Genomic DNA, 54,659 nt, shown 5'->3' with positions numbered 1-54,659 from the left:
CGCCCCCGGGGACGGGGAACACGTCGTAGAAGTCGCCCCCGATGCGCAGCCGGTCGCCGGCCGCCCGGTAACCGCCGGCGAGGGCGGCGCCCGGTACGACCGGCAGGTCGGGCGGGAGCAGGCTGTGCTGGAGCACCCGGGCCAGGTGGACCTGCTCGCCGTAGAGGTCCGCGGCGCCGAGGGCCGTGCCCGCGCGGGTGGCGAACTGCCGGGCCAGCTCGACGTCGCGGCCGTCGAAGCCGGCACGCCCGGCGCGGCGGACCAGCACCAGGGCGCCGATGGTGCGCCCGGCGCCCCGCATCGGGCTGACCAGCACGGTGCCGGGGCGGCCGAAGTCGGCCGGCAGCACGGTGGCCGGGTCGGCCGCCTCCGCGTCCGGCCAGGGGGCCGGGCCCACCGCGTGGCCGGCCAGCGCCTCGGCCAGACCGGGCAGCGAGCCGGTCAACGACCACGTCGCCAGGCCTGTCGCCGGGGCGGCTTCGGTCCCGTCGTACCGGATCCAGTGCGGCTGATCCGCCGCCGGCGGGGGCGGCAGGTGCACCACCAGAGCCAGGTCGGCGAGGTAGGGCACGGGCAGGGTCGTGGCGGTGCGCAGCGTCTGCTCGCGTTGGAGGGAGAGCCCGAGCCGGTTGCCGGCCTGGGCGAGGAACACCGTGCGGGACCGCTCGACGTGCAGCGCCTCGGTGCGCGCGTGTTCCTCGGTGACGTCCCGCACGTACCAGGCGTGCCGCCCGTCGGCCAGGTCGCGCCGTACGCCACGCAGGCGGCGACCGCCGTGCTCGGTGTCGAAACCGTCCGCCCCGGCGCTGACCGCCCGCGCCACGGCCGGCACCGGGCAGGCGCGCAGGTCCGTGCCGGGCGTGAGCTCGGGGAGCAGTGCGGTGGCCGTCGCGTTGACCAGCGTCACCAGCCCCGCCCGGTCGACCGTCACGACCGCCTCGGTGAGCCCGTCGAGCACCTCGCGGGTGAGCCGGGGATCGGCCGGCGGCGCGGTGCCGGGGGAGCGGCCGGGGTGGGGGTGGGCGGGTCGCCCGCCGTCGGCCGGGCCCGTGACACCGCCTCGGGAAGCGGTGGTCACCGCCGCTCGCCGGGCACCCCGGTCTGTCGACCTGTGCGCATGCTGGTCGTGCACTCCTCGGATGTGGTTCGTTGCCTCGGGGCAAGCGTACCGAGGCGAAGCCGCGCCGCCATCGGAGGAACGGGACTCAGGTCGGGCGGGCCAGCCAGCCGGCCGGTCGGGCCAGGATCCGGCGGACCACCGAACCGGCCCCGCCGACGGCCGCGGCGGCGGCGCCGAGGGCCGCCGGGCGGACGGTGACGGGGGACCAGGCCGCGGTGAGCACCCGCCGGGAGATCTCGGCGAGCACCGGCGGGCGCAGCCACGGCGCCAGCGGGGCGTATCCGCCGCCGAGCACCACGGTGTCCAGGTCCAGCAGGTTCACCACGCCGGCGACGGCGACGCCCAGGGCGGTCCCGGCCCCGGCCAGGGCCCGCAGCGCCGCGGGGTCGCCGGCCCCGGCCAGCTCGGCCAGCCGGGTCGTCGCGGTGTCCGCCGGCAGGTCCGCGCCGGCGAGGCCGGCCGCCGCGAGGATGGCCTCCTGACCGGTGTACGTCTCCAGGCAGCCCCGGCTGCCGCACCGGCAGGGCGGGCCGTCGGGCCGGATCGGGAGGTGACCGATCTCGCCGCTCCAGCCGCGCGCACCCCGGTAGAGGGCACCGTCGAGCACGATCCCGGCGCCGATGCCGACCTCGCCGGAGACGTGCAGGAAGCTGGGCCGGCCGGCCGGACCGGCGTGCAGTTCACCCAGCGCGGCGAGGTTGGCCTCGTTGTCGACCACCAGCGGCGGCACGCCGTCGACGTGCGCGGTCAGCGGCGGCCCCTTCCCGAGCAGTGCCGGTACGGGCACGTCGCGCCAGCCGAGGTTCGGCGCGAGGCGGACCAGGCCGGCGTCGTCGACCAGGCCCGGCACCGCGAGGGCCGCGCCGGCCAGGGTCAGCCCCTCGCGGGTGGCGTCGGCGCGGGCGTGCGCGGCCAGGTCCGTGAGCCGGGCGAGCGCGTCGGCGGGGGAGAGGGGCCGCAGGTCGGCGCGGCGCACGGTGTGGTGGCGGACCCGGCCGGCGAGGTCCACCACGCAGGCGGCCAGGTAGTCGACGTTGATCTCCAGGCCGAGCCCGGCCGGCCCGTCGGTGGCGAGCACCAGGCCCCTCGACGGCCGGCCCGCGCCGGTGCGCGGTGTCGGCTCCGCCTCGGCGACCAGCCGGCCGGCGAGCAGGTCCTCCACGACGGCCGAGACCGTGGCCCGGGTGAGGCCGGTGCCGGCGGCCAGCTCGGCCCGGGAGGGCGGGCGGTCGGCGGCGGCGATCCGGCCGAGCACCACGGCGAGGTTCCACTCGCGCAGGCTGCCCTGGCGTACGGGCCCGGGCGGGGCGTCGGGTCGGGTCACCCCTTGACACTGCCACAGGCCGGCCAAATAATTCAACCACTGAACAAATAGCGGACGACACCCCGGAGGTCTGCCATGGCACCCCGTCCCACTCCCGCCGACAAGTTCTCCTTCGGCCTCTGGACGGTGGGCTGGCAGGGCCGCGACCCGTTCGGCGACGCCAGCCGGCCCGAGCTGGACGCGGTCGAGGCGGTGCACCGGCTCGCCGAGCTGGGCGCGTACGGGATCACGCTCCACGACGACGACCTGATCCCCTTCGGCGCGGACGCCGCCACCCGCGACCAGCACGTGGCCCGCTTCCGCAAGGCGCTCGACGAGACCGGCCTGGTGGTCCCGATGGTGACCACCAACCTCTTCACCCACCCCGTCTTCAAGGACGGCGGCTTCACCAGCAACGACCGCGACGTGCGGCGCTACGCGCTGCGCAAGGTGCTGCGCAACGTCGACCTCGCCGCGGAGCTGGGCGCCCGCACCTTCGTGATGTGGGGCGGCCGGGAGGGCGCCGAGTACGACCTCGCCAAGGACGTGCGCGCCGCCCTGGACCGCTACCGCGAGGCCGTCGACGTGCTCTGCCAGTACGTCGTCGACTCCGGCTACGACCTGCGCTTCGCCCTCGAACCCAAGCCCAACGAGCCGCGCGGCGACATCCTCCTGCCCACCGTCGGGCACGCCCTGGCCTTCATCTCCACCCTGGCCCGCCCCGAGCTGGTCGGGCTCAACCCGGAGGTGGGGCACGAGCAGATGGCCGGCCTGAACTTCGCCCACGGCATCGCCCAGGCGCTCTGGCAGGGCAAGCTGTTCCACATCGACCTCAACGGCCAGCGCGGCGTCAAGTACGACCAGGACCTCGTCTTCGGCCACGGCGACCTGCTGAACGCGTTCGCCCTCGTCGACCTGCTGGAGCACGGCGGCCCCGGCGGCGGGCCCGCGTACGACGGTCCCCGGCACTTCGACTACAAGCCCTCGCGCACCGAGGACCTGACCGGCGTCTGGGCGTCGGCGGAGGCGAACATGCGCACCTACCTGCTGCTCAAGGAGCGGGCGGCGGCGTTCCGGGCCGACCCGGAGGTCGCCGAGGCGCTGGCCGCCAGCCGGGTCGCCGACCTGGGCACGCCGACGCTGGCGCCGGGGGAGGGCTACGCCGACCTGCTCGCCGACCGGTCCGCGTTCGAGGAGTTCGACGTCGACGCGGCCGCCGCGAAGGGCTTCGGCTTCGTCCGGCTCAACCAGCTCGCCGTCGAGCACCTGCTCGGCGCCCGCTGAGGGCCGCCGGCGATGCCGATCGTCGCGGGGGTCGACTCCTCGACCCAGTCCTGCAAGGTCGTCGTCCGGGACGCGGAGACCGGCGCGCTGCTGCGGCAGGGCCGGGCGCCGCACCCGGACGGCACCGAGGTCGACCCGGCGGCGTGGTGGTCCGCGCTGGGCGCGGCGGTCGACGCCGCCGGCGGGCTGGCCGACGTGGCGGCGGTCTCCGTCGCCGGCCAGCAGCACGGCATGGTCTGCCTCGACGAGGCGGGCGACGTGGTCCGGCCGGCGCTGCTGTGGAACGACACGCGTTCCGCCGGGGCCGCCGCCGAACTGGTCGAGGAGGCCGGCGGCGGGGAGGTGGGCCGCCGGTTCTGGGCGGACGCGGTGGGCAGCGTGCCGGTGGCGAGCTTCACCGCCACGAAGCTGCGCTGGCTGGCACGGCACGAGCCGGAGCGCGCCGCCCGGGTGGCGGCGGTCTGCCTGCCGCACGACTGGCTGACCTGGCGGCTGTCCGGCGCGCCCGACCTGGCGGCGCTGCGCACCGACCGGGGCGACGCCAGCGGCACCGGCTACTGGTCCCCGGGCACCGGCGACTACCGGCTCGACCTGCTGGAGCGGGCGTTCGGCCGGCGGCCGCACGTGCCGGCGGTGCTCGGCCCGGCGGAGCCGGCCGGCCACGTACGCCCCGACGTCCTGCCGGGGCTGCCCGCCGGTGGGGCGGTGCTCGGCCCCGGCACCGGGGACAACGCCGCCGCAGCGCTCGGCGTCGGCGCGGGCCCGGGCGACGTGGTCCTCTCGATCGGCACCTCCGGCACCGTGTTCAGCGTCGCCGACGCCCCGGCCGCCGACCCGAGCGGCACGGTCGCCGGCTTCGCCGACGCCACCGGCCGCTTCCTGCCCCTGGTCTGCACGCTCAACGCGGCCCGGGTGCTCGACGCCGCTGCCGCCATGCTCCGGGTCGACCTGGACGAGCTGGCCGGGCTGGCGCTCGCCGCCCCCGCTGGCGCGGACGGGCTGGTCATGGTGCCCTACCTGGAGGGCGAGCGGACGCCCGACCGGCCGCTGGCGTCCGGTGCCCTGCACGGGCTGACCCTGCGCACCTCGACGGCGGCCCACCTGGCGCGCGCCGCCGTCGAGGGGCTGCTCTGCGCCCTCGCCGACGGGCTCGACGCGCTCACCGCCCAGGGCGCCACGGTCCGCCGGGTGATCCTCGTGGGCGGCGGAGCCCGGTCGGTGGCCGTGCGCCGGATCGCCCCGCAGGTCCTCGGGGTGCCGGTGGTCGTCCCGCCGCCCGGCGAGTACGTCGCCGACGGCGCCGCCCGCCAGGCCGCCTGGGTCGCCCTGGGCGGCGCGGCGCCCCCCGCGTGGTCCGTCGCGGGCACCGAGGAGTACGCGGACGCCCCCGTCCCCGCCGTCCGGGAGCGGTACGCCGCCGCCCGCGAACACTTCCTCGACCGGGTCGACGCCGTGGCGGGGTAAACGACTGTACGGGCGCGCGCCGGCTCGCGATCATCGACGGATGCGGACCACCCCCGAAACGGACGCGGCACCCGGCACCGGCATCCCCTCGATGCTCCAGTACGACGACGCGGACACCCCCTGCGACGTCATCGACGCACTGGTCCTGGCGGACTTCGTCACCGGCCGGCACCCGTGGTCGCACACCGTCCGGCTCTCCCGGGTGCGCCCCGACGCGCCGCTGACGGCCCCCGACGGGCGGCTGCTGCGCACGGCGGTCGAGAACCGGCAGCGGTCCCGGCTGCTGGCCGGCGACGGCTGGACGGCCCGGGTGGTCACCTGGAAGGGGCGCGGCGCCGAGGTGACGGTCACGGCGGTGTCCGAGGAGGTGGGCCGGTCGGCCCTCGACCGGATCGTCGACGGCGCCGCCGAGCCGGAGGACCCGGGCGCCGGCCGGATCGGCTTCTGGCACCAGAACCCCCGCCGGGGCAGCCAGCGCGACGTCCGGTCCATCGCCGCGCCGGACTGGGCGGCGATCCGGCCGAACTACACCGCGGCGGCCCGCGAGGCGCTCGACGCGCTGATGGCGACCACCCCGGAGCGCCTCTCCGGCCGGCTGGTGCTGCTGCACGGGGCACCGGGGACGGGAAAGACCACCGCGCTGCGCGCCCTCGCCCGGCAGTGGCGCGACTGGTGCCAGGTCGACGCCGTACTCGACCCGGACGTGCTCTTCGCGGACACGGCGTACCTGTCCGAGGTGGCGGTCGGGGACGAGGACGGCGAGCAGGGCACGGGCCGCCGGTGGCGGCTGCTCATCCTGGAGGACTGCGACGAGCTGATCCGGGGCGAGGCGAAGCAGGCCGCCGGGCAGGCCCTGTCCCGGCTGCTGAACCTCACCGACGGGCTGCTCGGGCAGGGGCGCGACGTGCTCGTCGCGATCACCACGAACGAGGACCTGTCCCGGCTGCATCCGGCGGTGGTCCGCCCGGGGCGCTGCCTGGCCCGTATCGAGGTGGGCCCGCTGTCGTACGAGGAGGCGGCCGGTTGGCTGGGCACCTCGGCGCAGGTGCCGTCGCGGGGCGCCACCCTCGCCGAGTTGTACGCGCTGCGCGCGGGCACGCCGGTCGCGCCCGCCGCCCCGCCCGCGATCGGCGGCTATCTCTGAGCGCTGCGGCGCGCCCGCGCGTCGTCACCCGCTCGTGACCTGATCCTGGTTGGCTGCCGAACATGACCTTGACCAGGGGTGGGCCGGCGCGGGCCCGGGGCGGCACGTCGGCGCACCGGTTCTACAGCGTCGTGGTCTTCGTGCTGCTCGCCTCGCTGGACAACGTGGCGATCGGCCTGGTCCCCCCGCTGTACGGGCCCATCTCCGCCGCCTTCGACGTACCGCAGCGGCTGCTCGGCCTGGTCACCGCCGTGAGCTTCCTGGCCAGCGCCGTGGCCGCCGTCGGCTGGGCGTACGTCGGCGATCGCGCGAACCGCAAGCCGCTGCTGATGGTCGGCACCCTCATCTGGGCGCTCGGCACGGGCGGCAGCGCGCTCGCGGCGAACTATCCGGCCTTCCTGGCGGCGCAGATCCTGGCGGCGGTCGGCCTGGGCGCGGTCGGGTCGGTCGGGTTCTCGGTCGTCACCGACCTGATCTCGCCCCGCCGCCGGGGGCTGGTGATGAGCTTCTGGGGGCTGTCCCAGGGCGTCGGCACGCTCGCCGGCACGCTGGTCGGCGGGCTGCTCGGGGCCGCCGACTGGCGGCGGCCGTTCCTGCTGCTGACGGTGGTCGGCGTCGCGGCGACCGTCGCCTACCTGTTCACCTACGACATCCGGCGCGGGCAGAGCGAGCCGGAACTGGCCGACGCGCTGGCCACCGGCGCCGAGTACGACTACCGGATCAGCCGGGCGGACCTGCCGAGGATCCTGAGCCGGCGGACGAACCGCTGGCTGGTCCTCCAGGGCCTCACCGCGCAGGCGGCGTTCGGGTCGCTGGTCTGGCTGCCGGTGCTCTTCGCCGAGCGGGCCGAGGACCAGGGCTACTCCGCCGCCACCGCCGTGGTCGTGGGCAGCGTCTTCGCCACCCTGTTCCAGCTCGGCGGGGTGCTCTCCATCGTGGGCGGGCTGGTGGGCGACGCGCTGCAACGGCGTACGCCCCGGGGTCGGGCGCTGGTCGCCGCGGTGGGCATCCTCGCGGCGCTGCCGTTCTACCTGGCGCTCTTCTTCGTGCCGATCCGCATCGACGTGCCCGACGGCGCCGGCACCGGAGCGGTGGTCCGGGCGGTGCTGGGCAGCGTGGTCACCGAGCCGACGGTCGGGCTGAGCCTGCTGACCGCCGTGGTGGCCCTGGCCCTCACCTCGGCCAACTCGCCGAACTGGTTCGCCCTGATCGCCGACGTCAACCCGCCCGAGCACCGGGGCACCGTCTACAGCCTGGGCAACCTGGTCAACGGCGTCGGCCGGGCGGCCGGCAACGGGCTGGTCGGGGTGGCCTTCCACGGGCTGCGGGCGGCCTTCCCGCCGCCGCTGAACTACGCCGTCGGGCTGGCGGCCTTCCAGCTCTTCTTCATCCCGACGGGCGTCATGTACTGGCTGGCCTCGCGGACCTCGCCGGACGACATCGCCGCCGTCCGCGACCTGCTGCACGAGCGCGCCGAGCGCCTGTAGGCGTACGGGCCGGCCCGACCGGGGCACGGGGAGGGTCCCCCGGGCAGCGTGCGGCGCTGCCCGGGGGGCCCCTGTCGCGTCAGGCCGGGCGGACCCAGACCGTCACGTCGGTCCCGACGGCGCCGTCGTCGTCCAGCGGGGCGCTGGCGTGCACCAGCTCGGACCCGGCGGGCAGCGGCACGGGGGCGTCACCGAAGTTGGTCAGCACGGTCAGCCCACCGTTGCGGAACGAGAGCACCTCGTCGCCGGAGGCGAGCCACTCCAGCGGGCCCTCGCCGAGCCGGTGCTCGCGGCGCAACCGCAGCGCCGTGCGGTACAGCTCGTACGTCGAGCCGGGCGTGTCCCGCTGCCGGTCCAGGGCGTACTCCGCCCAGCTCGACGGCTGCGGCAGCCAGCTCGCGTCGGTCGGCCCGAAGCCGTACGACGGTGCGTCGGCCTCCCACGGGATCGGCACCCGGCAGCCGTCCCGGCCCCGCTCGGTGTGGCCGCTGCGCGCCCAGGTCGGGTCCTGCCGGGCCTCGTCGGGCATCGTGGTGTGCTCCGGCAGGCCCAGCTCCTCGCCCTGGTAGAGGTAGGCCGAGCCGGGCAGGGCGAGCATCAGCAGGGTGGCTGCCCGGGCCCGGCGCAAACCGAGCGCGGCGTCGGGCTGCGGGTCGCCGGCGCCGATGCCGTTGGGCCGCTTGACGCCGATCGGCAGCCCCAGTCGCGAGGCGTGCCGCACCACGTCGTGGTTGGAGAGCACCCAGGTGGTCGGGGCGCCGACGGCGTCGGTGGCCTCCAGCGAGCGGGTGATGACCGCGTACTGGGCCGGCGCGGTCCAGGAGGCGAGCAGGTACTCGAAGTTGAACGCCTGGTGCATCTCGTCGGGGCGGACGTAGCGGGCCAGCCGCTCGGCCGGCTCCACCCACGCCTCGGCGACGAGGATCCGCTCGTCCGGGTAGCCGTCCAGCAGGCGCCGCCACTCCCGGTAGATCTCGTGCACGCCGTCCTGGTCCCACATCGGTGGGCGCGGCTTGTCGACCTCCTGGCCGGAGAGGATCTCCTGCGGCTCCTGCCAGTCGGCGAGGTCGGCCTGCTTGATCAGGCCGTGCGCCACGTCGACGCGGAAGCCGTCGACACCCCGGTCCAGCCAGAACCGCAGCACGTCCAGGAACTCCTCCCGCACCTGCGGGTTGTCCCAGTTGAGGTCGGGCTGGCCGGCGTCGAACAGGTGCAGGTACCACTGGCCGGGGCTGCCGTCGGCCTCGGTGACGCGGGTCCAGGCCGGCCCGCCGAAGACGCTCTGCCAGTCGTTGGGCGGCTGTGCGCCGTCCGGGCCGCGGCCGTCGCGGAAGACGTAGCGGTCGCGCTCCGGGCTGCCGGGGGCGGCGGCGAGCGCGGCGGCGAACCACCGGTGTGCCGACGAGGTGTGGTTGGGCACCAGGTCGACGATGACCCGCAGGCCCCGCGAGTGCGCCCCGCCGATCAGCCGGTCGGCGTCGGCGAGGGTGCCGAAGAGCGGGTCCACGTCCCGGTAGTCGGCCACGTCGTACCCGGCGTCGGCCTGCGGCGACGGGTAGAACGGCGACAGCCAGAGCGCGTCCACGCCCAGCTCCACGAAGTGGTCCAGGCGGGCGGTGATGCCGGGCAGGTCACCGATGCCGTCGCCGTCGGAGTCGGCGAAGGAGCGCGGGTAGACCTGGTAGATGGTGGCCCTGGTCCACCAACCGGTGGCGGGGCCGGCGGGCGTGTCCTGGTGCGTCGGGTTGCTGTTCAGGGCCTTCTCCCGTGTGTCGAGCCGGACGGTCGGGCGCTGCCGGGCGGCGGCGGTTTCCCGTTAGTGTGCCCGGGGTGCCGCCGTCGATTCACGCACGATCAGGCGAGTGGGCAGGATCACCGGCTCCCCGGGCGTGTCGAGGTAGGGGCCGCCCCACGAAGACCGGGCGCCGCCGTGCAGCGGGTCGAGCAGGATCCGCGCCGCGAGGCGACCCTGTTCCGCTGCGGGCTGGGCGATCGTGCTGAGCCCGAGGACGCTGGCCAGGTCGTGGTCGTCGACGCCGATCACGCTGACGTCCTGCGGCACCCGCAGGCCGGCGTCGCGTAGCGCGGTCATCGCCCCCATCGCCATCTCGTCGCACGCCGCGAAGATCGCCGTGGGCGGGTCGCCGCGCCGCAGCAGTTCCTCGGTGGCCCGCGTACCGCCGTTGATGGTGAACTGCGACTCGACGTCGAGGCAGGGGTCCGGGTCGATGCCGGCGTCGGCGAGCGCCTCCCGGTAGCCGCGCCGCCGGTCGAGGTGGGTGGTGTAGGCCAGCTCGTCGTCGGGATCGCCGGAGATGTGCGCGATCCTGCGGTGGCCGAGGTCGAGCAGGTGCCGGGTGGCGGTGCGCGCGACGCCCACGTCGTCGATGCGTACGCAGGGCCAGCCGGGCACCACCGTGCCGGAGCTGATGGTCACCCCGGGCAGCTTCAGCTTCGTCAGGGCGGTCAGGTCGGCGGGTCGCAGCGGCGTGGCGACCAGCATGATCGCGTCGACGCGCTTGTGCAGGTTGGCGGTGCGCAGCACCCGCTGGCGCACCTGCTCGCGCCCGCCGAGGTTGTAGAGCAGCAGGTCGTAGCCCGCCTGCTGGAGGAGGTCCTCGACCGCCTCCACGACGGTGCCGAAGAACCACCGGGTGATGCGGGGGACCACGACGGCGACGGTGCCGGTGCGTCCGCCGGCCAGCCGCGAGGCGCTCGGCGAGACGGCGTACTCCAGTTGCTCGGCCGCCGCGAGCACCCGGCGCCGGGTCGCGGCCGAGACCGTCGGCAACCCCCGCAGCGCCCGGGACACGGTGGCGGTGGAGACCCCGGCCAGGCGTGCGACATCGTCGATCTTCGTCACGTACCCCCCGCTCCGCCAAGCTCCGCCGCCGCCGGGTCACCGGCGGCGGCGGAGACGCCTCAGCCCTTGACGCTGCCGGCGAGCAGGCCGCGCACGAAGTAGCGCTGGAGGGACAGGAAGACGATCAGCGGTACGACGATCGAGACGAACGCGCCGGCGGTGAGCCGCTGCCACTCGTTGCCCCTGGTGCCGGCCATCTCGGCCAGCCGGACGGTGAGCGGGGCGGTCTCGTTGCCGCCACCGGCGAAGATCAGCGCGACCAGCAGGTCGTTCCAGACCCAGAGGAACTGGAAGATGCCGAACGCGGCCAGCGCCGGGGTGATCAGCGGCAGCACGATGCTGCGGAAGATCTTCGGGTGGGTGGCCCCGTCGACCCGGGCGGCCTCCATCAGGTCACCCGGGAGCTGCGAGATGAAGTTGTGCAGCAGGAAGACGGCGAACGGCAGCGCGAAGCAGGTGTGCGCGAACCACACCTGCGCGAACTTCTGTTCGTCGACCAGGTCCCAGGCCGGCATGACGGTGACGCCGGCGATGGTGACGCCGGTGGAGAAGAACTTCAGCAGCGGCACCAGGGCCATCTGAAGCGGCACGATCTGCAACGCGAAGATCGCGATGTACATCCAGTCCCGCCCCCGGAAGTTGATCCAGGCGAGCGCGTACGCGGCCAGGGCCGCGAAGGCGAGCGGGAAGAGCACCGACGGGATGGTGATCGCCAGCGAGTTGATGAAGTAGCTGGCGAGCTGCCCGGACGACGAGGAGCGGCCGAACAGCACCTCCTGGTAGTTCTCCAGGGTGAACGACGGGCTGGTGAAGAAGGTCCACCACCCGCTGGACTTGATCTCGTCCTCCGGCCGCACCGAGGAGATGAAGAGGCCGAAGGTGGGGATGGTCCAGAGCACCGCGATGACGATCGAGACGATGGTCGCGGTACGGCTGTTCAGCCGCTTGCGGACCCGTCCGGCGGCGCTGGTGCCCCGGCCGTCGGTCTTCTGGGTGCCGGCGGCGACGGTGGGCGTTGCGGTGGTCATCTCAGCCCTCCCGCTGCTGACGGAGGTTGCGGATCTGGTAGATCACGATCGGGATCACCAGGACGAACAGGAAGACCGCCAGGGCCGAGCCCTGCCCGTTCTGGCCGTACCGGAACGCCTGGTTGTACATCTCGTTGGCGATCACGCTGGTGTCGTAGTTGCCGTTCGTGCCGGTCCGGACGATGTCGAAGACCTTGAGGGTGGCGATCGACAGCGTCACCACGACCACGATCAGCGCCGGCCGGATGCTCGGCATGGTGATCTGCCAGAACATCTGCCAGGGGGTGACCCCGTCGAGGCGGGCCGCCTCCACGATGTCGGCCGGGATCGCCTTGATCGCGGCGGAGAGCACCACCATCGCGAAACCGGCCTGGATCCAGACCATGATCACGATCAGCAGCAGGGTGTTCAGCGGTGAGTCCAGCAGCCACTGCTTCGGCTCGCCGCCGAGGCTGACCACGATCTGGTTCAGCAGGCCGATCTGCTCCTGCCCGTCGCCCCGGTAGGCGTAGACGAACTTCCAGATGATGCTCGCGCCGACGAAGGAGATCGCCATCGGCAGGAAGATCAGTGACTTGGCCACCGCCTCGAAGCGGGCCTTGTCCACCATCACGGCGTAGAGCAGACCGAACGAGGTGGCCACCAGCGGCACGAGGAGCACCCAGATCAGGGTGTTGATCAACACCCTGACGATGGAGTCCTCGGAGAACATCCAGCCGTAGTTGCGCAGCCCGACCCAGTCGTTGCTGTTCGCGTCCATGAACGACAGCATCACGGTGCGGATGGCCGGGACCACCAGCCCGATGGTGAGCAGCAGCAGCGTCGGCAGCAGGAAGAAGAGCGCGAACATGCCCTCGCGCGGCTTGCGCCGGCGGGGGAGCGGGGCGCCGCTCGCGGAGGCGGCAAGGATCTGCTCCTCCCGGCGGCGGGCGAACCAGGCCGGCACCACGTCGAGGAGCAGGAGCAGACCGCCCACCACCGCGACGAAAGCGATCAGCCCGTACATCAGCATGAGGAACTTCGGCTGTTCCTCAGCGAAGTCGAACTCCATCGACCCTCCCAGGTCTCTGATCAGCCGGTGGGCCGGCCCGCGTACGCGGACCGGCCCACCGGTTCAGATCACTTCCAGCTGCCCTCGATGCCGTCGAGGACCGTCTTGGTGTCCTTGCCGTTGACCCACTCGACCATGCCCTTCCAGAACGTCCCGGAGCCGACGGCCGCCGGCATCAGGTCCGAGCCGTCGAAGCGGAAGACGGTGGACTTGTCCTGGAGGATCTGGACGGAGAGCTTGTCGATCGGGTTGGCGACGTTGGCCAGGTCGAGCTTGTTGTTGGCCGACACCCAGTCGCCGATCTTGGCGCGGCTGTTGGCGTACTCACCGGACGCGAGGTAGGTCTGCACGGCCTGGACCTCGGGGCGGTCGTTGAAGGCCGCGACGAACTCGCCGCCACCCAGCACCGGCTTGCCCTTGCTGGCGTCGATCGCCGGGAAGTAGAAGGCGAAGACGTCGCCGTCCTCGGCCACCTTGGTGCCCTTCGGCCACTGGTTGGCGTAGAAGGACGCCTGGCGGTGCAGCGCGCACTTGCCCGTGGTGATCGGCACGCCGGCCTCCTGGAAGGAGGTGGTGGCGATGCTCTTCACGCCGCCGAAGCCGCCGTTGACGTACTTCTCGTTCTTGAGGATGGTGCCGGCCTTGTCGAGGGCCTCGGCGACCTTCGGGTCGTTGAACGGGATGCCGTGGCTCGTCCACTGGTCGTAGACCTCGGGGGTCTGCGTCCGCAGCATCAGGTCCTCGATCCAGTCGGTGGCCGGCCAGCCGGTGGCCTCACCCGACTCGATGCCGACGCACCACGGCTTGGTGCCGGTGCCCGCGATCTGGTCGCTGAGCTTGATCAGCTCGTCCCAGCTGGTCGGGACCGTCCAGCCCTTCTCCTTGAAGGTCTTCGGCGAGTACCACACGAAGGACTTCACGTTGGAGCCGAGCGGGGCGCCGTAGAACTGGCCGTTGACGGTGCTGTACTTCAGCCAGTCGGCCGGGTAGTTCTCCTCGGCCATCTTCTTGGTGTCGGCGCCGACCGGCTTGAGCTTGCCCGAGTCGACGAAGCGCTTGAGCAGGCCCGGCTGCGGGATGAACGCCAGGTCGGGGGCGTTGCCGCCGTCGACCCGGACGTTGAGCTGGGCCTCGAACTCGCCACTGCCCTCGTGGTCGATCTCGATGCCGGTGCAGTCCTCGAACTGCTTCCAGGACTCCGCGAGGCGGTCGGCCTCGATGTCCCGGATCGACGAGTAGATCGTGACCTTCTTACCGTCGTTGTCGCCGTACTTCTCGTATGCGGCGCACTCCGCGGAGCCCGCGGTGTCGCTCTTCTTGTCGTCGCCGGTGCCGCAGGCCGTGGCGCTCAGCGCCAGCCCCAGTACGCCGGCGATCGCGAAAGCCTGGCGTGATCTGGCAAACGCCATGCCGTTCTCCTTCCTTGCCGGCGCGTCAGGGATCGAACCCGCGCCGGTCCGATGGGCGTCACCACATGTAAGCGCTTGCATCTGGCCTGGTCCACCCCTAACCGGACACGAGGAAGTAACAATCCGGAAACCCGTAGTCCCCCTGGTGGGCGCGCTCCCACACGGGAATTCGACCCCTTTCCATCGATGTCATTTTCTGACACGCTTGAGCCATCCGATCGAAGGATTTCGACATAGGAGGTGTTGGATGGGCAAGCGGTGGTTGGGCCTGCTGGCGGCCGGTCTGCTGGCGGTGGGCGCGCTGATTCCGGCGGCCCCGGCGATGGCCGCCCCCACGTTCAAGGTGCCGTTCCCGTGCGGGCAGTCCTGGTCCGGCCAGACCCGGACCAACCACAGCCCGGCGTATTCGCTGGACTTCAATCGCACGGACGACCTCGGCGACCCGGTGGTGGCGAGCGCCCCGGGCACCGTCGACCGGGTCACCGATCTGGGCGGCACCAGCTACGGAAAGTACGTCCGGATCAACCACGGCGGCGGCTACAGCACCTACTACGCCCACCTCAACGGCTTCAACGTCTCCGTGGGGCAGACCGTCGGCTACGGCAAGGTGATCGGCTGGGTCGGCAGCACCGGCGGCTCCACCGGCCCGCACCTGCACTACGAGCAGCGGCTCAACGGCGCCGACATCCAGGTGCGGTTCAACGGCGCGCTCGCCCTCTACTGGGGCACGAAGACCTACACCAGCGACAACGGCTGCGGCAGTAGCTCCGGCTCCGGCACGGTCAACACCAGCGGCACGCCGCTGACCGTCCGCTCCGGCCCGGGCACCGGCTACGCCGCGGTGGGCACCGTCGCGGACGGCGCCAAGGTGACCATCCACTGCCAGACCAGCGGCACCAGCGTCACCGGCACCTACGGCACCAGCACGATCTGGGACCGGATCGGCTCCGGCCGCTTCATCGCCGACGCGTACGTATACACGGGCCACGACGGGTACATCCCCGGCGTGCCCCGCTGCTGAGCGGGCGACGGGGCCCCGGCTGCGCGCCGGGGCCCCGTGCCGTCGTCGGGTCGGCTCAGCTGTTCAGGCGCCAGATGGCGAAGTTCAGCGCGGCGGCGAAGGTGACCCAGGCCCAGTAGGGGAGCATCAGCAGCGTCGCCGGCCGGGACACCCGGCGGAAGAGCGCCACCGTCACGCCGATGGCCACCCACATCAGCAGGATCTCGACGAACGCCAGCCCGTAGCGGCCGGCGCCGAAGAAGAGCGGGGTCCAGATCGCGTTCAGCACCAACTGGGTGATCCACGCCCAGAGGGCCGGGCCGAAGCCGACCCGTCGCCAGACCAGCCAGCCGGCCACCGCGATCATCGCGTAGAGCAGGCTCCAGACCGGCCCGAAGAGCCAGGACGGGGGAGCCCAGGCGGGCTGTTCGAGGCCCGCGTACTCGGTCGAGGTGCCCTGCACGCCGAGCCCGCCGATCGCCGCGGCGACGAACACCGCCGCCCCGAAGCCGAGCAGTGCCCACCACTGCCGGGCGCCGCCCGTCCGTTCAGCGCTCCGAGACGTCTCCATGGCCGAGATATCTCCGCAAAGTGAGGGCGGTAAACCCGCCGTCACCCTCCGGACGGCACGACACCGGGGTCGTCATGGCCGGAGGCTCCTGTCGGGAGGACGGAGTTCCGGGCACGACGACCCCGGTGGGTCCTGAACGGCGGCCTGTAGCCGCCTCGTCAATTGAAGATGCTCACACCACCCGGCCCGACGAGCAGGCCGACCACGATGAGGACGACGCCCCACAGGATCTGCCGCCGGAACAGCGCGAGGATGCCGGCGACCACGAGTACGACTGCGAGAATCCAGAGAATCAGCTCCATGTTTGCTGAATACCCGAGCCGCCGACGCCGGAAACCTGTGTCTGATCGAGGTGGTCACCCAGGTGGAAGACGCTGTACGCCTGCTTGATCACGGGGTGCGCGACGTTGCGGACGCGTACCCCGCCGGGCGTGGTGCCCCGCTCGGTGCCGGCGTGCGCGTGCCCGTGCAGGGCCAGCGCGGTCGGCGCCGAGTCGATCGCCTGCCCGAGCTGGTACGAGCCCAGGAACGGATAGATCTCCAGCGGCTCACCGGCCAGCGTGTCCGGCACCGGCGAATAGTGGGTCAGCGCCACCAGCACGTCGCAGTCCAGCCCCCGCAGCGCGGCGGACAGGGCGTCCGCGCTCTGGGTGGTGGTCCGGACGAAGGCCTTCATCTCCGGTTCGCCGAAGTCGCTGGCGCAGCGGCCGGCGAACCCGCCGCCGAATCCCTTCACCCCGGCCACGCCCAGCCGGCCGCCGGCGCAGTCGAGCACGACGCCGTCGCCCTCCAGCACGGTGATCCCGGCGTCCTCGAGCACCTTGACCACCTGCGGTACCTGGTCGCACTGGTGGTCGTGGTTGCCGAGCACCGTCACCACCGGCACGCCGAGCCCGCCGAACTCGGTGGCGACGCAGCGGGCCTCCGCCTCGGTGCCGTGCCGCGTCAGGTCGCCGGCGAGCAACAGCACGTCTGCGTGCTCATGCAGCTCGTCCAGTGCCGGCCGGAACCGGCCGACGACGTCCTCGTCCAGATGCACGTCGCCCACGGCGGCGATCCGGATCACCATGGAACCTCCTCAGGGCAGTTGCTCGATCTCCGTGGGCGCCTGCGCGCGGATCACCCCGATGTCACTGGTGATCGGCACGTCCGGGAAGCGTTCGGCGACCCGGCGCAGGATCTCCTCCCGACGGTGCGGGCTCTCGACCTCGCCGTAGAGCATCAGGCCGCGCTCCCGGCGGACCACGGTGATCCCCTGTTCGGCCACGTCCGGGTCCTCGGTGAGCAGGCGGTGGACCTCGGCCTCGACGTACTCGTCGGGCGGTCCGGTGGCGACGTCGCGGTGCTCGGTCACGGTGTCCCCTCTCCCTCGCCGGTGCCGGAGTGCGGCACCACCTCCAGCCGGTCCAACAGCACCAGGAACGCCTCCGCGTACGGCGAGTGCTGCGTCTCCTTGCGTACCCGTTCCCAGTCGATCTGCTCCCGCAGCGAACGGGCCAGCGGCAGACCCCGGGCGAAGTCGCAGTAGTGCTGCGAGAAGCTCAGCAGTTTGTGCACCATGAGCTGGGTGGCCGAGAGCACCGGCATGTGGATCGCGTCGACGGGTCGTACGACCGTGTCGGCGAACGTCTCCTCGGTGACCGGGGTCTCGATCGGCCGGTGGATCAGGTCCACCATGCGGCCGTCGTCGAAGACCTTGACCAGCCAGTCCTCGGGCGGCCGCTCGGCGGTGAAGCCCGCCGCGACCAGCGCCTCCAGGGAGCGCTCCACGTCGACCTCGCGGATCAGGAAGTCGACGTCGTGCTCGCTGGAGTGACCGCCGTGGGCGTACACCGCGAAGCTGCCCCCGAGCGCGAAGGGAATCTCTTCCTGCTTGAGCACGGCGGCGACCTTCTTCAGCGTGTGCACCAGGCTCTCGTCCCCGCGCTCTGCCATTGGCGTCTCCCGTCGATGGTGGTGGGCGGCTGATCCAACTCCGGTACCCGGCATCCCGGCGGGCCACACCTGGCAGGCGGCGCGGTCGGGGTCAACCGGGAGGACACAGCACAAAACTCCCGGGTACGCGAGCGCGGGTCGGATAGCCTGTGGAGAGTGTCCAGATCACCGGAGGCGCGGCGCGGCAGGGCCCGATTGCGCGCCGTCGCCCTGATCGGCATCGACGGCTCGGGCAAGACCACCCAGGCGCACCGGCTCGCCGACGCGCTGACCGCGGCGGGCCGCCCCGCCACCTACCACCGCAACGCCGGCGGGCGACGCTGGCTGGGGCGCCTCGCGCACCGCCTCGGCCGCCCCGACGCCCAGCGGCTCGTGGGGCGCAACGGCATGTTGGCGGTGGAGTCCGTGCTCCGCTGGCTGGCGATCGCCGTCGCCCTGCTCAGTTGCCTGGCCACCGGCCGGGTCGCGGTCATGGACCGCTACTCCGCCTGCCAGTACGCGAGCATCAGGGCGCACGGGGGGCAGCGCTGGGAGCGGCTGGCCCGGGCCGGCTACCGGATGTTCCCGCGACCGCAGGTGACCTTCCTGCTGACCGTCGATCCCGCCGAGGCGTACCGGCGGATCGAGCAGCGTGGCACCGACCACGAGAGCATGCGCTACCTGACCGCCGCGGACACCGCCTACCGGACGCTGCCGGAGTACCCCACCTTCGTGGTGGTCGACGCCGGGCGCCCGCCGGAGGAGGTCTCCCGGCAGATCCAGGCATACATGGCGGGTTGGCTGGCGTCCGCCGACGACCGCGACGACCGGCCGGCCGAGGGGCGCGACGGCTGGCCGGCCGGCAGTGGGAGTCGACCTGCCGTCGTGCCCGTCCCGCCGGGGGCGGAACCGGTCGCGATCGCCCGGCTGACCGTCTGAACCGGCGCGGGCGCGGCGGGAGGGTCTGAACGGGCGCGGGCGGCGGGACGGCTCTGAACCGGCCCGCAGGCGCGGCGGGACGCCTGAACGCGCCGCAGGCGCGGTGGGAGACGGCTCTGAGCCGGCCGCGCGGCGGGACGGGCCTGAGCCGGCCGCGATCGGCGGTGGCGTGGCCCGAGTCGGTCGCGACCGACCGGTCGACCGTCCGGGCCGGCCGCGGACGGTGTGTGGGCGGCGGCTGCCCGACGGGTCCCGTCGGGTGCCCGGGGCATCGCGCACGGCCGGGAGGTGGCATGGTCTGCACCAGGAGAGGGAGGATCGGTGGGCCGGCAGCCCTCGCGTGGGTCGCGCCGGGAGGGGCCACCGTTCGTGGGAATGGCACCGACGGGCAAAACGGCACGTCCGGGCGGGCGGTACTTTTCCCAATACGCCCAGTCATGGTTGACGCTCACGCCTCGTGAAAGTAAGTTTCATCCGTGGCGAAGAGTCCGAAGATTTCTGCGAGTCACGAGCCGGGTGGGCTGATCGTCCACATCAGCGGCCTGCTCCCCTCGTTGTCGCCGGCCGAGCAGCGGGTCGCCCGGCTGGTGGTCTCCGACCCGGCCGACGCCGCGCGTCGGACGATCACCGACCTCGCCACCGCCGCGGAGACATCCGAGGCGACCGTCATCCGCTTCTGCCGGTCGGTCGGCATGGACGGCTACCCGCAGCTGCGGATCCGGCTCGCCGCCGAGGCCGCCCGCCGGGTCGAGCCGCCGGACGCCCGGGTCGTCGGCGGCGACATTCCGCCCGGTGCCGACCTCGCCCAGATCATCGCGACCATCGCCTTCAACGACGCGCGGGCCGTCGAGGAGACGGCCGAGCAGCTCGACCCGGCGATCTGCGAGCAGGTCGTCGACGCCATCGCGGGGGCCAGCCGGATCGACGTCTACGGGGCGGGCGCCAGCGGGTTCGTCGCCTCGGACTTCCAGCAGAAGCTGCACCGCATCGGCCGCACCGCCTTCTACTTCCCCGACGTGCACACCGCGCTGACGTCGGCCGCGTTGCTCGGGCGCGGCGACGTCGCCGTCGGCATCTCGCACACCGGCACCACCTCGGACGTGATCGAGGTGCTGGAGCAGGCGCGGGCCCGGGGAGCCTCCACGGTGGCGCTCACCAACTTCCCCCGGTCGCCGATCACCGAGGTGGCCGACTTCGTGCTCACCACGGCCGCCCGCGAGACGACCTACCGCTCCGGTGCGATGGCGAGCCGGCTGGCCCAGCTCACCGTCGTCGACTGCCTCTTCGTCGGGGTGGCCGCGCGCAACCGGTCCCGGGCCAGGAAGGCCCTCGAAGCGACAGCCGAGGCGGTCCGGTCACACCGGATCGGCCCGGGACGGAGGCGGGCATGACGGCGGGCGCGGTGGAACCCCACGAGGTGACGGCTCCGATGGCGGCCCGGCCGGTGATCCGGGTCGGCGCGCCGACCGAGCGGCGCAACCCGCTCAGCGCGGACCTCGACCTCATGTCGACCCGCGACGTGCTCACGGTGATCAACGAGGCGGACCGGCGGGTGCCAGGCGCCGTCGCGGCCGTCCTCGACGAGATCGCCGCGACCGTCGACCTGGCGGTGACCGCCCTGCGCGGCGGGCACCGGGTGCACTACTTCGGCGCCGGCACCTCCGGGCGGCTCGGCGTGCTCGACGCCGCCGAACTCGCGCCCACCTTCAACTCGCCCCGGCACTGGTTCTGCGCGCACATCGCCGGCGGGCCGGAGGCCATGTGGCGGGCGGTGGAGGACGCCGAGGACGACGACCGGGGCGGCGCGGCCGAGGCCGCCGACTGCGTACGGTCGGGGGACCTCGTGGTCGGACTCGCCGCCAGCGGACGCACACCGTACGTCCTGGGGGCGCTCGCCGCGGCGAGCGCCAAGGGGGCCTCGACCGTGCTGCTCTGCGCCAACCCGGAGGCGGAGGCCGCCCGGTCGGTGGACGTCTTCATCGGGGTGGACACCGGGCCGGAGGTCGTCACCGGGTCGACCCGGATGAAGGCGGGCACCGCGCAGAAGCTGGTGCTGAACACGTTCTCCACAGCCGTGATGGTCCGACTGGGCCGGGTCTACTCGAACCTCATGATCGACATGGTCGCCACCAACGCCAAGCTGCGGGGCCGGATGATCTCGATCCTGATCGAGGCCACCGGCTGCTCGGAGGAGATCTGCCGGCGGGCCCTCGTCGAGGCCGACGGCGACATGAAGGTGGCGCTGGTCTCGCTCGTCTCCGGGGTGGAGGTGTCCGCCGCGCGGGCCGCCCTGGCCCGCTCCGCCGACCAGGTCCGCAGCGCCCTGGCCCTGCTCGCCTCCTGATCCGCCCCCGTCCCGCCGCCCGTCCTGCCCCGCCCCGCCGCCCGCCCGGCCCTTCCTGCGATCCCCGTCACGCGGGGGCATGCGATGGCGCGGCGGATTGTTCACCGGGGGGTGGGGTATTACCACGGGCGTGGATGAACCGAGCCGTCCACCGCTGCGTGTCTGGCAGTGACCAGGATCGCAGCGCGACGGTGACCCGGGTCGCTGTGCCTCCGACCGGGCGGTGCTGCCATGGATCGGGAGACGGCGACACGTCGATCCGCCGCCCCTGGTGTGGTGCCCGCCGGAGAGCCGCCACATGGGGTGCTGACAGCAAACATGGACCGCGCTCTCAGCGGATTATCAGGCATTCGTGACAGTTTCGACTCACGACATGGAATCCCCGACACGTCTCAACTGTTGTGTAGGTGTCAGCACCGGTGGGCACAGCGGAAGTTACGGGGGAGGGCTGATGGACGTGGGGATGGCAAGGAACCGGGCAACCGGCGCGAGCGAGGGGACCGTGGGCAACGTGGACAAGAACATCGGCATGCGAACCGACGAGGTTGCCGAGGAGCGCGACCTGGTCGGCGTCTACCTTCACGAGATCTCCCGGACGCCACTGCTGGACGCCGCCAAGGAGGTCGACCTCTCCAAGGCGATCGAGGCCGGCCTCTACGCCGAGCACCTGCTCGGTGAGGACCGCGTCCCCGCCGGTGTCGACCGGGACGACCTGGAACGCCTGGTCGCCGAGGGCGAGCGGGCCAAGGACCTGTTCATCCGGGCCAACCTGCGGCTGGTCGTGTCGATCGCCCGCCGCTACGTCCGCTCGGGCATGCCCATGCTGGACCTGATCCAGGAGGGCAACACCGGCCTCGTGCGGGCGGTCGAGAAGTTCGACTACGTGCGCGGCTACAAGTTCTCCACCTACGCGACCTGGTGGATCCGCCAGGCGATCAGCCGGGCGATCGCCCAGCAGGAGCGCACCGTGCGCCTGCCGGTGCACCTGGTCGAGGACGTCAACCGGATGCGCAACGTTGCCCGCCAGCTCACCCGTGAGCTGGGCAGCGACCCGGAGCCGGAGCAGATCGCGACGGCCCTCGGGGTCACCGTCGAGCGGGTCAACGAGCTGGTCCGCTGGTCGCAGGACACCGTCTCGCTGGACACCCCGGTGGGCGACGACGGCGACACCAACCTCGGTGACCTGGTCGCCGACAGCGACGCGCCGTCGCCGGAGGAGATCGTCCTCACCGGGCTGGAGCGGCAGCGGATCGAGGGCCTGCTCAACCACCTCGACGACCGTTCGGCCGGCATCATGCGGGCCCGCTACGGGCTCGAGGACGGCCGGGAGCACTCCCTTACCGAGGTGGCCTCGCGGTTCTCGCTCTCCCGGGAGCGGATCCGTCAGCTGGAGATCCAGGCGCTCGGCCGGCTCCGCGAGCTGGCCAGGGCCGAGGGGCTCCAGGCGGCCTGAGCAGGGTAGGAACAACGGCGAACGGCCGGCGTCCGATAGGGGGACGCCGGCCGTTCGCCGTACTCGGGCCAGGTCAGCGGACCCGGCCGTAGCCCTGGATGGGCATCAGGTTCATGCCCCGTTTGAGCACGTTGCGACCGGCGCTCGGCGCGTCGATGACCTGGCCGCCGCCGACGTACAGGCCCACGTGCCCGAGCCCGCTGTAGAAGACGAGGTCGCCGGGGCGCAGCTCGCTGCGGCTGATGTGGGTCACCGCGCCCCACTGCATCCGGGTGTTGTGCGGCAGCGACTTGCCGGCCGCCCGCCAGGCCGCCGAGGTCAACCCCGAGCAGTCGTAGCCGTTCGGCCCGTCGGCGCCCCAGACGTACGGCTTGCCGAGCGCGCCGTACGCGTACCGCACCGCGGTGCCGGCCCGGCCGGAGACCGCCGGGGCCTGCTTCGCGCTGTCGGGCCGGGCGGCCGGCTTCTCGGTGGCCCGCCCGTACGCCTGCCGGCGCAGCTCGTAGAGCTCGGCCAGGTCGCGTTCGATCCGCTTCTTCGCGGCGGTCATCTCGCGGGCCTGCGCCGCCTGCCGGCCCAGTGTGACCTCCAGCCGGGTCTTCTCGTCGAGCAGCCGGCGCTGGTTGCCGGTGAAGTTCGTGATCTTCGCCTGCCGCTGCCGGGTGAGCTGGTCCAGCATGTCGAGCCGGTCCAGCAGGGTGTCGGCGCCGCCGGGCCGCAGCAGCGCGTCGGCGGTGGTCAGGTTGCTGCCGGTCTTGTACGCGGTCACCGCCATCTCGCCGACGTCGGCCCGGCTCCGCTCGGTCTCCTGCTCCAGCGGACCGATGCGGCTCTGCACCCGCGCCACGGCGGCCTGGTTGGCCTTGATCTCCTCGCGGAGCTTGTTGTACGCCTCGACGACGTGTTCGAGCTTCGTGGAGGAGTTCTCGATCCGCCGGGTCAGCTCGGCGGGGGACGGTTCGGCCCGGGCGGGTACCGCCGGTGCGAGCAGCGTGGCCGACACCACGGCGACCGCCAGGGCGCGCAGCGTGTTCCTGAGGGACGACAAGAGCGGAAGGCTCCTCTCCCACCGGCCGCCGCGGGCTGCTGAGGTCCCCGACGACACCGGGCCGGTGCTGTCCGGGTGGACGGCGATCGACCGGGCCGGCCCGGACAACCTATCCCGGGGCGGGAGTGATGCGCAGTTGAAGCTGGGTCGAATGTTCGCGGAGTGACGGAAATTGTTGATCACCGAGGACACGTAGAGTGATCAACTTTTCCCGGCTCGGCGCGGGGCGCCGCGGCTATTGCCGGCGTTGGGACGATATGCGCCATTCGTCGTTCTCGACGCATGCCGCCGGGCGCTGGTCCGTTATGGCCGACAAGACCGACACGGTGGCCGGAAGCGACGGGACGCGGGGCCGCCCGCCCCGGACGCGAGCCGAAATCGCCGTCGGGGCTGGCACGTGCGCCACACAATGAAGCGCGCAGCCGGGAATCCCGCCGACCGGCACCGACGCGAGACCCGTCGACGGGAGCCGACCCGGCACCAGCCGTGGGAGGTAGAACCGTGAACCCTCAAGGCGCCACCCGACAGCCGCAGTCACCGCCGGTGACCGCAGCGAAGAACACCCTCCTCTACGCCCGACCCGGGATCATCGTCACGGTCGACCGGTTCACCGTCGGCCGCAACAGCTGGCAGGTCACCGAGCTGACCCACCTGCACACCGGCCGCGGCCCGCACGACCGCGTCGCGGTGCGGGCCGTCGTCGTCACCGGCGCCATGATCGGCGGCGTCGGCCTGCTGCTCGGCTTCACCGGCGGGCTGCAACGGCTCACCGCGGGGGCGTACCTCGTGCTGGGCCTGGTGTTCCTGCTGCCGGTGCTGGTCGCGCTGGTGGGGGACCGGTGGCGACCGCCCGCGTACGAGCTGTGGGGGCGGCGCCGGGGCGAGCGGGTGCTGCTGTTCAGCAGCGACGACGAGCGGCAGTTCGGCCAGGTCTCCCGGGCCCTGCGCCGGGCCCGGGAGATCAACCGCTACGGCGGCTGGGAGGACCCGCTCGCCTCGGTCGACCCGTGGCGGCCCAACCGGTGACCGGCGTCAGCCGGCGACCGGCTCCGGCGTGCGCCCGGTCTCTTCCGCGGTCACCCAGGAGCTGACCCGGCGCTCGGCGAAGAAGGAGACGAACGGCACCGTGCCGGCCAGCATGACCAGGACCATCCGCTTCAGCGGCCAGCCGGCCCGGCGGGACAGGTCGAAGGCGGCCACCAGGTAGAGCATGTAGAGGAAGCCGTGGGCCTGGCCCACGGTCTCCACCAGGATCGGTTCGTCGAAGGCGTACTTCATCGGCATGCCGATCACGACCAGCAGGATCAGCGCCACGCCGACGATCCAGGCGATGACTCGGTACCGGGTCAGGGCTGCGCCCACCGTCGTCCGTCCTTTCGCGTCCGGCCTCAGCCGGGGTAGTCACCGGGCTTGGCGCCCGGGTTGTCGTTCAGCCATTGCAGGTAGTGGTTGTAGGCGGCCAGGTCGCCGTCCTCGCCGCCGTCGGCAGCCGCGGACACGCGGGCGACCCGGACGGGCCGGCGTACGACCGGGCGCGTCGCGGCGGCCTGCGGGGCGTCGGCGGGCACCTCCCCGGGGCCGTCGGCCGGCGCCGTGGGCCCACGCAGCGTGTGCCGGACCTCACGCCACCAGACGAAGACCACGAAGCCCGCGAAGATCGGCCACTCGACCGCGTAGCCCCAGCTGATCGCGTTGCCGGCGGCGGCCCGGCTGACCTGCCACCAGCCCAGCGCCAGGAAGCCGGTGACCAGCACGACCATGGCCACGTGGCGCGCGATCCACGCCGGGGTCCAGAGCCGTCTCATGGCATCGAGGGTACCGGGGGCGGCAGCGGTCTCCGACGCGGCGTCGTAGGGCGCTCTGGTTTGGTGTCACCAGGTGTGGGCATCCGTCTAGACGCGAGCCCAAACCAGAGCAGGGGGTCGATCATGACGGGATCGGTACGGCAGGACGACTTCGGCAGCCCGGAGCAGCGGATGCCCGAGTGGGACGGCGACCACGTCCACGACAGGGCCTCCGGCGAGGCGGACGAGCCCGACGGCGAGCTGCTCGGCGTCGACCCGGCCGAGCTGGCCGACGAGGACCTGGTCCGGGAGATGCACAGCCTGCACCGTACGCGCCTGGACACGCTGCGCCACGCGTCGGACTCCGCCCTCGCCAACCACCTGCGCCGCACCGCGGAGCTGGAGACCGAGTACCTCGCCCGGCACCCCGGCCGCGAGGTCGACCCGAGCCGGCTGCGGGACGCCTGATGGCGTCCGCCGAGCGCGGGATGTCCGCGCCGCCGGAGGTGGTCTTCAACACCGCCACCGACCCCGCCCGGGCGTCGGCGTGGCTGCCCGAGCCGCTACGCGCCGACGGCAGCCCGGCGGACGAGGTCAGCGCCGAGGAGCTGCGCGCGCGGTGGAGCGCCGCCGAGGAGTGGTCGGCGGAGATCCGGGTGGAGCCCGCCCAGGCGGGTGGTGCCCGGATGCGGCTCGACCTCACGGGTGGGCCGGACGCCGAGCGACTGGCCGACGAGGCGCTGGACAGCCTGGCCCGCGTGGTGGCCGACAACCTGCAGGCCGGCTGAGCCGGCCCGCACCAGCGAGAAGACCGAGGAGACCGGGTGACCGCCCTGAAGGAGAAGGTGGCGCGGCTGCGCCAGGCGTACGCGCCGCACGAGCACCGGCCGCTGGGCGGTTACCTGGCGGCGATGGGCACCTACGCCGGGGTGACCGCCGGCATCGCCGGCCTGGTCCGGGCGACCGGCCGACCGGTGCCCGACCGGCCCGCCCCGGCCGACGTGGTGCTGCTCAGCATCGCCACCCACAAGCTGAGCCGGCTGCTGTCGAAGGACGCGGTGACGAGTCCGCTGCGGGCGCCGTTCACCCGCTACGACAAGCCGATCGGCAGCGGCGAGGTGATGGAGCAGGTCCGTGACCAGGGCAGCTCCACCCGGCACGCGATCGGGGAGCTGCTGAGCTGCCCGTTCTGCCTCGCCGTCTGGATCGCCACGGGGCTCACCGGCGGGCTGGTGCTCGCCCCCCGGTTGACCCGCCTGGTGGCGACCGCGCTGACCGCCGTGGCCGCCTCGGACTTCCTCCAGATGGCGTACGCGGTGGCCCAGCAGGCCGCCGAGGGCGGCGACCACGACGAGGACTGACGACGTACGACGAAGGGGGCCGGCTGCGCGCCGGCCCCCTTCGCACGTCGATCCGTCCACCCCGGCCCCGCCGGGTCGCGCGGATCAGGTCGGGGTCGTGCCGTGATCCTCGCCGGCCCAGCCGCGGGATGCCTCCGGCTCGCGCTCGTCGGCGTCCGCCCCGGTGATGATGTCCCGGTCGACCGCCGTGCGGTCGTGCTCGTTGGCGAAGTCGGGCTCCGGCAGGGTGTCCCGGCCCCCGGGGGGCTGACCGAGCGCCGGCAGCTTCTCGTGCTCTTCCTCGTGGTGGGACATCTCGTTCTCCTCACTGCTCGTCGGCCTCGGGTGCGCCGAGGCCGTCCGCCCCGGGGGACGGGTGGGCGGCGCGAGCCGCCCCACGGACGACGGCCGCCACGGCCCGGGTCGCGCGGGCCCGGGTCGCCGGGCGTCAGGTGACCGAACCGCCGAGCAGGTCGGCGACCTCGTCCACGGCGTACTCGCCCTCGGGCAGGGCGGCGATGCGGGTGAGGAGCTGCGCGGGCAGCTCCGCGGAGACGGCCCGGCGGTAGATGTCCGCCTGACTGATCCGCTCCTGGCCGTGGTAGAGATCCTCCAGCAGCTCGTCGAGGCGCCGGGTGTCCGGCTCCTCGACCACGGGCGCGTCCGTCACGGGTGCGTCGTCGGTCACGAGAGGTCAGCTACCCGCGACCGAATCGGTCAAACGTCACCGCACCCCGGCGCCGTGCGTGAGCGTCCCTCGCGGCGCGGCCTCGTCGGAGCGAACCGGGGAGCGCGGCCCCGGCTGTGACGGCGCTCATGGCGGAGGCCGGAACACCGGCGGCGGGTCGCCCGTTGAGTCAGGTGTCGGTGTGACCAGTGTCCCCGGGCCTCACCTAAATTGCCTTCGCGGAATACCGTCCGGCTGGAGCCGCGTCGCGCCACTCGCCGAGAGGCGACCTGCACACCGGCACCAGTGCCGCCCCCGAGCCTCAGGGCCCGGGGGCGGCACTGTTCTCCCACCCCGACGCCGACCGGGCGAGGCGGGTCAGGCGGAGGTGGGTACGGCGGTGCGGCGGCGGGTGCGGACGGCGGCGGCCAGGTGGTTGAGGACCTCCTCGGTGGTGTCCCAGCCGATGCAGGCGTCCGTGACCGACTGGCCGTACGTCAGCTCGCGGGTCGGGTCCAGGTCCTGGCGGCCGGGGAGCAGGAAGCTCTCCAGCATGATCCCGACGATGCCGCGCTGCCCGGCGTCGAGCTGGGCCGCCACGTCGGCGGCCACCCTCGGCTGGTTGCGGTGGTCCTTGCCGCTGTTGGCGTGGCTCGCGTCGATCACCACGCGCTCGGGCAGGCCGGCCGCGCGCAGCAGTTCCAGGGCGCCGGCCACCGACTCCGCGTCGTAGTTCGGCCGGCCGCCCCCGCCGCGCAGCACCAGGTGCCCGTCGGCGTTGCCCCTGGTGTGCAGGATCGCGGGCGTGCCGGAGACGTCGATGCCGGGGAAGACGTGCGGTACGCCGGCGGCCCGGATGGCGTCGACGGCGGTGCCGATGCTGCCGTCCGGGCGGTTCTTCATGCCGATCGGCATCGACAGGCCGGAGGCGAGCTGCCGGTGCACCTGGCTCTCCACCGTCCGCGCGCCGATCGCTCCCCACGCCACCGTGTCGGCGATGTACTGCGGCGTGATCGGGTCGAGGAACTCGCAGCCGACGGGGAGGCCCAGGCGCAGCACGTCGAGCAGGAGCGCGCGGGCCGTACGAAGGCCGGTGTTGACGTCGCCGGAGCCGTCCAGCCCGGGGTCGTTGATCAGGCCCTTCCAGCCCACCGTCGAGCGCGGCTTCTCGAAGTAGACCCGCATCACGACCAGCAGGTCGTCGGCCACCCGCGCGGCGGCTTCGCGCAGCAGGTGGGCGTACTCCAGCGCGGCGGCCGGATCGTGCACCGAGCACGGGCCGACCACCACCAGCAGCCGGTCGTCGGCGCCGTCCAGCACGCGGCCGACCGCCCGTCGCCCGGCCAGTACGGCCGAGGCGAGCGTGTCGTCGAGGGGCAGCTCGTGGTGCAGCAGGGCCGGGGTGGTCAACGGCACGACGCGGTCGATGCGTTGGTCGCTGACCCGATCGGTCTCCGGGGTCGTCACGGTGGGAGTCCTTCCGCCGACCGTGCCCCGGGGCCGGTGCCCGGGTCGAGCCGGCTGCTCGTACGCAAAAGGGCAGGAACGGAAGCTCCTGCCCGGCCGGCTCGAATGTGGTGACGTCAGATCATGGTGAAGTCACCGGCGTGCGAGCCGGCTGCCTAAACCATCGATACGAACGCGTCACGCGGCCCAGCGTACCCGACCGTGCGGGAAGGTCCACCCGGTCGTCGGGAAAGACTCGCTTCGTGTTCACCTCCATCGATGGGCGCGGCGGTAGTTTCATCGACACCGACCGCTGTTTCCCGGAGGTTCCCGATGGACCGTCGTACCGTCCTGCGCGCCACCGTCCTCGGCGGCGCCGCCGCCTTCTCCGGCAGTCTCTGGGCCGGCGCCGCCCTGGCCGCCCCTGCTCAGCCCGGTGCCAGCCCGTACGGGCCGCTCGGCGCGGCCGACGCCAACGGCATCCAGCTGCCCGCCGGTTTCACCAGCCGGGTGATCGCCCGCTCCCGGCAGACGGTGCCGGGGACGTCGTACACCTGGCACGACGCGCCCGACGGCGGCGCCTGTTTCGTCGCCGGAACCGGATGGATCTACGTCTCGAACTCCGAGATCCTGACCACCGGCGGGGCCTCCGCGGTGCGCTTCGACGCCGACGGCAGCGTCGCCTCGGCGTACCGCATCCTGTCGAACACCAACCGCAACTGCGCGGGCGGCGCGACCCCGTGGGGGACCTGGCTCTCCGGCGAGGAGGTCAGCCGGGGATACGTCTACGAGACGTACCCGCAGGGCGGCCGGGCCGGGGTGCGGCGGGCCGCGATGGGCCGGTTCAACCACGAGGCGGCCGCCTGCGACCCGGAGCGACAGGTCGTCTACCTCACGGAGGACGAGACCAGCGGCTGCTTCTACCGGTTCCGGCCGACCACCTGGGGCGACCTCTCGACCGGCACGCTGGAGGTGCTGGTCGCCGGCACGGGCACCAGCGGCCCGGTGAGCTGGGCGCGGGTGCCCGACCCGGACGGCTCGCCCACGCTCACCCGCAACCAGGTCTCCGGGGCGAAGAGGTTCAACGGCGGCGAGGGCTGCTGGTACGCCGACGGCACCTGCTGGTTCACCACCAAGGGCGACAACCGGGTCTGGGCCTACGACGCGGTCAACCAGCGCATCGACCTGGCGTACGACGACTCGCTGGTCTCCGGGACGGCGCCGCTGACCGGGGTGGACAACATCACCGGGGCCCGCTCGGGCGACCTCTACGTCGCCGAGGACGGCGGCAACATGGAGATCAACGTGATCACGCCGGCGGGGGTGGTCGCCCCGTTCCTGCGGATCACCGGCCAGTCCTCGTCGGAGATCTGCGGGCCGGCGTTCTCGCCCGACGGCAGCCGGTTCTACTTCTCGTCGCAGCGCGGCACGTCCGGCTCCTCCTCCGGGGGCATCACCTACGAGGTGCGCGGCCCGTTCCGCTCCTGACCGCCCGCCGGGCGCGATCATGCGGCGTGCCGGAGGCGGCGGCGGGGTATGTGGGCGGTCATGAGTCACGAGCAGAGCGACCAGGAACGGGTGGAGTCCCGAGCCCACCTGCTGCCCGAGGAGGCGGCTGCCGGCAGCGACGACCCCCGTGCGCAGGCGGAAGCCATCCTCGCCGAGTCCGACCTCCGGGAGGAGGACCGCAACGCCGCCCCCGACACCGTGCTGGAGCGGCGTACCTCCGATCAGACGGTGACCCCCATCGAACCCCCCGACTGAGGCACGGCACCCCGGGTCCGTTGCGAGGCCCGGTAGGTGTGCTCCCGCAGCCAGGCGATCGGGCCGACCGCCCGCAGTCCCGGCGGCAGGTTGCCGATCGGGTCGAAGGCCAGCGCGGCGTCCTCCCGGGCGCTGAGCTGGTCGCCGAGGGCGACCTGCCCGAACGGCCGCCACGGCCCGACGGCGGACGCGACCGCGAGCACCAGGCGCGGCGCGTCCGCCCGGGCCGCGGCGGCGACCTCGGGCAGGCTGCGGCCCAGGTCGGGCGACTCCGGGTCGGCCAGCGCGGCCAGGAAGAGCCGCCGCCGGCCCGCGCGGAACGGCATGATCGTGCTGTACGTCCCGGCGAAGCGGCGCCGGGGCAGCGGCAGGTTCCGCAGCAGCGGCGCGGCCCCGCTGGAGCTGACCAGCAGGTCGAAGGGCCGGCCCGCGTCGGAGTGCAGGCGCACGGCCAGCCCCAGCACGTCCGGCCAGGCGCCCGGGGTGGGCACGCCCTTGGAGAGCCGGACGGTCGCCGGGAAGCGTCCCGGATCGTCCAGCAGCGGCACCCCGGTCGGCGGTCCCGGCGTACCCCAGACGACGACCTCGCCCGCGAACGAGCGGCCCGCGGGATGCAGCAGGCGGGCCCGGCGCAGCCGGGTGAGGGCGGCGGTCGCGCGGTCGACCGCGACGGCGGCCCGGTCGGTCACGGTGGCGGCAGGCGGCATGTCTCCCCGGTACCCGGCGGCCGGCGGTCGATGCCTCGCCCCGTGCGGCGCGTCCCGCTGCGCGACCCCCGATCGGATAGCGTCGTGCCATGCCCGACAGCGGTTACCCCTGGCCCATCGAGACCACCCGCCTGGACAACGGCCTGCGCGTGGTGGTGAGTGAGGACCGCACCGCCCCGGCGGTCGCGGTGAACCTCTGGTACGACGTCGGTTCCCGCCACGAGCCCGAGGGGCAGACCGGCTTCGCCCACCTCTTCGAGCACCTGATGTTCGAGGGCTCGGTCAACGTGGCGAAGACCGAGCACATGAAGCTGGTGCAGGGCGCGGGCGGCTCGCTCAACGCCACCACCAACCCGGACCGCACCAACTACTTCGAGACCGTCCCCGCCGAGCACCTCGAACTGGCGCTGTGGCTGGAGGCCGACCGGATGGGCGGGCTGGTCCCCGCGCTGACCCAGGAGACGCTGGACAATCAGCGGGACGTGGTCAAGAACGAGCGGCGCCAGCGCTACGACAACGTGCCCTACGGCGACGCCTGGCTGCGGCTGCTGCCGCTGCTCTATCCGCCCGGGCACCCCTACCACCACGCCACGATCGGGTCGATGGCCGACCTCAACGCCGCCGACCTGGCCACCTTCCAGGCGTTCCACCAGACCTACTACGCGCCGAACAACGCGGTGCTCACCGTGGTGGGCGACGCCTCGGCCGCCGAGGTGTTCGCGCTGGCCGACAAGTACTTTGGCGCGATCCCGCCGCGCGCGGAGATCCCGCCCGCGCCGGACGGCCGGACCGTCGCGGCCACCGGCCGACCCGCCGTGGAGACGGTCACCGCCGACGTGCCGGCGCCGCGCGTCTACGTGGCGCACCGCACCCACCCCTTCGGCAGCCCGGGCTACGACGTGCTGACGGTGCTCGCCACCGTGCTGGGCAGCGGCCGGGGCAGCCGCCTCTACCAGCGCCTCGCCGACGGGGAGCGGATCGCCCAGCCCGACCTCGTCGGGGCGTACGGGGTGGACCTGGCGCACGCCCCCGCGCCGCTCATCGCCACCGCCACGGCCCGCCCCGGGGTCAGCGCCGAACGGCTGGGCGCCGGGCTGGCCGAGGTGGTCGACGAGTTGGCCACCGTCCCGGTCACCGCCGCCGAGCTGGACCGGGCCAAGTCCCTGCTGAGCACCTCGTGGTGGCGACAGATGTCCACGGTGGACGGTCGGGCGGACACGCTCGGGCGCTACGCCACCCAGTTCGGCGACCCGGCGAAGGCCGCGCAGCGGCTGCCGGCCTGGCTCGCCGTGACCGCCGAGCAGATCGCCGAGGCCGCCGCCGAGGTGCTCGCCGCCGACGACCGGGTGACCCTGACCTACCTGCCCGAGGAGAAGCCCTGATGACGCTGATCGCTGACCGTCCCGGGCCGGGTGCCGCCCGCCCGTACCGGTTCCCGCAGGTGGTCCGCCGCACGGTCGCCGGTGGTCAGGTGGTCGCCGCGCACCTGCCCGGGCAGAACCTGGCCGTGGCGCTGCTGCTGCTCGACGCGGGCGCCGGGCGCGAACCGACCGGCAAGGAAGGGCTCGGCGCGGTGCTCGCCAAGGCCCTGGAGGAGGGCACCGCGCAGCGCGACGCGACGGCGTACGCGCTGGCGATCGAAGGGCTCGGCACCGAGCTGGTGATCGGCCTGGACTGGGACTCCTTCCAGGTCAGCGTGCAGGTGCCGGTGGAACGGCTGAGCGCCGCAGTGGAGCTGCTCGCCGAGGCGGTACGCACCCCGAAGCTGGACCCGGACGACGTCCGGCGGGTGCGTGACGACGAGGCGACCGCGCTGCGGATGGACTGGGCCAACCCCGGCCCGCGGGCCGACGCGGCACTGCGCGCCGACCTGTTCGGCGCCGGCAACCGCTGGGGCCGCCCCATGTACGGCGACCCGGAGTCGGTGGCGGCGCTGGACGTCGAGGACGTCACGGTCTTCCACTCCGAGTGGTTCATCCGCCCCGGCACGCTGATCGTCGCGGGTGACCTGGACCGGCTGGACCTGGACGCGCTCGGCGCGACGGCCTTCGCCGGCACCGGCGGCGGGCCGGTCGAGCAGGGCGGCCCGATCGAGGTGCCGACCCGCTCCGGCCGGCGGATCATCCTCGTGGACCGGCCCGGCTCGGTGCAGTCCACGCTGCGGCTGGGCCACCCGTCGCCGCACCGTGCCCACCCCGACCACGTGCCGATGACGCTCGCCGGCACGGTGCTCGGCGGGGCGTTCACCTCCCGGCTCAACCACCTGATCCGCGAGGTGCGCGGCTACACGTACGGCATCCGGGGCGACTTCGCCTCGTCCCGCCGGTTCGGCCGCTTCGGGGTCAGCTCCAGCGTGCAGACGGCCGTCACCGCGCCGGCCGTCGTCGAGGCCGTCGGGGAGATCACCCGTACCCGCGAGACCGGGGTGACCGAGGAGGAGTTGGCGGTCGCGCGTTCCTGGCGGGCCGGGCAGCTCTCGGTGGAGTTGCAGAGCCCCCGGGCCATCGCCGCCGCGCTGACCACCCTGGTCGTGCACGACCTGCCCGACGACTACCACGCCCGGCTGCGGGAGTCGCTGCTCGCCGCCGACGTGGCCCAGGTCTCCGCGGCGGCCGCCACGCATCTGCGCCCGGAGGAACTCACCCTCGTGGTGGAGGGCGACGCCGCCGTGATCCGCGACGAACTCGTCGCCACCGGCCTGGGCGAACTCGTCGAGGACGCCTCCTGACCGGCCGGGGGCGGTGTGACGTGCGTCGCGCCGCCCCCGGCCGGGGCCGCGTCCCGCCCGGGGGCGGCCGGCGTGGATGCTGCGGCGGTCCGCCCCGCCGGCTGACGATCCTCTCGTCCCACCGGCCCTCCCGGCGGTGTGGTTTTCGTCCCGTGGCGGTTGCGGGGTGACCACCGCGACGCCGTCACGGGCCCCGGTGGGTGGGAAAGCGTTCCCGGTCGGGCCGCCCGGCTGGGTAGCCTCGCGGGCATGAGGATCGGCATTGTGGGGGCCACCGGCCAGGTCGGTGGCGTGATGCGGCAGGTGCTGGCGGAGCGGGAGTTCCCGGCGGAGCAGGTGCGGTTGTTCGCCTCGGCGCGCTCGGCCGGGCGCACCCTGCCCTGGCGGGACGGCGAGGTGACCGTGGAGGACGCGGCCACCGCCGACTACTCCGGGCTCGACATCGCCCTCTTCTCCGCCGGCAAGGGCACCGCGAAGGAGCTCGCGCCGCGGGTGGCCGCCGCCGGCGCCGTCGTCATCGACAACTCGTCGGCGTTCCGCATGGACCCGCAGGTGCCGCTGGTCGTCGCCGAGGTCAACCCGCACGCCGCCGCCGTACGCCCCAAGGGGATCATCGCCAACCCGAACTGCACGACGATGGCCGCGATGCCCGTGCTGCGGCCGCTGCACGCTGAGGCGGAGCTGGTCAGCCTGGTCGTCTCGACGTACCAGGCGGTCTCCGGCGCCGGCCTGGCCGGCGTCGCCGAACTCGACGAGCAGGTCCGCAAGGTCGCCGAGCACGCCACCGGCCTCGCCTTCGACGGCGCGGCCGTGGAGTTCCCGGCCCCCCGCTCGTTCGCCCGGCCGATCGCGTTCAACGTGCTCCCGCTCGCCGGCTCGATCGTCGACGACGGCAGCTTCGAGACCGACGAGGAGCAGAAGCTGCGCAACGAGAGCCGCCGCATCCTGGAGATCCCCGGGCTGCGCGTCTCCGGCACCTGCGTCCGGGTGCCCGTGTTCACCGGCCACTCGCTCCAGATCAACGCCCGCTTCGCCCGCCCGATCACCCCGCAGCGGGCCCGCGAGCTGCTCGACGGCGCCCCCGGCGTGGCGCTCGCCGACGTACCGACCCCGTTGCAGGCGGCCGGCCAGGACCCGACCTACGTGGGACGGATCCGCGCGGACGAGACCGTCGAGCACGGCCTCGCCCTGTTCTGCTCCAACGACAACCTGCGCAAGGGCGCCGCGCTCAACGCGGTGCAGCTCGCCGAGCTGGTCGCCGCCGAGCGCCGCTGACCGGCACGCCTCTCCGGGCCCCCGCAGGCTTCGGCGGGGGCCGGTGGCGTCCCTCGGCTGGCCCGGTCGCGCCGGCGTACGGCGGGCGGGGCGTCCGCCGTGGTTCGATGGGACCGCCGTGACCGGTTTGAGCGGGAGGTTGCCGTGGCGGACGACGAGACCCAGCGGGCGTTGACGGAGCTGGTCGCCGGCCACCGGCTGGGGGTGCTGGCGACGCTCAAGCGGGACGGGCGCCCGCAGCTCTCCACCGTCATCTACTCCTTCGACGGCGCGTCGGCCCTGATCCGCGTCTCGGTGACCGACGGCCGGGCCAAGACCGCCAACCTGCGCCGGGACCCGCGCGCCTCCTTCCACGTCAGCAGTGCCGACGGCTGGGCGTACGCGGTCGCGGAGGCGCGCGCCGAGCTGACGCCGGTGGCCGCCGACCCGGACGACGCCACCGTCGCCGAGCTGGTCGACCTCTACCGGGCGATCCAGGGGGATCATCCGGACTGGGCCGACTACCGGCGGGCGATGGTCGCCGAGGGGCGCCTCGTGCTCCGGCTGCACGTCGAACGCCTCTACGGCGTCCCACCGCGCGCCTGACCCCTCCCCGCTCACGTGGCCTTCCCGCCCGGGGCGCCTCGCGTTACCCCGTGCGGTCGGCGGGTAGACGGCGGTGCCGACACCGAGAGGGGAGCACCATGACAACGGTCGGAGAGTTCATGACGACCCGGTTGGTGACGATGGACGGCAACGACACGCTGACCGCCGCTGCGCAGGAGATGCGCGACAGCGCCATCGGCGACGTGGTGGTGACCGACGGTGACGACGTGATCGGCATCGTGACGGACCGGGACATCACGGTACGGGGCGTCGCCGAGAACCTGGACCCGAACTCGACCCCGCTCAACCGGATCACCAGCAAGGACGTGATCACGGTCAGCCAGTACGACGACGCGGTGGCCGCCGCCGACCTGATGCGCACGTACGCCGTGCGCCGGCTGCCGGTCATCGACGACGGGCGGCTGGTCGGCCTGGTCTCGATGGGCGACCTCGCCGTGGAGCGGGAGCCGCAGTCGGTGCTCGCCGACATCAGCGCCGACGAACCGAACAACTGACCCGTCCGCCGCGGCGCGCCGGCTCCCCGAGACGGGAGCCGGCGTCGCGTCTCCAACTGTGGGCGGGGCGCCGTCGCCCGGGGCGACATGCGGTCAGCTTCACGCGCCCGCTCTATGATCTTGCCGTGTCCACGGAGCCCTCCACACCAGGTCGGAGCCAGCCGAACGGATGGTCTCCCCACCGATCCACGATGACGGCGTCGCCTACCGGTTCCGGGCCCATGGCGGGGGCATGGTCGGCCGGCAGGTCGATCACGACGACGTTGCTGGTGGTGCTGCTCGGTCTGGTCGTGATCGGGCTGAACACCGCCGTCGCGTACGTGGCGGTGGGCGCGACGGTCGTCCCGATCATCACCGGCCTGCTCCTCTGCCTGGTCTTCGTGGTCGCCGTACGTCTGCTGCACCGGGCCGCGTGGCTGGCCTTCCTCGCGGTGGTTCCGGCCCTGTTCGTCCTCGTGGGATCGGTACAGCTCGCCCCGGAGGCGGTGCTGGAGGCGCGCGGCGTCCGCCAGGAGGTGACCATCGTCGACGTGCAGGTCGTCGGCAAGCGGTACGAGTTCACGCTGCAGGGCGTCGACGGGCGCCTCGACGAGCCGCTGGTCCACCAGGGCAGCAACCCCGGGCACCAGGTCGGCGACAGGCTCGCCGTGCTCACCGATCCGGACGGGGTGGTCGACCTCGAGGTCGCCGACCGGGTCGACTCCGGCGGCATGCTGGCGGCACTGCTCCTCGGCGGTGTCGGCTGGACCGTCATCGCGCTGCTCGCCGGGTGGCGCGGCCACGTCCGCCGGTGGAAGGGCCGCTACGACACCCTGGTGATCTAGCCGACGCGCCCCGGAACGGGGAGCGAGCCGCACCGGCGCGACGCGCCGGACGGAGGCGACTCACCCCATCCGGGCGAGGTTGGCCCGGCACCGGACGGGGACCCCCTGCTCGGGACATTGACCGACGGGGGGAGGAGAGGACCCGATGGTGGACGCGACGACGAGGTTCTTCGAGGACCTCGACCGGCGGGGGTACGACCCCCTGCTGGCGAAGTCCTCCGGGACCCTGCGCCTGGACCTGCACGAGGGGGCGCACACGACGCACTGGCTGCTGCGGATCGACCACGGCCGGCTCCAGGTGAGCCGGGAGGACCAGGAGGCCGACACGGTGGTCGGGACCAGCCCTGAGCTCTTCGAGGACCTCGCCGCCGGCCGCGAGCACGGGGTGGCGGCGCTGCTGCGGGGGGACATGACGGTGAGCGGGGACCTCCGACTGGTGGTGCAGATGGAGCGGCTCTTCCCCGGCAATCCGGACGCCCGCGGACCACGCCGGCATTTCGAGGTCCATCGGGAGGTGCGGTGATGGCACAGAGCAACACGATCCGGATCCTGGACGGCAGCACCTTCGTGGTGTCGGAGGACACCGGTGACATCGAGGCGACACCGAGCGAGCCGACCGGGTTCTTCTCCCTGGACACCCGGTACCTGTCGACGTGGGTGCTGACCGTGAACGGCGACCGGCTCACCCCCCTGTCGTACGACGACCTCCAGTACTACGAGGCCCGGTTCTTCCTGGTGCCGGGGATGGCGACGCACTACGTGGACGCGAAATTGTCGATCATCCGGGAGCGGGCGGTGGGGGGCAGCTTCCGGGAGACGCTCACCATCCTCAACCACGACGAGAAGGCGGTCGACCTGGAGATCAGGATGGAGGCGGCATCCGACTTCGCCGACCTGTTCCAGGTCAAGGACGAGATCCTCAACAAGAAGGGCGAGATCTACACGGAGGTCGAGTCGGACCGGCTGCGCCTGGGCTACCGGCGGGGCAACTTCATCCGGGAGACGTTGATCTCCGCGTCCCCGGCCCCGCGGTACGACCGCAAGGGCTTCGCCTACTCCATCCACCTGCAGCCCAACGAGCGGTGGGAGTCCGAGATCGACGTCAAGACCATGGCGCTCTCCCCGGGCGGTCGGGACCTGCGGATGGGCCTGCGGGCGCACACCACCGAGCGGCTCGCGCTCCAGCACGACCTCGAGGAGTGGATCGCCAGGGCCCCCAAGGTCAACAGCCAGCACGACCGGGTCGCCTCGACGTACCGACGCAGCCTCATCGACCTGGCCGCGCTGCGCTTCTCGCCGCTCTCCCTCGGCGGGGCGTCGTTGCCGGCCGCCGGCCTGCCCTGGTTCATGACCATGTTCGGCCGCGACAGCATCCTGACCTGCCTCCAGACGCTGCCGTTCACGCCGGAGCTGTCGAAGACCACGCTTCGGATCCTGGCCTCCCTGCAGGGCACCCGGTTCGACGACTTCCGGGACGAGGACCCGGGCCGGATCCTGCACGAGATGCGCTACGGCGAGACCGCCGCCTTCGAGGAACAGCCGCACTCGCCGTACTACGGGTCGGTGGACGCGACCCCGCTGTTCCTGGTGCTGCTCGACGAGTACGAGAAGTGGAGCGGGGACGTCGAGCTGGTCATGGAGTTGGAGCGGGAGTGCCGGGCGGCGCTGAACTGGATCGACGACTACGCCGACCTGGTCGGCAACGGCTACATCTGGTACGAGCGCCGCAACACCGACACCGGCCTGGAGAACCAGTGCTGGAAGGACTCCTGGGACTCCATCTCCTACCGCGACGGCACGCTGCCGCCGTTTCCCCGGGCCACCTGCGAGGTGCAGGGGTACGCGTACGACGCCAAGGTGCGCGCCGCCCGGCTGGCCCGTGAGTTCTGGGGCGACCCGGAGTTGGCCGACCGGTTGGAGCGGGAGGCGGCGGCGCTGAAGGAACGGTTCAACCGGGACTTCTGGGTGGACGACGGCGAGTACTACGCCCTGGCCTTGGACCCGGACGGCCGCCAGTGCGACGTGCTGAGCTCCAACATCGGCCACCTGCTCTGGAGCGGCATCATCGACCACGACCGGGCCGAGAAGATCGCCCAGCACCTGGTCGGGCCCCGGCTCTTCACCGGCTGGGGCGTACGCACGCTGGCCGAGGGCGAGGTGCGCTACAACCCGATCGGCTACCACAACGGCACGATCTGGCCGTTCGACAACTCGTTCATCGCCTGGGGTCTGCGCCGGTACGGCTTCGCCGAGGAGGCGGCGGTCATCGCCAACGGCATCCTCGACGCGGCCACCTACTTCGAGGGCCGGCTGCCGGAGGCGTTCGGCGGCTACCCGCGCGAGCTGACCAAGTTCCCCGTCGAGTACCCGACGGCGTGCAGCCCGCAGGCCTGGTCGACCGGCACGCCACTGCTGCTGCTGCGCACGATGCTCGGCCTGGAGCCGCACGAGGGGCACCTCGCGGTGGAACCCCGGCTGCCGATCGGGATGGGCCGGATCGAGGTGCTGGACATCCCGGGCCGGTGGGGCCGCGTCGACGCGTTCGCCCGGGGCCGCCTCGACATGCACCGGCTGACCGACTAGCGCGACCGGGCCGGCGGCGCGACCCGACCGCGCGCCGCCGGCCCGCCGCCGCCCGAGGCCGCAGCCCGAAAGGCCCGGCCGGCCCGAGAGGCCCGGCCGGCTCGTTGGCAGGTCTGGCAGGCCCGACCGGCCCGAGAGGCCCGACGCGGCGGCGGGCAGTGGCTGCGGAGGCGTTCCGGCACGGCGGCGCGGCGGGCCGGCATGGCCTTCAGCCGGGCAGGGTAAGTTCGCGCCATGCCGGAACTCGTGTACCCGCCCGTGATCGCTGCCGCCAAGACGATGTTCCGGGTCCTCGACCTGAAGATCACCATCGAGGGCGCGCACCACGTGCCGCGTACGGGCGGGGCGGTGCTGGCGAGCAACCACATCAGCTACCTCGACTTCATCTTCTGCGGGCTGGGCGCGAACCCCGCGAAGCGGCTGGTGCGGTTCATGGCCAAGAAGTCCGTCTTCACGCACAAGATCTCGGGCCCGTTGATGCGGGGCATGCGGCACATCCCGGTCGACCGGCGGGCGGGTGCCGGGTCGTACGCGACGGCGGTCAGCGCCCTGAGGCGCGGCGAGGTGGTGGGCGTCTTTCCCGAGGCCACGATCAGCCGGTCGTTCACGGTCAAGGAACTCAAGAGCGGGACCACCCGGATGGCCGCCGAGGCCGGCGTGCCGGTGTTGCCGGTGGCGATCTGGGGCACGCAGCGGCTCTGGACCAAGGGCCGGCCGCGCACCCTCAACCGCCGGCACATCCCGATCACCATCCTGGTCGGCGAGCCGATGGACCCGGCCGACTACCCGGACGCCAACGCGATGACCGTCGACCTGAAGGCGCGGCTCACCGCGCTCGTCGACCGCGCCCAGCGGGACTACCCCGACAAGCCGGCCGGCCCCGACGACACCTGGTGGCTTCCGAAGCACCTGGGTGGCACCGCACCCACCCTGGAGGAGGCCGCCGAGCTGGAGGTGCGTCGCCGGGCCGCCGCGGTCGACCCCGACGCCTGACATCCCCACGGCCGTACGCCCGACGCGGTGACAGCCGCCCGGCATCGCCTACGCCCGGCGCCTGACGGCTCCCGGCACCGCTACGCCCGACGCGTGACAGCCTCCCGGCGGCGCTTCGCCCCGGCGCACGTGGTCGTCGGCGCCGGGGCGGCCGCCCGTACCGCCGGCTTCACCGGTGCCCGGAGGCCGCGCCGGCGGCGGGCCCCTGCCAGCCACGGTCGACGCGTCCCGGCCGGTAGTAGTCCTCCCGGGACTGGAACTCGACCGGCAGCGACCCGGGCAGGGTGATCCGGGTCTCGCCAGCGCCCGGCCCGGCCCCGGCGCGCACCGCCAGCACGTCCCGCTCGGGCGGCGACAGGTCGACCAGCTCGGGGTGGGTCAGCCGGAAACCGGCCACCGCCCGGCGCGCCAGGCGGGTCAGTTCGACGATCTCCCCGGCGGGCCCGGTGAATCCCAGGGCCGGCTGCTGGATGGTGCGCAGCGCGTCGCAGACCACCAGCAGGCGGGCGTGCTCCCCGGGCTCCGCCGCCAGCAGCTCCAGCCGGGACGGCCACTGCCAGCGGATCTGACCGCTGACCAGGCCCGGCAGCCGTACGCCCCGGCGGTGCCGCGCGCCCGCACCGGCCCCGCCGACCAGGGCGAGCTGCGGCCCGGCGCCGACGTACGCGATCCGCCGGTCGGTGACGGTGACCGCCACCGGCTCGGGCAACGTCCACCGCAGTCGCGCCTCCGTCGGGCCGAGCAGGTGCCCCGACGCGTGCAGCCGGCGCCGGGCGAGCACCCGCTCGCCGGCCTCGACGACCAGCTCGTGCCGCCGGTCCAGCGCCGGGGTCACGCCGTCGTCCGCGTCGAAGCGGTGCGGGGCGATGAAGAAGGGGGACGCGTCATCGTGCATCGTCATGACCTCCGCTGCCGACGGCATCTCACCACGAGCGTCGCCGACCCCCGGCCGGCTGTCATGACGCCCGTTAGGGGGTCGGCCGGTCGTAGGAAGCCTGTGACCGGTAGATGCCGATCTCCTCCGGCCGGACTAGGCCGTCCTCGATCGCCCGGGCGAGCAGCGCCGCCTTCGTGGCGGCCGGTCGCCCCGCTCGGGTGTACTTGATGCGCGCCCGGTCGACGTACTGCTTCACGGTGTGTTCACTGATCCGCATCCGACGGGCCACCGACGCCTTCGACATCGACTGGAACCACAGCAGCAGCGCCTCGCGTTCCTTGTCGGACAGGGCGGGCCGGTCCGGGCGGGGGTCGCCCACGATCGCCCCGGCGAGCGCCGGCGGCACGTACGGGCGGTCGCTGGCGGCGGCCAGCACGGTGGCCACGCAGTGCTCCCGCCCCTCGTGCTTGGCCAGGAACGCGACCGCCCCGGCGTCCAGGGCGGCGAGCATCGTCTGCGGGTCGGTGTGCTCCGAGTAGACCACCACCCGCCGGCCGGCCGCGCTCAGCTCGGCGAGCTTGTCCAGGGCCATCCGCCCGTGCAGCCGCAGGTCGAGCAGGATCACATCGGCGTCGGGCGCGGCCCGCAGCACGGCGTCGGGGTCGTCACCGGTCGCCAGGACCCGCAGCCGGGGCTCGGCGGCCAGCCAGACGCGTACGCCCTCGATGACGACCGGGTGGTCGTCCACGATCGCCACGCCCACCGACCGACCACCGGTCATCCCCGCCACCGGGTCTGCGCCCATCTGATCTCCCCGTCCCGCTCGTAGAGGTACTCCACCCGCCCGTCGACGCCCGGCGGTCCGGCGGTGTCGGGGCCGACCCGGTCGGGCGTGACCAGGCTGACCACCACCTCGTCGGGCCCGGCGACCACGGTCAGCCGGGCCCAGCCCCGGGCGTCGGCCAGGAGCGCGGTGAGCGGGTCGGCCAGCCGGCGACGCACCTGCACCGGCAGCGGCGGCGGGTCGCCGATGGTGACCAGGTCGATCGGCAGCCCGTTGCGCTCCGCCAGGTCGGCGGCGGCCCGCAGCTCGTGCAGCAGCGGGTCGGGCACGTCGTCGGACTCGGCGATGAGCCGGCGCAGCCGGGCGGCGGCCAGCACGGCCCGCCGCTGCACGTCCGGGTCGGCCGGGTCGGCCTGGCCGTCGGCCAGCTCCGCGAGCACCTCCTCGGCGGCGCCACCGGCCAGCGTCAGGCGGGCGCGCCGCTCCCGCCGGGCCCGTTCGGCGGCGTCCCGCTCGGCCTCCGCCGCGTGGGCGGCGGCCGCCGCGCCGGCCCGCTGCCGGGCCAGCCTCGCGATCGCCGTGCCGCCCACGAAGACCGCCACCTGAAGGGTCGACGTGGCATGGACGGACATGGCGTACCGGGCCAGGTCGGCGGGGCCGGTCGCGCCGTGGCCGAGCACCCCGGCCAGCGCGATCAGCGCGTGTACGCCCAGCGCCGCGATCAGCCCGTAGGCCCGCCGCCCCCACAGCACCACGACGAAGAACCAGCCGAGGGTGCCCCACACCCAGTTCGCGGCGGTGAAGAGCTGCCGCTCACCGGCCGCCGCGACGACCACCGCGTCGACCACCAGCAGCAGCGCGACCAACGGCCAGACCGGCAGGCGCGCGCCGCGCAGCAGCCGGAGGCCGGCCAGCACCCCGACCGCCGCCACGAGCAGCCAGCCGGCGAGGACCACCGCCGGCGCGGCCAGCTCCGCCCACGCGCCCAGCACCGCGGGCAGCGCGATCGCCGTGTGCCAGGCCAGCGCGATGACCACCGCCACCACCCGGGCGCCACCGTCGGAGGCGGCGGCCACCGCCGCCGCCGGGTCCGCCGGGGACCGGCCCTCGCCCGGCGTACGCGCCGCGGGCACCGCCGTCGCCGGAGCCGTCGTCGTCTCAGTCGACACCGGACCACTCCAACCGGATCCGGGTACCGGCGCCGGGGCGCGAGTCGATCTCGGCGCGCCCGCCGACGGAGGACATCCGGCCGCGTACCGACTCACGTAGTCCGTACCGGTGCGCGGGAACGGCCGCCGGGTCGAAACCCGGACCGTCGTCGGCGAGCTCGACCACGACGGCGTCGGCGACCCGGCTCAGCCGCAGCGCGGCGGACGCGCCCGGCGCGTGCCGCAGCACGTTGGACAGCGCGGCGTACGTGCTCTCCGCGAGCGCCTCGGCGACCGGGGCGGGCACGACGCACGGCGCGAGCTCGGTGGTGACCGGCAGTTCGGGCAGCCGGGCGCGCACCGCCCGCAGCCGCCCGTCCAGCGGCACCGGCCCCTCCTCGGGCGCGGACCGCGCGTCGGCCAGCGCGGTGAGGGTACGCAGGTCGGCGGCGCACCGTTCGCGCAGCGCGGCGGACGGGCCGGCGACCGCGCCCAGCCCGACCATCGTCAGGGTAGCCAGCACCGTGTCGTGCAGATCCCGGTTCTGCCGCCGCTCCGCGTCCCGCGAGGTCCGGGCGACCAGCGACTCCCGGGTGAGCCTCTGGTGCGCCACGAAGGCGTCGTCGGCCCGACCGATCCGCCGCCGCATGATGGCGGTGATCAGCGCGCCGCAGGCCGTCTGCACCAGCAGCGTCACCGCGTGCGCGGCGGCCTCGTCGGGCTGGCCGGCGGCGTGCGCGCCGGCCGCGTACGCCACCGTCACCAGCAGCCCCGCCGGAACCGACCACCCGATGGGGGCGTTGGCCTGCGCGTTGAGGACCGTGGTGCTGGCCAGCACCGCGATCCAGCTCACCTCGCCGGGCAGCACCTCCGGGGCGACCAGCACCGGCATCGCCAGGCAGGCGGCGGCGGTCAGCGCCACGTCGCCGAGCACCATCGGGCGGCCGATGCCGTGGCGCAGCGCGCGGAACGCGTACCAGACCGACCAGGCGGTCAGGGCCGCGACGGCCGGAACCAGCAGCGCCGGCTCGACCGGCGGGGTACGCACCGACAGGGCGACCACCGCGCCGACCAGGCCGCAGGCCAGGCGCAGCAGCGCCGGCAGGCGGGTGAAGATGAGAGTGAACGCGCCACCGGCCGGGGTGTCCAGCGTGGTCGGCGACGTGGTCGGTGCGGCGACGGCCGGCATCGGGAAAGAGGGTCCTTCTGCGACAACGACCCGATCCGGGCCAAAACGGGGGATCGACGCCGGAGAATAGCACGAGCATCCGCCCGCGATCACCCTCGGTGCGTGCCGTGTCGCCGGTCGGTCAGCCCTTCCCGGGGCCGGTGCGCACCACCGACGGAACGGTGACCTGCCCGCACCGCCCCTGCCGACGCCCGGTCAGTTGATCGGCAGGACCTTCGTGCCGCCGCCCGCGATCGAGCGGGTCAGCTTCTTTCCGCTGGACCAGTACCAGCAGCGCACCCCCCGGTCGCCGCGCGCCCACGCCTGCTCCGACGGGAACCGGTACGTGCTGCCCGTGCGGTAGCGGAGCATGCCGTCGACCGGCACCTTCGCGTAGCGGGCGATGACCGGCCGGCACTTCGCGTGGACGGCGTCCTCGTCCTTCGTCGCGTCGTCGTAGGACACGTCCGGCGCGGTCCACACGCCCACGTACTCGAAGCGGTGGACCTTCGTGCACGGGACCGCCAGCAGGTTGGACCAATCGTCCTCCTCGGCGCAGCCGTACCGCAGCGGGGTGGCCGCCTTCAGCACACCACGGAGGCTGCCCGCCCGGTTGACGGCCGAATCGTTGTCGCCGTTGGCGCCGCTCACCGGGTCGAGTTCGAACAGGTCGCACCGGTACCACCGACTGCCGCCCGTCCAGCCGGCCGGCGACGTGGGCGCCACCTGCACCGACAGCCGGGCGTCGCGCCACTCGCCGCCGACGTACTCCTTGGCCTTGGCGTCGCACTCGGCGAACGCGGACCGCATCGCCGCCGACCCGACGCGCGGCGGAACCGGGCGGGCGGCCAGGTCGCCGGTGAACGTGCCGATGTGGAACGTCTCGACGAGGTGCGCCTTCGCGCAGTCCACCGGCTGGTGGCTGGTGAGGTAGGCGGTCGGCTCGGCGACGACGTGACACTCGCCGGTCTGCGGCGTGAACTGGCGGGCCTCGGCCACCGGCCGCCAGTCGTCGGTCAGGTCCCCGTCCGTGCCGGCCGGCGTGCCGCACCCGCTGACCGCCGCAGCGACCAGCGCAGCCGAAGCCGTGACGCCCAGCCAGCGTCGCATGTGATCCTCCCCGTGCCCCGTGACGACCGGCGCAGCATATGGCACCCGGCGTCGGCCCCGGCGACACCTGTCCGTGCCGGCGGTGATCCCGTCGGGTCAGCCGAGCCGCAGGTGCAGGTCGCGCAGCAACGCGATCTCGGCGAGGTGGTGGATGGCCTCGCGGTTGATGTGCAGCACGAGCGTCGCCAGCGACCGGTCCGCGTAGGGTCCCTCCGCCGGGCCGCACGGCCGGGCCAGGCCATCGAGGCCCAGGCCGCGCACCCCGGCCATCCATCGGTCGTACGCCTCGTCGAGCTGCGCCAGCGCCGCGTCGGCGGTGCCTGCGTACGCGAAGGAGCCGTAGTCCACCGGGGGACCGCTGAAGTGGGCGGCGACGCGTGCGCCGAACACCCCCACGACGAGGTGCCCGATCCGCCAGGCGATCGTGGTGACGGGCGCGGGATCGGGCTGCGGCATCGCGAACTCGATCAGATGATCGCCCTGCCCGACCGCCATCGGGGCGGTGCTGCGCCCGCGCGGCCGTACGCCCCAGGCGTCGGGGACGGGCTCCCAGTGGTATTCGGCGTCGGTCAGCCCGTCGAGGCGCCGGCGGGCCTGCCGTTGCCAGTGCCAGTCGAGCTGTTCGAGCAGCTCACCGTTCCAGTCGACCTCCATGCCCCGACGCTACGCCCCACCACCGACGAGCCGCCGACTTTGGACGGTGGTGCTACCTTCGCGCCGTCGCCGTTCTCACCGCCGTCGGGAGCCCACCGTGACGAAAAGGTACGTCGGCCTGCTCGCCCTCGTCGCCGTGACGGCGTGCCTGGCCGTGGTCGGTACCCTCGGCGGCTGGTTCCTCGCCGACCGGGGCGACTCCGACCCGACACCGTCCGCGCGGGATACGGCCACCTCCGGCGCCGTCGGCGGCCCGTCGACGGGCTCCCCGGCTGCCGGTGCGTCGTCGGGCTCCCCGGCTGCCGGTGCGTCGCCGACGAAGGATCAGCCGGCGGGTCGGACGTACCAGCTCGACCAGTTGGTCTACAGCCAGTCGGGCCTGACGGTCACGCTGGTCAGCGCGCAGACCACCGGAGGCAAGCTGCGGCTGAACCTGACGTACCGCAACGGCTCGTCGGTGCCGTGGCCGGTGAGCTGCCCGACCGCCGAGGTCGACCGGACCTCCTCGGAGATCGTCCTGGCGGACGGCCGTACGGTGCGTCCCGACTCCACCTGGTGCACCACCACGCGGCCCGACGAGTCCTTCACCATCGCGCCAGGGGAGCGGGTGGAGAGCTGGGGCGTGTTCCCGGTGGTGCCGCAGAGCGGCTCGTCCTTTGAGCTGACCTGGTACGACTTCCCGACCCTCGACGTCCGGCTCCGCTGACGACCTCCTACAGCACCACCGGGAGAGGTTCGACCCAGCAGCTCGCGACGTGGGGCTCGACCAGTCGCCTCGCCTCCTCGGCGTCCGCCTCGGTGAGGAAGACGCCCAGGTTGTCCCGGCGTCGACGGCTGTCCTGCTCGGTCACCGCCGTGAGCAGGTACACGCTGCTGTACCGCTCTCGTCGTACACCCTCCGGCAGGCCCGTGAGGAACGCCTCCGCCACCTCCTGCGGCGAGGCCATGTCGAGCTCACCGCCGACGCCCAGGAGCGGCTTGACCGGCCACATCGGCATGTACGGGCTGAACGTGTTGAAGAGCGAGGGTTGCAGGTCCGACAGCTCGCCCTCGCACCACCCCACGTTGACCGTGACCACGTAGCCCGTCGCCCCCTCGCTCTCCAGCACGAGCACCCGGGAGTTCCCGGAGCGGTGTCCGTCGTCCGAGAGGCCGTCGCGGATCCGCGTGGCCTCCTCCTCGGTCGCGCACCGGATCACCAGACCGCGGTACGCCGCCTCGATCCGCACCGCGTCGACCGGGTGGAACAGCACCTCGATCGTCGTCGGCAGGCGGGCGCCACCGCCGGGCACCAGGTCCGCCCGCAGCAGCAACTGCCCGTGGGTAGCCGAGTACGTCCACAGCGCGAACAGTCGGTCGCTGCGGAAGAGTTCGGCGCCTGGGCGGAAGTCCTCATCACGGGTGAGCCAGACCTTTGACGTCATCTGGTCACCCTCGGGCGCGGCGACGGCCGCCGTCAACCGGCCGATGGTGCGGGGCCGTCGGTCCGCGCCGTCGCCGACGCGGCAGCGGCGCGGACCGACAGCCCCGCTCGTCCACGGTGGCGGTCAGCCCGGCAGGGTCACCTGTGCCGGGGCCGACCGGTGGGTGGTGGTGCCGTCGCCGAGCTGCCCGAACGAGTTGTCGCCCCAGCACCACAGGCTGCCATCGGCGCGCATCGCGCAGGCGTGATAGGACGCGGCGAGGCTGTCCGTCCAGGTGGTGGCGCTACCGACCCGGGTCGGGGTCGACCGGTGGGTGGTGGTGCCGTCGCCGAGCTGCCCGGACGCGTTGTTGCCCCAGCACCACAGGCTGCCGTCGGTGCGCGTCGCGCACGAGGAGTCGATGCCCGTCTCGACCCTCGCCCAGGTGGTGGCGGTGCCGACCTGGAGTGGGGTGGTCTGGAAGCCGACGCCCCCGCCCACCTGGCCGTACCCGTTCTCGCCCCAGCACCACAGCGTCCCGTCGGCACGGACCGCGCAGGTGTGCACGTACCCGGCCGTCACGCCGGTCCACGTGGTCGCGGTGCCCACCTGCGTCGGTGTCGCCCGGTAGTCCCGGATGCCGAGACCGAGCTGCCCGTCCGAACTGCTGCCCCAGCACCACAGGGTCCGGTCCGCGCGGGTGGCGCAGGTGTGCGCGTACCCGGTCGTGACGCTCGCCCAGGTGGTCGCCGTGCCGACCTGCACCGGGGCGGTCGCCAGATAGGGGGTCACGCCGGTGCCGAGCTGCCCGTGGCGGTTCGACCCCCAGCACCACAGGGTGCCGGTGGTCTGGACGGCACAGGTGTGGTTGGCGGCGGTGCTGACGCTGGCCCAGGAGGTGCCGTCGCCGATCCGTACGGGGCTGGTCCGTTTCGTGGTCGTGCCGTCGCCGAGCTGCCCGTTGTGGTTGCTGCCCCAGCACCACAGCGTTCCGTCCGTGCGTACCCCGCAGGTGGTGCTCATGCTGGCGTCGATACGCGCCCAGGTGGTGGCGTCGCCGATGCGGACCGGAGTGGTCCGTTGCGTGGTGGTGCCGTCGCCGAGCTGGCCGTAGAAGTTGTTGCCCCAGCACCAGAGTGCGTCATCGGTGCGGATCACACAGGTGTGCAGATCGCCTGCGGCGACCCGGGACACCGGCCCGGCGGCGAGCGAGGCGTTCGACGTGCCCCGGTCGGCAGAGCTGCCGCTCGCCGTGGCCGCACCCGCCGTGAACCCGAGGGCCAGCACGGTGATCCCCACAGAGGCCGCTGCCGCGACGGCAGTTCGGGCTGCCCGCCGCCATCGCGTCCGTAGCCGCCCCTCCCGATGTTCGTTCATGCTCTGCTCTCCTTGACATCGACGTTTCATGCGGTGGAGGCGGCGCTGCCCCGACAGGTCGCCCAGCAACCCATCACTTCACATCGATGAAACGTTACATTGATGTACGTCAGTTCCGCTCAGGTCTCTGCCGATTGACCACTCTCTGGACGCCCGACGCCCGGTGGGGGAGTGGCCGAGGACGTCGAGTGGGTGCCGGAGCCGGTCGAGCGGATCATGGGTCCCCTGGCTGTCTGACCCTGGGGATCGGCGGTATCGAGTCCTCACGCCGACTCGGGCGGCACCGGTGGGTGATCGAGCGGCCCTTCGCCTGGTTCACCGGCGACCGCCGGATTCCTGGACCACTCCGGCGGGCGCAACCAGTCGGAACCGCTCAACGCGCAGAGTGGCGGCACCACGACCTTCGCAGGCCGCCTGCCTAACTTCTTGCCCTTCTCGGCCCGGATGACGTGATCGCCGCGCCCGCGTCCGGCATGACCGGTGAGGAGCCGAGGTGCGGCCTTGGCTGTACAGCTATTCGTGCAGCAAGGGCCGCCCACTGAGACCGACGTCGCCCGACAATCACGGACGGGCTGACCAGGGACATAGCCGCCCGACCAGCCATCCCGGTCTTTGTCTAATCCCGATGGCAGAGGTTCGACCCCCGGCCACCCCGGCGCCTGTAGGGCTACTGCCTACTGCCTTGTCGTTCGATCGCCGCCTGCCCGTCTTCGCCAGCGAAGCCAACTTGGGTCATGACGCTCAGAGTCGCGGCATTCTCATTGGCGATCGTCGCCTCCACGCGCTCGACCAGGGTTGTGAAGGCTGCGACGTCGTCCAGATCGGTGTACACGCCGGTTCGTGTGAGGAAGTAGATCCTCTCGTGCCCCAGCGTCTGCTCCGTCGACCGGTAATTCTTCCACTGCTCCCGATAGCGGAACACACTCTCCAACGACACCGCCCCGGCCACGATCAGACTCACGACGGTGGTCACCGCCTGGGCGTAGGGAAAGTCGAGGTTGACGAGGACCGGAACCAGGGAACCCCCGACTACGGCAGCGGTGCGGGTTCGAAGGTGGGTAGCCTTCGCCTTCACCGCCTTCTTGTCGTACCAGGACTGGTACTGGGCAAGTCGCTCGGTGAGGTATTCCTTCGCCGAGAGCCCGGGACTTGACCCCTGCCCGGGGATGTCCTCGGGCAGAGGGACCTGGGCTCTATCCACCACGGCGATTAGTAGAGCCGGTGCGCCGATGGTCGTCAAGGCGATGCGCCACCGCGGCCGGCGTGAGTCCGCATGTAGTTCGCAAGAGGCCGCGGGACGGCGGGGAGTGGTGTGAGACGTTGAGAGGTGTAGGAGCCCATTCGGCCTGCTCGCTGGAGTGATCCGCTGGGGAGCTTCATGATCTCGCCACGTTGCCGCTTGATGCCTGCCACCGGGCCGGTGCTAGCTCGATGGCTCCACGAATAGCTCCACGGGAGCCGTCCGGCCGAGAGAAGTACCTGTGCGCCCGGCAGGATTCGAACCTGCGGCCTTGGGATTAGAAGTCCCCTGCTCTATCCGCTGAGCTACGGGCGCGCGCGTGCGTGTCGCGCGAGAAGGGTACCGCCGCCCACCGGGTGACCGGTGGAACGGGTGGTCGCGTTCCACGTCGCGGACCAGGGTCGCACGCGTCCCCGGCGTCGGTCACGCGGGTTCCGCCGTCCGCGCGGCCCGGGGTGCGTCGGCCCGTACCCTCGGCTGGTGCTGCTTGACCCGGACACCGAGAACGACGTCGCCTACGAGTTGTGCCAGCTCCTCGGCCGCGCGATCCTGCCCATCCGCCGGACCGACGCCGGGGCGGCGGACGACCGGGGCGAGGGCACCGCGTTCCTCTTCACCGGGCAGGGGCGGGAACACCTGCTGACCGCCGACGCGCTCACCGACGCCGGGGCGGGGGAGATCGGGCTGCGGGCGAGCGTGATCGGCGGGCAGGCGGCGCTCAGCCGCCCCGCACGGGGGCGTCCGCCGGGTCGGTGTCGTCCGCCGGCTGCCGGCTCGCCGGTGGGCGCTCCCCGGTGCGGGCCGTCGGCCCGGCGTCGAAGAACGCGTCGGCCCAGCGTCCGACCTCCTGGAAGACCTTTTCCCGTACGGCGGTGCCGGAGAGCGTGAGGTCGTGCATCCCGCCGTCGAAGCGCGCCACGGTGACGTGCCGGCCGAGGCGGGGAGCCCAGCGGACCATGTGCTCGACGTCCAGGACGGCGTCGGCGAGGGCCGCCGACTCGTGCCACTTCTTTCCCCTGAACGAGCGGGTCGAGCAGGCGAGTAGCACCGGCACCTGGATGTCCAGGCCGGCGCGGAGCTGCCGCTGGGCGCTGCGGATGGCGTTCAGCCAGCCGGCCCGCACGGGGAACCCGGCGAGGGGCTTCCAGGTCAGGTCGTAGTTCCACTCGCCGTGGTGCTCGGCGTGGATGCTCTCGCTGTAGACCGTGCCCAGCCCGAACGGCAGCACCCGGCGGGGCGCCCGGCGGCCCAGCCGGCCGACGGCGGCGGCGAGCGGGCGGCGTACCAGCCAGGGGGCGTTGATGTCGAAGAAGGGGCTGTTCAGGAAGAGCCCGTCGATGATCCCGGCGTCGCGGCGGGCGTGCGCCCACAGCGGCAGGATCAGCCCGCCGGTGGAGTGGCCCATCGCGAGCAGCGTGTCGTGACCGTCGTCCTCGCGGATGATCCGCGCGGCGGCGTCCAGTTCCGGGAAGTAGTCGCTGAGGTCGCGGCAGAAGTTCGGCGTCTGGTGGGGCCGCAGGCTGCGTCCGTACTTGCGCAGGTCGAGGGCGTAGAAGTCCCATCCCCGCTCGGCGAAGAAGTCACCGAGGTGGCCCTGGAAGAAGTAGTCGGTGAAGCCGTGCACGTAGAGCACGGCCCGCCCCGTAGGGCGGTCGGCCCGGCGACGGACCAGGGTGGCGACCACCGGGCCCTCGTCGTCGGTGCCCAGGTCGATCGTCTGCCGCTCGTACGGCGGGCCCAGCACGTCCGGTTCCACGACCGCGACGGTACGCCGGGAAGCTACCGGGCGGTAGCCCCGGGCGCCGTCCGGCCCCGCCCGCCCGCACCCGGCGGACGGGGCCCCAGGCGTACGTCTCAGACGGTCTCGGCCTCGGCGCGGGCCGGGTCGGTGTCGGGCTCGACCTCGACGACCGGCGGGGGTACGTCGCGCAGGTGCTTGTTGTGCCGCGGCTCCTGCTTGGTCTTCGCGTCGTTGAGTCGCCGCCGCAGGTCGTCCCGGACGTCGTTCAGCGCGGCGTGCAGGTCCTCCTCGCCGGAGGTGGTGACGATCTTCTGGCGGCCGGCGATCCAGCACTCCAGGGTGACCTTCTGACCCTTGGCCTCCCGGTCCTTGACCGACACCTCCAGCTCGGTGGCGTCGGCGTGGAACCCGGCCAGCCGCGAGTCGAGCGTGGCGAACTGCTCCGCGATCCAGTTCCGGTCGCCCTGGGAGAACCCCGCGCCGACCCGCAGGCATTCCGCCACGGTGGCCGGGTTGGCGACGGCGCTCATCGCCGCACCTCGCCCGAGACGGTGGCGGCTGCGGTGCTGGTCATCTTCATGATCGCTGACCTCTCGTTCGTCGTGCTGTCGGCGGTGCGGTTGATCGGCTCCATACCCCGTCACGCTCCGTCCGGAACGTGACGCCTCACCCCGGGCGCGGACGCCCGGCCGCCGCCGGTTCTGGCTGCGCTCCCGCCGCACGGCGGGGCCTGGTGCTGCGGCCGTCGCCGGCAGGGCGGCCCGCCTCCAGATCATCGGACCGATCGCGCGGGCTCCCCAGGGCCGACCGGCCCTAGCACACCGGGATCTTGATCAGGTTCTTGTCCACAGGCGGTCCGGTTGTCCACAGGTCGACGCGCGGTGCTGGCGCGCCCCCGCGCCGAGGGCCCAGGCTCGGCACCGAGTCGACTCGCCGTGGCAAGCCCGATCTCCCCCTGGAGGGACGATGTTCGACACCTACGTCACGATCGTGGGCAACGTGTTGACCGCGCCGGAATGGCGTCGCACCACCCAGAGCAACACCCTGGTGGCCAACTTCAAGGTCGCCTCGACCGCCCGCCGCCTCGACCGCGACAGCGGGCGCTGGGTCGACGGCAACAGCCTGCGCGTCCGGGTCAACTGCTGGCGCAAGCTCGCCGAGGGGGTGGCCGCCTCCGTGATGGTCGGCGACCCGGTGGTGGTCTGTGGCCGGCTCTACACCCGCGACTGGACCGACGACGCCGGCAACCACCGTTCGCTCTACGAGCTGGAGGCCGTCGCCGTCGGCCACGACCTGTCCCGGGGCCGCAGCCGGTTCCAGCGCAACCGGCCGACGATGACGACCAGCACCGTCGAGGACGCCGAGGCCGAGCACCGGGTGCACGGCGAGGCGACCGAGCCGGTGCCGGACGAGGAGGCCCCCGTCCTGCCCGACCGCCGGCCGCTCGACGACGACTTCGACCCCGACTTCGGCGCGTTCCCGGCCGGACGCGTCCTGCCGACCGTCGACAACTCCCTCGACCCCTTCGACGAGCCGGCGGACGACTCCCACGGCGAGGAGCCTCACGACCCGCGGCCGGAGGGCGACGACCCGACGCCCGGGTCCGGGTCGGTGCCCGAGCCCGGCTCGACGTCGGAGCCCGGCTCGGCGGGGGACGTACCGGGTGCCCGGGGTGGTGGGCGCGACGCGGCGGCGGGGGAGGCGGGCCCCTCGGGCCTGCCGGGCCCCTCGGACCTGTCGGCCGAGGAGGCTGACGCGGCCGAGGCGGGCGGCTCTCCGGCCGGTCGTGGCCGGCGGGGCCGGGGGCGGGTGCCGCAGCCCGCGTGACCGTCCGCACCCGGGTGGCACGACGGGGGCGGGGTGGCGCGGCGGTGCCGTCGTCACCCCGCGTGTCGCCCGCGGTGCTTCGGCGGACGACCGGGCCGTCGGGGAGGGGCGGGCGGGTGACCGGTGCGGCGCTACCCGGCGCGGTCGGACGCCGCCGGGCGCCGACGGACGGGACGCGGATGGTCGGGTGTTCGGCCGGGGACGGGTGGGCGCTCGGCTAGGCTGGCCGGCCGGAGGTGGTGGCGGGTGCGACAGGCGACGCCGGTGGCGACCGCGGCGGGACTGGTCGCGGGGTACGCCCTCGACGCGCTCCTCGGCGACCCCCGTCGGTACCACCCCGTGGCCGGCTTCGGCCGCACCGCCGGGGCCCTTGAACGGCGGATGTACCGCCCGGACCGGCTGGCCGGAACGGCGTTCACCGCGCTGGCCGTCGGCGCGCCGGTGCTGCTCGGGGTGGCCGCGACGGTCGCCACCCGCCGCCGGCCGGTGGCCCGGGCCGCGCTGGTCGCCGCCGGCACCTGGACCGTGCTCGGCGGGCGTACGCTGCGGCACGAGGCCACCGTCATGGGGCGTGCGCTGCGCGCGGGCGACCTCCCGGCCGCCCGGCAACGGCTCGGCCACCTCTGTGGCCGGGACCCGTCCGCGCTCGACGAGCCCGAGCTGGCCCGCGCCACCGTCGAGTCGCTCGCCGAGAACA

Annotated in this window: 56 protein-coding genes, 1 tRNA gene and 2 pseudogenes (2 of these 59 only partly in view); 28 read left to right on the top strand and 31 right to left on the bottom strand. The window is 73.4% G+C overall.

Annotation, left to right across the window (positions count from 1 at the left end):
- Positions 1-1,078, bottom strand: the 5' portion of a protein-coding gene (locus tag ACTMS2_RS22065; RefSeq protein WP_441177080.1) for a SpoIIE family protein phosphatase. It extends 593 nt beyond the left edge of the window; the window shows 1,078 of its 1,671 coding nt (coding positions 1-1,078); it begins with the start codon at positions 1,076-1,078; the stop codon falls past the left edge of the window.
- Positions 1,079-1,205: 127 nt separating this feature from the next.
- A complete protein-coding gene (locus tag ACTMS2_RS22060; RefSeq protein ID WP_441177079.1) occupies positions 1,206-2,444 on the bottom strand; it encodes an ROK family protein in 1,239 nt (412 codons plus the stop codon).
- 75 nt (positions 2,445-2,519) lie between these two features.
- Between ACTMS2_RS22060 and xylA the strand changes: the two genes are divergently transcribed.
- The 4 genes from xylA to ACTMS2_RS22040 all read left to right on the top strand — a co-directional run bounded on the left by xylA (position 2,520) and on the right by ACTMS2_RS22040 (position 7,802).
- Positions 2,520-3,707, top strand: a complete 1,188-nt coding sequence (xylA, locus tag ACTMS2_RS22055; protein ID WP_441177078.1) for a xylose isomerase — start codon at positions 2,520-2,522, stop codon at positions 3,705-3,707.
- 12 nt (positions 3,708-3,719) lie between these two features.
- Positions 3,720-5,171: a xylulokinase gene (gene xylB / locus ACTMS2_RS22050; RefSeq protein ID WP_441177077.1), complete on the top strand. Its 1,452-nt coding sequence runs from the start codon at positions 3,720-3,722 to the stop codon at positions 5,169-5,171.
- A 40-nt stretch (positions 5,172-5,211) separates the two neighbouring features.
- Complete coding sequence (locus ACTMS2_RS22045) at positions 5,212-6,315, top strand: DUF5925 domain-containing protein (RefSeq protein WP_441177076.1); 1,104 nt, start codon at positions 5,212-5,214, stop codon at positions 6,313-6,315.
- A gap of 62 nt (positions 6,316-6,377) precedes the next feature.
- Entirely contained in the window at positions 6,378-7,802 is a 1,425-nt protein-coding gene (locus tag ACTMS2_RS22040; protein ID WP_441177075.1) for an MFS transporter, read from the top strand.
- 79 nt (positions 7,803-7,881) lie between these two features.
- Here ACTMS2_RS22040 and ACTMS2_RS22035 read toward each other — a convergent pair whose 3' ends face one another.
- From ACTMS2_RS22035 to ACTMS2_RS22015, 5 genes are all read right to left on the bottom strand, one after another.
- Complete coding sequence (locus ACTMS2_RS22035) at positions 7,882-9,558, bottom strand: glycoside hydrolase family 13 protein (protein ID WP_441177119.1); 1,677 nt, start codon at positions 9,556-9,558, stop codon at positions 7,882-7,884.
- A gap of 60 nt (positions 9,559-9,618) precedes the next feature.
- On the bottom strand, positions 9,619-10,665 hold the full coding sequence (locus ACTMS2_RS22030) for a LacI family DNA-binding transcriptional regulator (protein ID WP_441177074.1): 1,047 nt from the start codon (positions 10,663-10,665) through the stop codon (positions 9,619-9,621).
- Positions 10,666-10,724: 59 nt separating this feature from the next.
- Positions 10,725-11,693 (bottom strand): carbohydrate ABC transporter permease, encoded by a 969-nt coding sequence (locus ACTMS2_RS22025; protein WP_441177073.1) that lies wholly within the window; start codon positions 11,691-11,693, stop codon positions 10,725-10,727.
- A gap of 1 nt (position 11,694) precedes the next feature.
- Positions 11,695-12,744, bottom strand: coding sequence for a carbohydrate ABC transporter permease (locus ACTMS2_RS22020; protein WP_441177072.1), 1,050 nt, complete (start codon positions 12,742-12,744; stop codon positions 11,695-11,697).
- Between the two features lie 68 nt (positions 12,745-12,812).
- On the bottom strand, positions 12,813-14,153 hold the full coding sequence (locus ACTMS2_RS22015) for an ABC transporter substrate-binding protein (protein ID WP_441177071.1): 1,341 nt from the start codon (positions 14,151-14,153) through the stop codon (positions 12,813-12,815).
- A gap of 247 nt (positions 14,154-14,400) precedes the next feature.
- Here ACTMS2_RS22015 and ACTMS2_RS22010 point away from each other — a divergent pair, with 247 nt between their 5' ends.
- A complete protein-coding gene (locus tag ACTMS2_RS22010) occupies positions 14,401-15,174 on the top strand; it encodes a peptidoglycan DD-metalloendopeptidase family protein (protein WP_441177070.1) in 774 nt (257 codons plus the stop codon).
- 55 nt (positions 15,175-15,229) lie between these two features.
- Here ACTMS2_RS22010 and ACTMS2_RS22005 read toward each other — a convergent pair whose 3' ends face one another.
- From ACTMS2_RS22005 to ACTMS2_RS21985, 5 genes are all read right to left on the bottom strand, one after another.
- On the bottom strand, positions 15,230-15,724 hold the full coding sequence (locus ACTMS2_RS22005) for a TspO/MBR family protein (RefSeq protein ID WP_441177069.1): 495 nt from the start codon (positions 15,722-15,724) through the stop codon (positions 15,230-15,232).
- A gap of 158 nt (positions 15,725-15,882) precedes the next feature.
- Positions 15,883-16,026, bottom strand: a complete 144-nt coding sequence (locus tag ACTMS2_RS22000) for a GPGG-motif small membrane protein (RefSeq protein ID WP_165947907.1) — start codon at positions 16,024-16,026, stop codon at positions 15,883-15,885.
- Positions 16,017-16,793: a metallophosphoesterase family protein gene (locus tag ACTMS2_RS21995; protein ID WP_441177068.1), complete on the bottom strand. Its 777-nt coding sequence runs from the start codon at positions 16,791-16,793 to the stop codon at positions 16,017-16,019. Before ACTMS2_RS21995 ends, ACTMS2_RS22000 begins: the two co-directional genes overlap by 10 nt.
- Positions 16,794-16,802: 9 nt before the next feature.
- Entirely contained in the window at positions 16,803-17,078 is a 276-nt protein-coding gene (locus tag ACTMS2_RS21990; protein ID WP_088998725.1) for a hypothetical protein, read from the bottom strand.
- Positions 17,075-17,713: a nucleotidyltransferase gene (locus ACTMS2_RS21985; protein ID WP_121400101.1), complete on the bottom strand. Its 639-nt coding sequence runs from the start codon at positions 17,711-17,713 to the stop codon at positions 17,075-17,077. The genes ACTMS2_RS21990 and ACTMS2_RS21985 overlap by 4 nt, the downstream gene beginning before the upstream one ends.
- A 102-nt stretch (positions 17,714-17,815) precedes the next feature.
- Here ACTMS2_RS21985 and ACTMS2_RS21980 point away from each other — a divergent pair, with 102 nt between their 5' ends.
- The 4 genes from ACTMS2_RS21980 (at position 17,816) to ACTMS2_RS21965 (ending at position 22,374) form a co-directional block, all read left to right on the top strand.
- Complete coding sequence (locus tag ACTMS2_RS21980) at positions 17,816-18,577, top strand: dTMP kinase (protein WP_441177067.1); 762 nt, start codon at positions 17,816-17,818, stop codon at positions 18,575-18,577.
- 476 nt (positions 18,578-19,053) lie between these two features.
- Positions 19,054-19,968, top strand: a complete 915-nt coding sequence (locus ACTMS2_RS21975; RefSeq protein ID WP_101412493.1) for a MurR/RpiR family transcriptional regulator — start codon at positions 19,054-19,056, stop codon at positions 19,966-19,968.
- A complete protein-coding gene (murQ, locus tag ACTMS2_RS21970; protein WP_363899386.1) occupies positions 19,965-20,921 on the top strand; it encodes an N-acetylmuramic acid 6-phosphate etherase in 957 nt (318 codons plus the stop codon). Before ACTMS2_RS21975 ends, murQ begins: the two co-directional genes overlap by 4 nt.
- Positions 20,922-21,384: 463 nt before the next feature.
- Positions 21,385-22,374, top strand: coding sequence for a sigma-70 family RNA polymerase sigma factor (locus tag ACTMS2_RS21965; RefSeq protein ID WP_250100525.1), 990 nt, complete (start codon positions 21,385-21,387; stop codon positions 22,372-22,374).
- 73 nt (positions 22,375-22,447) lie between these two features.
- On the opposite strand, the gene ACTMS2_RS21960 is transcribed toward ACTMS2_RS21965, so the two are convergent.
- A complete protein-coding gene (locus ACTMS2_RS21960; RefSeq protein WP_441177066.1) occupies positions 22,448-23,422 on the bottom strand; it encodes an NlpC/P60 family protein in 975 nt (324 codons plus the stop codon).
- A gap of 543 nt (positions 23,423-23,965) precedes the next feature.
- On the opposite strand from ACTMS2_RS21960, the gene ACTMS2_RS21955 reads away from it, so the two are divergent.
- A complete protein-coding gene (locus ACTMS2_RS21955) occupies positions 23,966-24,448 on the top strand; it encodes a DUF6232 family protein (protein WP_357723709.1) in 483 nt (160 codons plus the stop codon).
- A gap of 6 nt (positions 24,449-24,454) precedes the next feature.
- Here the strand turns inward: ACTMS2_RS21955 and ACTMS2_RS21950 are convergent, their stop codons facing one another.
- Together ACTMS2_RS21950 and ACTMS2_RS21945 are read right to left on the bottom strand one after the other, a co-directional pair.
- Positions 24,455-24,784, bottom strand: coding sequence for a DUF3817 domain-containing protein (locus ACTMS2_RS21950; protein WP_088998732.1), 330 nt, complete (start codon positions 24,782-24,784; stop codon positions 24,455-24,457).
- A gap of 26 nt (positions 24,785-24,810) precedes the next feature.
- Positions 24,811-25,227, bottom strand: a complete 417-nt coding sequence (locus ACTMS2_RS21945; RefSeq protein WP_441177065.1) for a hypothetical protein — start codon at positions 25,225-25,227, stop codon at positions 24,811-24,813.
- 120 nt (positions 25,228-25,347) lie between these two features.
- Here ACTMS2_RS21945 and ACTMS2_RS21940 point away from each other — a divergent pair, with 120 nt between their 5' ends.
- Genes ACTMS2_RS21940 through ACTMS2_RS21930 form a run of 3 tightly spaced genes read left to right on the top strand, consistent with a single transcriptional unit; the run spans position 25,348 to position 26,567 of the window.
- Positions 25,348-25,674 (top strand): DUF6158 family protein, encoded by a 327-nt coding sequence (locus ACTMS2_RS21940; RefSeq protein WP_441177118.1) that lies wholly within the window; start codon positions 25,348-25,350, stop codon positions 25,672-25,674.
- On the top strand, positions 25,674-25,994 hold the full coding sequence (locus ACTMS2_RS21935; RefSeq protein ID WP_441177064.1) for a hypothetical protein: 321 nt from the start codon (positions 25,674-25,676) through the stop codon (positions 25,992-25,994). The genes ACTMS2_RS21940 and ACTMS2_RS21935 overlap by 1 nt, the downstream gene beginning before the upstream one ends.
- A gap of 36 nt (positions 25,995-26,030) precedes the next feature.
- Positions 26,031-26,567, top strand: a complete 537-nt coding sequence (locus ACTMS2_RS21930) for a DUF1360 domain-containing protein (RefSeq protein WP_441177063.1) — start codon at positions 26,031-26,033, stop codon at positions 26,565-26,567.
- An 84-nt stretch (positions 26,568-26,651) separates the two neighbouring features.
- Here ACTMS2_RS21930 and ACTMS2_RS21925 read toward each other — a convergent pair whose 3' ends face one another.
- The 3 genes from ACTMS2_RS21925 to ACTMS2_RS21915 form a co-directional block, all read right to left on the bottom strand.
- The gene (locus tag ACTMS2_RS21925; protein WP_441177062.1) at positions 26,652-26,861 is read right to left on the bottom strand and encodes a hypothetical protein; all 210 of its coding nucleotides are present in this window, start codon (positions 26,859-26,861) and stop codon (positions 26,652-26,654) included.
- 133 nt (positions 26,862-26,994) lie between these two features.
- Positions 26,995-27,234, bottom strand: a complete 240-nt coding sequence (locus tag ACTMS2_RS21920; protein ID WP_357723719.1) for a hypothetical protein — start codon at positions 27,232-27,234, stop codon at positions 26,995-26,997.
- Positions 27,235-27,591: 357 nt separating this feature from the next.
- Positions 27,592-28,680 carry a 3-deoxy-7-phosphoheptulonate synthase gene (locus tag ACTMS2_RS21915; protein ID WP_441177061.1) on the bottom strand — a complete coding sequence of 363 codons (1,089 nt, stop codon included), beginning with the start codon at positions 28,678-28,680 and terminating at the stop codon, positions 27,592-27,594.
- 312 nt (positions 28,681-28,992) lie between these two features.
- Between ACTMS2_RS21915 and ACTMS2_RS21910 the strand changes: the two genes are divergently transcribed.
- Together ACTMS2_RS21910 and ACTMS2_RS21905 are read left to right on the top strand one after the other, a co-directional pair.
- Positions 28,993-30,147, top strand: coding sequence for an alkaline phosphatase PhoX (locus ACTMS2_RS21910; RefSeq protein ID WP_441177060.1), 1,155 nt, complete (start codon positions 28,993-28,995; stop codon positions 30,145-30,147).
- Positions 30,148-30,207: 60 nt separating this feature from the next.
- Entirely contained in the window at positions 30,208-30,423 is a 216-nt protein-coding gene (locus tag ACTMS2_RS21905; protein ID WP_441177059.1) for a hypothetical protein, read from the top strand.
- On the opposite strand, the gene ACTMS2_RS21900 is transcribed toward ACTMS2_RS21905, so the two are convergent.
- Positions 30,390-31,130 (bottom strand): phosphodiesterase, encoded by a 741-nt coding sequence (locus ACTMS2_RS21900; protein WP_441177058.1) that lies wholly within the window; start codon positions 31,128-31,130, stop codon positions 30,390-30,392. The two genes, ACTMS2_RS21905 and ACTMS2_RS21900, sit on opposite strands and share 34 nt — an antisense overlap.
- 89 nt (positions 31,131-31,219) lie before the next feature.
- Here ACTMS2_RS21900 and ACTMS2_RS21895 point away from each other — a divergent pair, with 89 nt between their 5' ends.
- The 9 genes from ACTMS2_RS21895 (at position 31,220) to ACTMS2_RS21855 (ending at position 40,633) form a co-directional block, all read left to right on the top strand.
- Positions 31,220-32,512 (top strand): M16 family metallopeptidase, encoded by a 1,293-nt coding sequence (locus ACTMS2_RS21895; protein WP_441177057.1) that lies wholly within the window; start codon positions 31,220-31,222, stop codon positions 32,510-32,512.
- Positions 32,512-33,858 carry a M16 family metallopeptidase gene (locus ACTMS2_RS21890; RefSeq protein WP_441177056.1) on the top strand — a complete coding sequence of 449 codons (1,347 nt, stop codon included), beginning with the start codon at positions 32,512-32,514 and terminating at the stop codon, positions 33,856-33,858. The genes ACTMS2_RS21895 and ACTMS2_RS21890 overlap by 1 nt, the downstream gene beginning before the upstream one ends.
- A 249-nt stretch (positions 33,859-34,107) precedes the next feature.
- Positions 34,108-35,133 carry an aspartate-semialdehyde dehydrogenase gene (locus ACTMS2_RS21885; protein WP_363899415.1) on the top strand — a complete coding sequence of 342 codons (1,026 nt, stop codon included), beginning with the start codon at positions 34,108-34,110 and terminating at the stop codon, positions 35,131-35,133.
- 144 nt (positions 35,134-35,277) lie between these two features.
- On the top strand, positions 35,278-35,718 hold the full coding sequence (locus ACTMS2_RS21880; RefSeq protein WP_441177055.1) for a PPOX class F420-dependent oxidoreductase: 441 nt from the start codon (positions 35,278-35,280) through the stop codon (positions 35,716-35,718).
- A gap of 98 nt (positions 35,719-35,816) precedes the next feature.
- Positions 35,817-36,233 carry a CBS domain-containing protein gene (locus tag ACTMS2_RS21875; RefSeq protein ID WP_441177054.1) on the top strand — a complete coding sequence of 139 codons (417 nt, stop codon included), beginning with the start codon at positions 35,817-35,819 and terminating at the stop codon, positions 36,231-36,233.
- 221 nt (positions 36,234-36,454) lie between these two features.
- A complete protein-coding gene (locus ACTMS2_RS21870) occupies positions 36,455-37,057 on the top strand; it encodes a hypothetical protein (protein ID WP_441177053.1) in 603 nt (200 codons plus the stop codon).
- A gap of 145 nt (positions 37,058-37,202) precedes the next feature.
- Positions 37,203-37,580: an SCP2 sterol-binding domain-containing protein gene (locus ACTMS2_RS21865; protein WP_441177052.1), complete on the top strand. Its 378-nt coding sequence runs from the start codon at positions 37,203-37,205 to the stop codon at positions 37,578-37,580.
- Complete coding sequence (locus ACTMS2_RS21860) at positions 37,580-39,640, top strand: amylo-alpha-1,6-glucosidase (RefSeq protein ID WP_441177051.1); 2,061 nt, start codon at positions 37,580-37,582, stop codon at positions 39,638-39,640. Before ACTMS2_RS21865 ends, ACTMS2_RS21860 begins: the two co-directional genes overlap by 1 nt.
- Positions 39,641-39,874: 234 nt before the next feature.
- The gene (locus tag ACTMS2_RS21855; RefSeq protein ID WP_441177050.1) at positions 39,875-40,633 is read left to right on the top strand and encodes a lysophospholipid acyltransferase family protein; all 759 of its coding nucleotides are present in this window, start codon (positions 39,875-39,877) and stop codon (positions 40,631-40,633) included.
- 169 nt (positions 40,634-40,802) lie between these two features.
- On the opposite strand, the gene ACTMS2_RS21850 is transcribed toward ACTMS2_RS21855, so the two are convergent.
- The 6 genes from ACTMS2_RS21850 to ACTMS2_RS21825 form a co-directional block, all read right to left on the bottom strand.
- Positions 40,803-41,528 carry a hypothetical protein gene (locus ACTMS2_RS21850; RefSeq protein WP_441177117.1) on the bottom strand — a complete coding sequence of 242 codons (726 nt, stop codon included), beginning with the start codon at positions 41,526-41,528 and terminating at the stop codon, positions 40,803-40,805.
- Between the two features lie 73 nt (positions 41,529-41,601).
- A complete protein-coding gene (locus ACTMS2_RS21845) occupies positions 41,602-42,315 on the bottom strand; it encodes a response regulator (RefSeq protein ID WP_441177049.1) in 714 nt (237 codons plus the stop codon).
- Positions 42,288-43,463 carry a hypothetical protein gene (locus ACTMS2_RS21840; protein WP_441177048.1) on the bottom strand — a complete coding sequence of 392 codons (1,176 nt, stop codon included), beginning with the start codon at positions 43,461-43,463 and terminating at the stop codon, positions 42,288-42,290. The genes ACTMS2_RS21845 and ACTMS2_RS21840 overlap by 28 nt, the downstream gene beginning before the upstream one ends.
- Positions 43,453-44,631, bottom strand: a complete 1,179-nt coding sequence (locus ACTMS2_RS21835; protein ID WP_441177047.1) for a sensor histidine kinase — start codon at positions 44,629-44,631, stop codon at positions 43,453-43,455. Before ACTMS2_RS21835 ends, ACTMS2_RS21840 begins: the two co-directional genes overlap by 11 nt.
- A 195-nt stretch (positions 44,632-44,826) precedes the next feature.
- Positions 44,827-45,720 (bottom strand): septum formation family protein, encoded by an 894-nt coding sequence (locus tag ACTMS2_RS21830; protein ID WP_441177046.1) that lies wholly within the window; start codon positions 45,718-45,720, stop codon positions 44,827-44,829.
- Positions 45,721-45,816: 96 nt separating this feature from the next.
- Complete coding sequence (locus tag ACTMS2_RS21825) at positions 45,817-46,374, bottom strand: DinB family protein (RefSeq protein ID WP_441177045.1); 558 nt, start codon at positions 46,372-46,374, stop codon at positions 45,817-45,819.
- Between the two features lie 97 nt (positions 46,375-46,471).
- On the opposite strand from ACTMS2_RS21825, the gene ACTMS2_RS21820 reads away from it, so the two are divergent.
- Positions 46,472-47,080, top strand: a complete 609-nt coding sequence (locus ACTMS2_RS21820) for a hypothetical protein (RefSeq protein WP_441177044.1) — start codon at positions 46,472-46,474, stop codon at positions 47,078-47,080.
- Positions 47,081-47,087: 7 nt separating this feature from the next.
- On the opposite strand, the gene ACTMS2_RS21815 is transcribed toward ACTMS2_RS21820, so the two are convergent.
- Both ACTMS2_RS21815 and ACTMS2_RS21810 read right to left on the bottom strand, forming a co-directional pair.
- Positions 47,088-47,798 (bottom strand): hypothetical protein, encoded by a 711-nt coding sequence (locus ACTMS2_RS21815; RefSeq protein ID WP_441177043.1) that lies wholly within the window; start codon positions 47,796-47,798, stop codon positions 47,088-47,090.
- Positions 47,799-47,921: 123 nt separating this feature from the next.
- Entirely contained in the window at positions 47,922-49,154 is a 1,233-nt protein-coding gene (locus ACTMS2_RS21810; protein WP_441177042.1) for an RCC1 domain-containing protein, read from the bottom strand.
- 251 nt (positions 49,155-49,405) lie between these two features.
- Here ACTMS2_RS21810 and ACTMS2_RS21805 point away from each other — a divergent pair.
- A pseudogene (locus ACTMS2_RS21805) lies at positions 49,406-49,492 on the top strand (IS5/IS1182 family transposase); the annotation flags it as partial.
- A gap of 329 nt (positions 49,493-49,821) precedes the next feature.
- On the opposite strand, the gene ACTMS2_RS21800 reads toward ACTMS2_RS21805, so the two are convergent.
- From ACTMS2_RS21800 to ACTMS2_RS21785, 4 genes are all read right to left on the bottom strand, one after another.
- Positions 49,822-50,394, bottom strand: a complete 573-nt coding sequence (locus tag ACTMS2_RS21800) for a DUF4231 domain-containing protein (RefSeq protein ID WP_441177041.1) — start codon at positions 50,392-50,394, stop codon at positions 49,822-49,824.
- Between the two features lie 242 nt (positions 50,395-50,636).
- Positions 50,637-50,709: transfer RNA gene (locus tag ACTMS2_RS21795), tRNA-Arg, on the bottom strand.
- Positions 50,710-51,112: 403 nt separating this feature from the next.
- Positions 51,113-52,150 (bottom strand): alpha/beta hydrolase, encoded by a 1,038-nt coding sequence (locus ACTMS2_RS21790; protein WP_441177040.1) that lies wholly within the window; start codon positions 52,148-52,150, stop codon positions 51,113-51,115.
- Between the two features lie 98 nt (positions 52,151-52,248).
- Entirely contained in the window at positions 52,249-52,665 is a 417-nt protein-coding gene (locus ACTMS2_RS21785; RefSeq protein ID WP_101412457.1) for an HPF/RaiA family ribosome-associated protein, read from the bottom strand.
- A 436-nt stretch (positions 52,666-53,101) separates the two neighbouring features.
- Between ACTMS2_RS21785 and ssb the strand changes: the two are divergent.
- Together ssb and ACTMS2_RS21775 are read left to right on the top strand one after the other, a co-directional pair.
- Positions 53,102-53,807, top strand: a pseudogene (gene ssb / locus ACTMS2_RS21780) (single-stranded DNA-binding protein); the annotation flags it as partial.
- 401 nt (positions 53,808-54,208) lie between these two features.
- On the top strand, positions 54,209-54,659 hold the 5' portion of the coding sequence (locus ACTMS2_RS21775; protein ID WP_441177039.1) for a cobalamin biosynthesis protein. Its footprint extends 581 nt past the window's final position; only the first 451 of its 1,032 coding nucleotides appear in the window; it begins with the start codon at positions 54,209-54,211; its stop codon lies beyond the right edge, outside the window.

The organism is Micromonospora sp. SD12, from assembly GCF_052068495.1.
Taxonomy (GTDB): Bacteria; Actinomycetota; Actinomycetes; order Mycobacteriales; family Micromonosporaceae; genus Micromonospora; species Micromonospora echinofusca.
This window is presented reverse-complemented; position numbering and strand designations above follow the sequence as displayed.

Bases quoted from the DNA above. Each gene is read 5' to 3' on its own strand.
- ACTMS2_RS21855 (WP_441177050.1), top strand. From the start codon at position 39,875: ATGCCGGAACTCGTGTACCCGCCCGTGATCGCTGCCGCCAAGACGATG.
- ACTMS2_RS21870 (WP_441177053.1), top strand. From the start codon at position 36,455: ATGGCGGGGGCATGGTCGGCCGGCAGGTCGATCACGACGACGTTGCTG.
- ACTMS2_RS21895 (WP_441177057.1), top strand. From the start codon at position 31,220: ATGCCCGACAGCGGTTACCCCTGGCCCATCGAGACCACCCGCCTGGAC.
- ACTMS2_RS21885 (WP_363899415.1), top strand. From the start codon at position 34,108: ATGAGGATCGGCATTGTGGGGGCCACCGGCCAGGTCGGTGGCGTGATG.
- ACTMS2_RS22040 (WP_441177075.1), top strand. From the start codon at position 6,378: ATGACCTTGACCAGGGGTGGGCCGGCGCGGGCCCGGGGCGGCACGTCG.
- ACTMS2_RS21825 (WP_441177045.1), bottom strand. From the start codon at position 46,374: ATGGAGGTCGACTGGAACGGTGAGCTGCTCGAACAGCTCGACTGGCAC.
- ACTMS2_RS21925 (WP_441177062.1), bottom strand. From the start codon at position 26,861: ATGTCCCACCACGAGGAAGAGCACGAGAAGCTGCCGGCGCTCGGTCAG.
- ACTMS2_RS22015 (WP_441177071.1), bottom strand. From the start codon at position 14,153: ATGGCGTTTGCCAGATCACGCCAGGCTTTCGCGATCGCCGGCGTACTG.
- ACTMS2_RS21935 (WP_441177064.1), top strand. From the start codon at position 25,674: ATGGCGTCCGCCGAGCGCGGGATGTCCGCGCCGCCGGAGGTGGTCTTC.
- ACTMS2_RS21810 (WP_441177042.1), bottom strand. From the start codon at position 49,154: ATGAACGAACATCGGGAGGGGCGGCTACGGACGCGATGGCGGCGGGCA.
- ACTMS2_RS21785 (WP_101412457.1), bottom strand. From the start codon at position 52,665: ATGAGCGCCGTCGCCAACCCGGCCACCGTGGCGGAATGCCTGCGGGTC.
- ACTMS2_RS22010 (WP_441177070.1), top strand. From the start codon at position 14,401: ATGGGCAAGCGGTGGTTGGGCCTGCTGGCGGCCGGTCTGCTGGCGGTG.
- ACTMS2_RS22025 (WP_441177073.1), bottom strand. From the start codon at position 11,693: ATGACCACCGCAACGCCCACCGTCGCCGCCGGCACCCAGAAGACCGAC.
- ACTMS2_RS21835 (WP_441177047.1), bottom strand. From the start codon at position 44,631: ATGCCGGCCGTCGCCGCACCGACCACGTCGCCGACCACGCTGGACACC.
- ACTMS2_RS21850 (WP_441177117.1), bottom strand. From the start codon at position 41,528: ATGCACGATGACGCGTCCCCCTTCTTCATCGCCCCGCACCGCTTCGAC.
- ACTMS2_RS22020 (WP_441177072.1), bottom strand. From the start codon at position 12,744: ATGGAGTTCGACTTCGCTGAGGAACAGCCGAAGTTCCTCATGCTGATG.
- ACTMS2_RS21905 (WP_441177059.1), top strand. From the start codon at position 30,208: ATGAGTCACGAGCAGAGCGACCAGGAACGGGTGGAGTCCCGAGCCCAC.
- xylB (WP_441177077.1), top strand. From the start codon at position 3,720: ATGCCGATCGTCGCGGGGGTCGACTCCTCGACCCAGTCCTGCAAGGTC.
- murQ (WP_363899386.1), top strand. From the start codon at position 19,965: ATGACGGCGGGCGCGGTGGAACCCCACGAGGTGACGGCTCCGATGGCG.
- xylA (WP_441177078.1), top strand. From the start codon at position 2,520: ATGGCACCCCGTCCCACTCCCGCCGACAAGTTCTCCTTCGGCCTCTGG.
- ACTMS2_RS21985 (WP_121400101.1), bottom strand. From the start codon at position 17,713: ATGCCGGGTACCGGAGTTGGATCAGCCGCCCACCACCATCGACGGGAG.
- ACTMS2_RS21900 (WP_441177058.1), bottom strand. From the start codon at position 31,130: ATGCCGCCTGCCGCCACCGTGACCGACCGGGCCGCCGTCGCGGTCGAC.
- ACTMS2_RS21860 (WP_441177051.1), top strand. From the start codon at position 37,580: ATGGCACAGAGCAACACGATCCGGATCCTGGACGGCAGCACCTTCGTG.
- ACTMS2_RS22005 (WP_441177069.1), bottom strand. From the start codon at position 15,724: ATGGAGACGTCTCGGAGCGCTGAACGGACGGGCGGCGCCCGGCAGTGG.
- ACTMS2_RS21890 (WP_441177056.1), top strand. From the start codon at position 32,512: ATGACGCTGATCGCTGACCGTCCCGGGCCGGGTGCCGCCCGCCCGTAC.
- ACTMS2_RS21965 (WP_250100525.1), top strand. From the start codon at position 21,385: ATGGCAAGGAACCGGGCAACCGGCGCGAGCGAGGGGACCGTGGGCAAC.
- ACTMS2_RS21910 (WP_441177060.1), top strand. From the start codon at position 28,993: ATGGACCGTCGTACCGTCCTGCGCGCCACCGTCCTCGGCGGCGCCGCC.
- ACTMS2_RS22045 (WP_441177076.1), top strand. From the start codon at position 5,212: ATGCGGACCACCCCCGAAACGGACGCGGCACCCGGCACCGGCATCCCC.
- ACTMS2_RS21945 (WP_441177065.1), bottom strand. From the start codon at position 25,227: ATGAGACGGCTCTGGACCCCGGCGTGGATCGCGCGCCACGTGGCCATG.
- ACTMS2_RS21995 (WP_441177068.1), bottom strand. From the start codon at position 16,793: ATGGTGATCCGGATCGCCGCCGTGGGCGACGTGCATCTGGACGAGGAC.
- ACTMS2_RS21875 (WP_441177054.1), top strand. From the start codon at position 35,817: ATGACAACGGTCGGAGAGTTCATGACGACCCGGTTGGTGACGATGGAC.
- ACTMS2_RS21845 (WP_441177049.1), bottom strand. From the start codon at position 42,315: ATGGGCGCAGACCCGGTGGCGGGGATGACCGGTGGTCGGTCGGTGGGC.
- ACTMS2_RS22000 (WP_165947907.1), bottom strand. From the start codon at position 16,026: ATGGAGCTGATTCTCTGGATTCTCGCAGTCGTACTCGTGGTCGCCGGC.
- ACTMS2_RS21830 (WP_441177046.1), bottom strand. From the start codon at position 45,720: ATGCGACGCTGGCTGGGCGTCACGGCTTCGGCTGCGCTGGTCGCTGCG.
- ACTMS2_RS21865 (WP_441177052.1), top strand. From the start codon at position 37,203: ATGGTGGACGCGACGACGAGGTTCTTCGAGGACCTCGACCGGCGGGGG.
- ACTMS2_RS21815 (WP_441177043.1), bottom strand. From the start codon at position 47,798: ATGACGTCAAAGGTCTGGCTCACCCGTGATGAGGACTTCCGCCCAGGC.